This is a genomic window from [Clostridium] symbiosum (assembly GCA_036419695.1).
GTDB classification, from domain to species: Bacteria; Bacillota; Clostridia; order Lachnospirales; family Lachnospiraceae; genus Otoolea; species Otoolea symbiosa_A.
The window spans coordinates 1,175,279-1,232,949 of the sequence record CP143946.1 but is presented as its reverse complement, the minus strand read 5'-3'; the positions used below and the strand labels follow the sequence as shown (position 1 = coordinate 1,232,949).

Annotated in this window: 55 protein-coding genes and 1 riboswitch (1 of these 56 cut by a window edge); of the genes, 14 read left to right on the top strand and 41 right to left on the bottom strand. The window is 48.6% G+C overall.

The window, feature by feature from the left end; translation table 11 throughout:
* Positions 1–27: 27 nt before the first annotated feature.
* The 4 genes from V3C10_05725 to V3C10_05710 all read right to left on the bottom strand — a co-directional run bounded on the left by V3C10_05725 (position 28) and on the right by V3C10_05710 (position 3,382).
* Complete coding sequence (locus V3C10_05725; protein WVP63320.1) at positions 28–783, bottom strand: N-acetyltransferase; 756 nt, start codon at positions 781–783, stop codon at positions 28–30.
* 66 nt (positions 784–849) lie between these two features.
* A complete protein-coding gene (locus V3C10_05720) occupies positions 850–1,845 on the bottom strand; it encodes a GyrI-like domain-containing protein (protein WVP63319.1) in 996 nt (331 codons plus the stop codon).
* Between the two features lie 99 nt (positions 1,846–1,944).
* Entirely contained in the window at positions 1,945–2,403 is a 459-nt protein-coding gene (locus V3C10_05715) for a GyrI-like domain-containing protein (GenBank protein ID WVP63318.1), read from the bottom strand.
* Between the two features lie 70 nt (positions 2,404–2,473).
* Entirely contained in the window at positions 2,474–3,382 is a 909-nt protein-coding gene (locus V3C10_05710; protein ID WVP63317.1) for a YafY family protein, read from the bottom strand.
* A gap of 664 nt (positions 3,383–4,046) precedes the next feature.
* Positions 4,047–4,228: riboswitch (cobalamin riboswitch) on the top strand.
* 125 nt (positions 4,229–4,353) lie between these two features.
* On the opposite strand from V3C10_05710, the gene V3C10_05705 reads away from it, so the two are divergent.
* The 3 genes from V3C10_05705 to V3C10_05695 all read left to right on the top strand — a co-directional run bounded on the left by V3C10_05705 (position 4,354) and on the right by V3C10_05695 (position 7,448).
* Positions 4,354–5,496 (top strand): ABC transporter substrate-binding protein, encoded by a 1,143-nt coding sequence (locus tag V3C10_05705; protein ID WVP63316.1) that lies wholly within the window; start codon positions 4,354–4,356, stop codon positions 5,494–5,496.
* Positions 5,497–5,616: 120 nt separating this feature from the next.
* Positions 5,617–6,681, top strand: a complete 1,065-nt coding sequence (locus V3C10_05700) for an iron ABC transporter permease (protein WVP63315.1) — start codon at positions 5,617–5,619, stop codon at positions 6,679–6,681.
* Positions 6,678–7,448: an ABC transporter ATP-binding protein gene (locus tag V3C10_05695; protein WVP63314.1), complete on the top strand. Its 771-nt coding sequence runs from the start codon at positions 6,678–6,680 to the stop codon at positions 7,446–7,448. Before V3C10_05700 ends, V3C10_05695 begins: the two co-directional genes overlap by 4 nt.
* A 119-nt stretch (positions 7,449–7,567) precedes the next feature.
* Here V3C10_05695 and V3C10_05690 read toward each other — a convergent pair whose 3' ends face one another.
* From V3C10_05690 to V3C10_05625, 14 genes are all read right to left on the bottom strand, one after another.
* Positions 7,568–7,750, bottom strand: a complete 183-nt coding sequence (locus V3C10_05690; protein WVP63313.1) for a glycerate kinase — start codon at positions 7,748–7,750, stop codon at positions 7,568–7,570.
* Positions 7,751–7,800: 50 nt separating this feature from the next.
* Positions 7,801–8,757 (bottom strand): D-2-hydroxyacid dehydrogenase, encoded by a 957-nt coding sequence (locus tag V3C10_05685; protein ID WVP63312.1) that lies wholly within the window; start codon positions 8,755–8,757, stop codon positions 7,801–7,803.
* A gap of 131 nt (positions 8,758–8,888) precedes the next feature.
* Entirely contained in the window at positions 8,889–9,776 is an 888-nt protein-coding gene (locus V3C10_05680) for an isocitrate lyase/PEP mutase family protein (protein WVP63311.1), read from the bottom strand.
* A 2-nt stretch (positions 9,777–9,778) separates the two neighbouring features.
* Entirely contained in the window at positions 9,779–10,333 is a 555-nt protein-coding gene (gene leuD, locus V3C10_05675) for a 3-isopropylmalate dehydratase small subunit (protein ID WVP63310.1), read from the bottom strand.
* Between the two features lie 14 nt (positions 10,334–10,347).
* Complete coding sequence (leuC, locus tag V3C10_05670; GenBank protein WVP64575.1) at positions 10,348–11,622, bottom strand: 3-isopropylmalate dehydratase large subunit; 1,275 nt, start codon at positions 11,620–11,622, stop codon at positions 10,348–10,350.
* 33 nt (positions 11,623–11,655) lie between these two features.
* Positions 11,656–12,921 (bottom strand): TRAP transporter large permease, encoded by a 1,266-nt coding sequence (locus V3C10_05665; GenBank protein WVP63309.1) that lies wholly within the window; start codon positions 12,919–12,921, stop codon positions 11,656–11,658.
* A gap of 1 nt (position 12,922) precedes the next feature.
* Positions 12,923–13,414: a TRAP transporter small permease subunit gene (locus tag V3C10_05660; GenBank protein ID WVP63308.1), complete on the bottom strand. Its 492-nt coding sequence runs from the start codon at positions 13,412–13,414 to the stop codon at positions 12,923–12,925.
* A gap of 32 nt (positions 13,415–13,446) precedes the next feature.
* Positions 13,447–14,472 (bottom strand): TRAP transporter substrate-binding protein, encoded by a 1,026-nt coding sequence (locus tag V3C10_05655; GenBank protein ID WVP63307.1) that lies wholly within the window; start codon positions 14,470–14,472, stop codon positions 13,447–13,449.
* Positions 14,473–14,516: 44 nt separating this feature from the next.
* A complete protein-coding gene (locus tag V3C10_05650) occupies positions 14,517–15,290 on the bottom strand; it encodes an enoyl-CoA hydratase/isomerase family protein (GenBank protein WVP63306.1) in 774 nt (257 codons plus the stop codon).
* 412 nt (positions 15,291–15,702) lie between these two features.
* Complete coding sequence (locus V3C10_05645) at positions 15,703–17,610, bottom strand: sigma 54-interacting transcriptional regulator (GenBank protein WVP63305.1); 1,908 nt, start codon at positions 17,608–17,610, stop codon at positions 15,703–15,705.
* Positions 17,611–18,324: 714 nt separating this feature from the next.
* Complete coding sequence (locus V3C10_05640) at positions 18,325–19,608, bottom strand: TRAP transporter large permease (GenBank protein WVP63304.1); 1,284 nt, start codon at positions 19,606–19,608, stop codon at positions 18,325–18,327.
* Complete coding sequence (locus V3C10_05635; GenBank protein WVP63303.1) at positions 19,605–20,114, bottom strand: TRAP transporter small permease; 510 nt, start codon at positions 20,112–20,114, stop codon at positions 19,605–19,607. The genes V3C10_05640 and V3C10_05635 overlap by 4 nt, the downstream gene beginning before the upstream one ends.
* Before the next feature lie 28 nt (positions 20,115–20,142).
* Entirely contained in the window at positions 20,143–21,204 is a 1,062-nt protein-coding gene (locus tag V3C10_05630; protein ID WVP63302.1) for a TRAP transporter substrate-binding protein, read from the bottom strand.
* 69 nt (positions 21,205–21,273) lie between these two features.
* The gene (locus V3C10_05625) at positions 21,274–22,050 is read right to left on the bottom strand and encodes a GntR family transcriptional regulator (GenBank protein WVP63301.1); all 777 of its coding nucleotides are present in this window, start codon (positions 22,048–22,050) and stop codon (positions 21,274–21,276) included.
* A gap of 236 nt (positions 22,051–22,286) precedes the next feature.
* Here V3C10_05625 and V3C10_05620 point away from each other — a divergent pair, with 236 nt between their 5' ends.
* Entirely contained in the window at positions 22,287–22,937 is a 651-nt protein-coding gene (locus tag V3C10_05620; GenBank protein ID WVP63300.1) for a class II aldolase/adducin family protein, read from the top strand.
* Entirely contained in the window at positions 22,934–24,442 is a 1,509-nt protein-coding gene (locus V3C10_05615; GenBank protein WVP63299.1) for an FGGY family carbohydrate kinase, read from the top strand. The genes V3C10_05620 and V3C10_05615 overlap by 4 nt, the downstream gene beginning before the upstream one ends.
* Positions 24,443–24,621: 179 nt before the next feature.
* On the opposite strand, the gene prfH is transcribed toward V3C10_05615, so the two are convergent.
* The 3 genes from prfH to V3C10_05600 all read right to left on the bottom strand — a co-directional run bounded on the left by prfH (position 24,622) and on the right by V3C10_05600 (position 28,118).
* A complete protein-coding gene (gene prfH / locus V3C10_05610; GenBank protein ID WVP63298.1) occupies positions 24,622–25,242 on the bottom strand; it encodes a peptide chain release factor H in 621 nt (206 codons plus the stop codon).
* 9 nt (positions 25,243–25,251) lie between these two features.
* A complete protein-coding gene (locus V3C10_05605; protein WVP63297.1) occupies positions 25,252–26,325 on the bottom strand; it encodes an RNA ligase RtcB family protein in 1,074 nt (357 codons plus the stop codon).
* A 626-nt stretch (positions 26,326–26,951) separates the two neighbouring features.
* The gene (locus V3C10_05600) at positions 26,952–28,118 is read right to left on the bottom strand and encodes a zinc ribbon domain-containing protein (protein WVP63296.1); all 1,167 of its coding nucleotides are present in this window, start codon (positions 28,116–28,118) and stop codon (positions 26,952–26,954) included.
* Positions 28,119–28,369: 251 nt separating this feature from the next.
* On the opposite strand from V3C10_05600, the gene V3C10_05595 reads away from it, so the two are divergent.
* From V3C10_05595 to V3C10_05580, 4 genes are all read left to right on the top strand, one after another.
* Positions 28,370–28,906, top strand: a complete 537-nt coding sequence (locus tag V3C10_05595; GenBank protein ID WVP63295.1) for a DUF4489 domain-containing protein — start codon at positions 28,370–28,372, stop codon at positions 28,904–28,906.
* Between the two features lie 32 nt (positions 28,907–28,938).
* Positions 28,939–29,520 (top strand): DUF4489 domain-containing protein, encoded by a 582-nt coding sequence (locus V3C10_05590; protein WVP63294.1) that lies wholly within the window; start codon positions 28,939–28,941, stop codon positions 29,518–29,520.
* 24 nt (positions 29,521–29,544) lie between these two features.
* Positions 29,545–30,297, top strand: a complete 753-nt coding sequence (locus V3C10_05585) for a DUF6232 family protein (GenBank protein WVP63293.1) — start codon at positions 29,545–29,547, stop codon at positions 30,295–30,297.
* A 299-nt stretch (positions 30,298–30,596) separates the two neighbouring features.
* A complete protein-coding gene (locus V3C10_05580) occupies positions 30,597–31,199 on the top strand; it encodes a DNA-3-methyladenine glycosylase I (GenBank protein ID WVP63292.1) in 603 nt (200 codons plus the stop codon).
* 115 nt (positions 31,200–31,314) lie between these two features.
* Here the strand turns inward: V3C10_05580 and V3C10_05575 are convergent, their stop codons facing one another.
* Positions 31,315–32,133: a MerR family transcriptional regulator gene (locus V3C10_05575; GenBank protein WVP63291.1), complete on the bottom strand. Its 819-nt coding sequence runs from the start codon at positions 32,131–32,133 to the stop codon at positions 31,315–31,317.
* 155 nt (positions 32,134–32,288) lie between these two features.
* Between V3C10_05575 and V3C10_05570 the strand changes: the two genes are divergently transcribed.
* From V3C10_05570 to V3C10_05560, 3 genes are all read left to right on the top strand, one after another.
* The gene (locus tag V3C10_05570; protein ID WVP63290.1) at positions 32,289–33,635 is read left to right on the top strand and encodes an MATE family efflux transporter; all 1,347 of its coding nucleotides are present in this window, start codon (positions 32,289–32,291) and stop codon (positions 33,633–33,635) included.
* Between the two features lie 156 nt (positions 33,636–33,791).
* Positions 33,792–34,697: a PhzF family isomerase gene (locus V3C10_05565; protein WVP63289.1), complete on the top strand. Its 906-nt coding sequence runs from the start codon at positions 33,792–33,794 to the stop codon at positions 34,695–34,697.
* 103 nt (positions 34,698–34,800) lie between these two features.
* The gene (locus tag V3C10_05560; protein ID WVP63288.1) at positions 34,801–35,013 is read left to right on the top strand and encodes a hypothetical protein; all 213 of its coding nucleotides are present in this window, start codon (positions 34,801–34,803) and stop codon (positions 35,011–35,013) included.
* 68 nt (positions 35,014–35,081) lie between these two features.
* Here V3C10_05560 and guaA read toward each other — a convergent pair whose 3' ends face one another.
* From guaA to V3C10_05545, 3 genes are all read right to left on the bottom strand, one after another.
* Entirely contained in the window at positions 35,082–36,374 is a 1,293-nt protein-coding gene (gene guaA / locus V3C10_05555) for a glutamine-hydrolyzing GMP synthase (GenBank protein WVP63287.1), read from the bottom strand.
* Between the two features lie 122 nt (positions 36,375–36,496).
* Entirely contained in the window at positions 36,497–36,949 is a 453-nt protein-coding gene (def, locus tag V3C10_05550; GenBank protein WVP63286.1) for a peptide deformylase, read from the bottom strand.
* On the bottom strand, positions 36,921–37,184 hold the full coding sequence (locus tag V3C10_05545; protein WVP63285.1) for a helix-turn-helix transcriptional regulator: 264 nt from the start codon (positions 37,182–37,184) through the stop codon (positions 36,921–36,923). The genes def and V3C10_05545 overlap by 29 nt, the downstream gene beginning before the upstream one ends.
* Before the next feature lie 419 nt (positions 37,185–37,603).
* Between V3C10_05545 and V3C10_05540 the strand changes: the two genes are divergently transcribed.
* Positions 37,604–38,560 (top strand): DUF1848 domain-containing protein, encoded by a 957-nt coding sequence (locus V3C10_05540; GenBank protein WVP63284.1) that lies wholly within the window; start codon positions 37,604–37,606, stop codon positions 38,558–38,560.
* 86 nt (positions 38,561–38,646) lie between these two features.
* Here the strand turns inward: V3C10_05540 and V3C10_05535 are convergent, their stop codons facing one another.
* Positions 38,647–39,384, bottom strand: a complete 738-nt coding sequence (locus V3C10_05535; GenBank protein WVP63283.1) for a metallophosphoesterase family protein — start codon at positions 39,382–39,384, stop codon at positions 38,647–38,649.
* Positions 39,385–39,882: 498 nt separating this feature from the next.
* Here V3C10_05535 and V3C10_05530 point away from each other — a divergent pair, with 498 nt between their 5' ends.
* A complete protein-coding gene (locus V3C10_05530) occupies positions 39,883–40,386 on the top strand; it encodes a YbhB/YbcL family Raf kinase inhibitor-like protein (protein WVP63282.1) in 504 nt (167 codons plus the stop codon).
* A 193-nt stretch (positions 40,387–40,579) separates the two neighbouring features.
* Here V3C10_05530 and V3C10_05525 read toward each other — a convergent pair whose 3' ends face one another.
* The 15 genes from V3C10_05525 to V3C10_05455 form a co-directional block, all read right to left on the bottom strand.
* The gene (locus tag V3C10_05525) at positions 40,580–41,101 is read right to left on the bottom strand and encodes a 3-isopropylmalate dehydratase (protein WVP63281.1); all 522 of its coding nucleotides are present in this window, start codon (positions 41,099–41,101) and stop codon (positions 40,580–40,582) included.
* A gap of 23 nt (positions 41,102–41,124) precedes the next feature.
* On the bottom strand, positions 41,125–42,405 hold the full coding sequence (locus tag V3C10_05520; GenBank protein ID WVP63280.1) for an aconitase/3-isopropylmalate dehydratase large subunit family protein: 1,281 nt from the start codon (positions 42,403–42,405) through the stop codon (positions 41,125–41,127).
* A 23-nt stretch (positions 42,406–42,428) separates the two neighbouring features.
* A complete protein-coding gene (locus V3C10_05515; protein WVP63279.1) occupies positions 42,429–42,989 on the bottom strand; it encodes an HD domain-containing protein in 561 nt (186 codons plus the stop codon).
* Positions 42,990–43,036: 47 nt separating this feature from the next.
* Positions 43,037–44,401: an MmgE/PrpD family protein gene (locus V3C10_05510; GenBank protein ID WVP63278.1), complete on the bottom strand. Its 1,365-nt coding sequence runs from the start codon at positions 44,399–44,401 to the stop codon at positions 43,037–43,039.
* 484 nt (positions 44,402–44,885) lie between these two features.
* Positions 44,886–46,370: an L-fucose/L-arabinose isomerase family protein gene (locus tag V3C10_05505; GenBank protein ID WVP63277.1), complete on the bottom strand. Its 1,485-nt coding sequence runs from the start codon at positions 46,368–46,370 to the stop codon at positions 44,886–44,888.
* A gap of 108 nt (positions 46,371–46,478) precedes the next feature.
* Positions 46,479–48,002 (bottom strand): xylulokinase, encoded by a 1,524-nt coding sequence (xylB, locus tag V3C10_05500; GenBank protein WVP63276.1) that lies wholly within the window; start codon positions 48,000–48,002, stop codon positions 46,479–46,481.
* Positions 48,003–48,104: 102 nt separating this feature from the next.
* Positions 48,105–48,941: an AraC family transcriptional regulator gene (locus V3C10_05495; GenBank protein WVP63275.1), complete on the bottom strand. Its 837-nt coding sequence runs from the start codon at positions 48,939–48,941 to the stop codon at positions 48,105–48,107.
* Positions 48,942–49,250: 309 nt separating this feature from the next.
* On the bottom strand, positions 49,251–50,018 hold the full coding sequence (locus tag V3C10_05490; protein ID WVP63274.1) for an IclR family transcriptional regulator: 768 nt from the start codon (positions 50,016–50,018) through the stop codon (positions 49,251–49,253).
* 214 nt (positions 50,019–50,232) lie between these two features.
* Positions 50,233–50,829 (bottom strand): nitroreductase family protein, encoded by a 597-nt coding sequence (locus V3C10_05485; GenBank protein WVP63273.1) that lies wholly within the window; start codon positions 50,827–50,829, stop codon positions 50,233–50,235.
* Positions 50,830–50,860: 31 nt separating this feature from the next.
* A complete protein-coding gene (locus tag V3C10_05480) occupies positions 50,861–52,036 on the bottom strand; it encodes a PrpF domain-containing protein (protein WVP63272.1) in 1,176 nt (391 codons plus the stop codon).
* Positions 52,037–52,100: 64 nt separating this feature from the next.
* Entirely contained in the window at positions 52,101–53,264 is a 1,164-nt protein-coding gene (locus V3C10_05475) for a beta-propeller fold lactonase family protein (GenBank protein ID WVP63271.1), read from the bottom strand.
* Between the two features lie 174 nt (positions 53,265–53,438).
* Complete coding sequence (locus tag V3C10_05470; protein WVP63270.1) at positions 53,439–54,797, bottom strand: SLC13 family permease; 1,359 nt, start codon at positions 54,795–54,797, stop codon at positions 53,439–53,441.
* Between the two features lie 42 nt (positions 54,798–54,839).
* Positions 54,840–56,078, bottom strand: a complete 1,239-nt coding sequence (locus tag V3C10_05465; protein WVP63269.1) for a MaoC family dehydratase N-terminal domain-containing protein — start codon at positions 56,076–56,078, stop codon at positions 54,840–54,842.
* A gap of 55 nt (positions 56,079–56,133) precedes the next feature.
* Positions 56,134–57,348, bottom strand: coding sequence for a CoA transferase (locus V3C10_05460; protein WVP63268.1), 1,215 nt, complete (start codon positions 57,346–57,348; stop codon positions 56,134–56,136).
* 54 nt (positions 57,349–57,402) lie between these two features.
* Positions 57,403–57,671: the final stretch of a CoA transferase gene (locus V3C10_05455; protein ID WVP63267.1), read on the bottom strand. The gene runs 946 nt beyond the window's last position; 269 of the gene's 1,215 nt are visible here — the last part of the coding sequence; its start codon lies beyond the right edge, outside the window — the gene reads right to left on this strand; its stop codon occupies positions 57,403–57,405.

The window sequence follows — 57,671 nt, the reverse complement described above, 5'->3', positions numbered from 1 at the left end:
TTCATGAATTTCCTCATAATCGGCCTGTCACCCTCTTTTTGTTTCCACCAGCTTCTCAAATTTCGGTACGGAAAGTATTTCGTTTGTCACAAATTCTCCATTATAAAACAGACTGTAGCTCGTAAACGGCGCCGGAGCATTCCGGGCCTGTTCCGTCGTCTCAAAACGGACCGAGCGGAACGGCACTCCTTTTTCTTTGGCCGCAGCCTCGATCAGAGGAACGTATTTGGCCGTATAAGGACACTGGTTCGCATAGTATAGCACAAAGCCCTGCTCTTCGATTCCAGGCTGTTTAACCTGTTCCTTAAAGCGCGGTTTATCGGCGCCGTCTTCGAACGGAAGATAGAGCAGTTCATAAAACGGCTCTGCTGTGTCTGCGGTGAGAAAGCCCTTATAGCGCAGGAACTTCGGTTCTGCCAGAAACGGCATTTTTTTCTTTGAAGAAAGGATCACGAGTCCTTTCTTCCCCTTTTCCCTGCTGTCACGGATGCATTCATCCAGAAGAAGCGCGGCATTCCCCTGTCCCTTATACTGTCCCGCAACCCACATGCAGTCAATATACATGTATCCGTCTGCCTCGACAGGCGCCCATGCATTTTCCGCCGGAATGTATTCAATAAAACATTTTCCGCGCACATCTCCTTTTTTGAAAACAAGGCCGTCATCAAACCGCTCCGCGAGCCAGGCCTTCTTTGACAATACCTGGCAGTCCCTGTTGCTGGAAATGGCGCAGCAGATGTGTTCCTTATCCAGATTTTCCTTCGTAACTGTTATAATCTCCAAAATGGCGCCTCCCTCACAATGTGTGCATAATGCCTCCCGATCCGTTCTCTCTGATGTACCGGCACACTAATCTCTTTTTTTCACGGGATGCCTGATGACCGTCTTCATTTTCTCCGGGGCCGTTTTTCTCGGATCATTCAGATAGATTTCATGGTGCGGCCGTTTGTCGTTTATATCTATCACATAGCCGTTCTCTTCGGTAAAACATTCCATCCGTTCGATCGTCTCCGGTTCACTGTCATATGGCCCGATATGCATCATCTGGGCGCAAAGCCCCTCCGTATATTTTACCAGACGGACCTTTGACAGGTCAATCTCCGGTTTTTTCCTGCTGCAGCTTTCTTTGGCCTGTTCAAATACCTCATCCGTCACAAAGTCGGGCTGCCGGATCATGGAGATCCATTGGAACCAGCTCTTATCCGTGATGCTTGTCCCATCAAATCCCCGGTCATCCACCAGCCACAGTCCCTCTAACGGAGGCACTACATAATCAAAATATCCGGGCGGACATTGGCTGCCCATTTTGCTCATCTTTACCGTATAAGACAGGGCGTACAGAGCTCCCACCGCCTCTTTGTATTCTTCGGAGGTATTGGGATCGCCGGAACCTTTTACGGCAAAAAACGTCATCTCCGGCACATCCACGATGGACGGTTTCTTCCCCGGCTGGTAAAGGTTCTTGTCACGTTTCTTGAAATCCACTTTCTCTTCTGGCGCCGTCTCCTGCTTTACCCGTTTCTCCGTTTTTTTCTTCTTGGGCGCGGGCATGGGAAGTTCCCTGAATGTCTCCACCACCAGTTCGGTCAGTAATTCCCTGTCATCGATGTCCTCCACCAGAAGAAATGGCTTGGAGCCCTCATAGGGCGCCGCCTCCTCAAAATCGGGACAGAGTTTTTTCCCCGCCTCCGTCATTTTGATAAAGAGCTGATTGTCGCAGATCAGGCCGATTATCTTGCCGTCACAGTAGATGCCGTATTCCCCAAACATCTTTTTATAGGTAATCTCCCCGGCGTTTCTCATCTGATCTGCCGCATATTGAACAAATTCCATGCTTGAAGCCATATCCTCATCCCCCTCCATACCTTTTTCCGCACATCTTCCTCTGCACGCGTTACTGTTCGCAGCATACCGTTTACCGGCAGGCTGCAAACAGCTGCTTCTTTACTCCTTTAAACCTACATAGATATGAATTTCGGTTTCATCCATGCCGTCATCCTGATACTCCTCAAAATCGCAGTCAAAGGTCCGGGGCAGATCCATACTCCAGATCTCCTGCCAGCATCTTGCAACCGCCTCATGCAGCTCTCCCTTTGCGATAAATTTTGCATATTTACCGGACGGAATTGTGACAAGAACCGTATCCCCGGGAAGCTCCTCTTTCCCATCTACCTCGCATGCAACGACAATGGTGTAATCCGACGCCGCGTCTCCGTCATACTCCGTATAAATTCCCAGAACTTTCTCATTCGTCTTTCCCGGAATGGATTCATAGATTCCCTCAGAATAAAATCTTCCCCACAATCCTCCGATTACCGCTCCCATATCAGGAGACATATTATTTGTTCTCGCCTTAATTCCCGCTGCTTTTTTCTCTTCTAATCTTACAATCTCATATTCCATTGTTTGTTCTCTCCTGTCTTATTTTCTGATAGACAAAGCATACCATATGAAACATGACATCTGTGCGTCATCATTCACGGTACATTTTTTGAAGCCGCCCCATCATCTCATAAAGCTCTCTGCGAAGTTCCACCGGCTTTGTCAGTTCCACCTTGTCCCCAAAGCTCAGAAGCCATCCGAACAGGTTCTCCTTGTCCGCAAAACCGAAGGAAAATTTAAGCCGTCCGTCTTCCTGTTCCGTGAAGCTCTCCATACCGAATTCCTCCACCAGCCGCCACTTCATATCCGGCTCAAAAACGGCCTCCACATCAATTCCCAGCGGATAAATCCGCTCTGCCGAAAGATCTGGCACCGGAATCTGCCTGGGTTCGTACTGTTCCTCCGTCGCTTTTAACTCCGTCATCCTGTTCAGTTTAAAAAGGCGGTAATCCTGCTTTTCACAGCAGTATCCCCACAAATACCAGGACGACCATTTAAAAATGAGAAGATACGGTTCAATACTCCGGCTGCTCTCCCCGCCCGGCGCATAATAGTTAAACTCCACCTTCCTCCTGTCCTCAACGGCCCCCTGAAGCACACTGATTTTTGGAGCCAGAGAGGATCGGTACCAGGACGCCAGGTCGATCATAATGTGATTATTCGATGCCAGAACGGAGGAGTTCCCCATTGCCAGTTTCTCCATCAACTGCTGATACCGTTTCGATCCCGACACGCTGTCCAGGCTCTTTAGCCCCGCCAGAATAGCCTGCATGTCGGAGGATGTGAGCAGGGTTTTATCCATCCGGTACCCCTCCATAATGGAAATCCCCCCGTTCTGCCCCTGTGACGTGACAATGGGAATCCCCGCTTTACAGATATCCTCAATGTCCCGGTTAATTGTCCTTCGTGAAACTTCAAATTTTTCTGCCAGATATGGCGCCGTCACCTTTTCCTGCTGAAGAAGAATGGAAAGGATACCGATGAGGCGGTCGATTTTCATAAGTCTGCTTCCTCTTTTCCACTAGTACCATAAGCACAAATCCGGCTCCAGCCCCGCCGAAGCCACATATTCCTGACGGGAATATAGTATATTATCTGTGCTTTACAGCTATTTATGATTTAATATTTCCTGTAATCTGCCCATTTCATTATTTCGAATGCAGGATATCCCGCACTTCCTTTTCCCATAAATTAAAGTATATACTATAAACCCGGAATAGCAAACCAAAAACGTATTCACGCTCCCTCAATGAAACGGATCGTACATGCCCGCGACAATACCTCTCCTCCTACTTGACGAAAGGGACAATCGGCCTCTGAAGATGACGGACGGGGCAATCACCTTCGCTGAGTCTTCAGTCCCGTCGACAACCTGCCCGGGGGAAGGAGGAGAAAAACTTTCCGAAGGGTGACCTTGAAGCCCGCCGGTGCTTAGCGAGGTCCCTCACGAGCTTAGCATCCGCTGTGCGCTTCACAAGCGGGAGCGAGTCCCCGTAGGAATTTTTTTCTCCGGATTCCCCCTCACCACAACCACTCATCGGGACTGAAAACTCATATACAACCTCCCCCTCCCCCGTCCGCCATCATACAAAGGCGTCCCGCATCTCAATTCTCCTCCCCCTCTTGCCCGCTCCCCAATTCTATGGTATGCTGAGTACGCTCTAACTGAATTTGCAATGATTGGCAAAGCGGAAGCTTTTTAATAGGGAAGCGGGGTGAGAATCCCCCACAGCTGCCTCTACTGTAATTGATGACGAAGGATCATAAACAGCCACTGTTCGAACGGGAAGGCGATCCGGAGGACGAATCATAAGCCAGGAGACCTGCCAGTCGCATTGCAGAGGGAATTTTCCGGGACAGGGAAAATCACCTTTCAGCCTGATAATCAAATTAGGTTTGTAAGTATGCTCTGTTTTGCAATTCAGGGCGCTACCATATTTTACAGACAGGTTGAAAGGAGATTTACCGAAGATGAGAAAGAACAGAAAACGATTTGCAGGGATTGCCGCCGTATTGATGCTCTCCCTGGCCGGCTGTGCCGCAAAGACAAACGAGGCGAAAACAACAGCGGCCGTGGAAAGCACTTCTGCTGAAACAGGCGCAGAAAGCCGGGAGGCAGATGTCAAAGACGCCGAGGCGGGAACGACCGTCTTTGTGGATGATATCGGCCGTGAGGTGGAGCTGACCCTTCCCATTACAAGGGCCTGCGTTGCAAACCGCTATAACAACGAATTAATCCGTGCCGTAGGAGCCGGGGACAGCGTTGTCGGAGTGGATATCTATACCTCCCAGGACGAGGTCTACTGGCCCCGGTTCGGAGAGAACGAAACCTTTGGCAAAGATGAGTACGACTATGAAAAGATCGTAGCTCTCGATCCTCAGGTGCTCGTCGTTCCCAAAAACGGCGCGGTGGAGGAATCCATTGAGAAGCTGGAACCGTTCGGTATCAAGGTAGTGGTTATCACCGGATGGGACAACTCCGATGTACCGAAGCAGATCAGGCTGTGCGGCCAGTTATTCGGCAAGGAAGAGCAGGCGGAAGAACTGGTTGATTTCTATCAGAAACCGGTTGATTATATGAAAGAACAGTTAAAACAGGTGAAAGAACCTAAGACTGTTTACTGGGAGTACGGCGGTGACTATACCACCTGCATTCCCGGAACCTCCAACGACGGCTGGCATAATATGATTCTCATGGCCGGCGGTAAAAATATTTTCGGCGACGCCTCCCTGGCCGGCAAGGATATCGATCCGGAGCAGGTTCTGATGGCGGATCCCGACCTGATTGTCAAAGTCTATGCAGGGGAAGTAGTCGGAAACAGCGGCGTATTCACCGCGCCTCCGCAGGAAGAATTTGCCGCCAAAGCGGAATCCATGATGGAGCGCGAAGGTTTCCGGGAATTAACGGCTGTTAAAGAGGGCAATTTCTATCTCAACACCGCTTTTATGAGCGGAGGACTGGGAAAAATGATTGGAGCCGCCTACATGTCCAAATGGCTCTATCCCGATTTAATGACGGATCTGGATCCGGACGCCATCTTTGAACAGTGGATGAAATACCAGGGCTTTGAGCCAGATACCCAGCACTACTACCACGTTCCCGCACAAAAATAAATCCGGATAGTATCCGTGCTGTGGCTTTCAAACCAGCCCGCACCCGATACCGTCCGGCAGTCCGCCCGCAGTCCGTTTTTTCCGGCATGCGGGCTGATTTTAAATTAAGGAGATTATTGCATGTCTTTCGATACTCTGACCATTGAATATAAACATCGGATCCGCCGCAAAATCCTGCGGCTCTTTCTGGCTGCCGCCGCTCTCTGCGCGCTGGCCGCCGCTGCCGTCTGCCTCGGTGTGGCGGAACTCACTCCGGCCCGTCTGGCCGTTACCTGGCTGCCGTTTACAGAATGTTTCATGACCGTCCAGCCGCTCAGTGTGAAGGAACAGAACGTCCTTCTCCTGCTGCGTCTGCCACGCGTCGCCGCCGCCGTCACTGCGGGCGCAGGCCTCGGCATAGCCGGAACGGGGATGCAGGCAATCACGGGCAACCAGATGGCCAGCCCATTTACCACCGGACTATCCGGAGCCGCCGCCCTGGGCGCCGCCGCGGTGATAGTCTTTGGCGGATTTCCCGTCCATCTCCAGAAAACTGCCACGGTTTTGGCCGCCTTTTTCATGGCGCTGCTCTGTGCCGCTTTTGTCTATGGACTTTCCAGCCTGAAGGGGCTCGGTTCGGAAACCCTGGTGCTGACGGGCATCGCCCTCAACTATTTTTTCAATGCACTCAACTCGACGATGCAGTTTATTGCCAACGAACAGCAGCTTCCGGCCATTATACAATGGACCTTCGGCAGCCTCACCGCCGTCGGATGGAAGGATATTGCAGTCATGGCGCTCTTTCTGCTGATTACGCTGCCCGTATTCCAAAAACAGGCCTGGGCGTTTAACATGATCGCCGCCGGCTCGGACGAGAGCGCCGCAGCCCTTGGAATCCATGTAAAACGAACCAGAATCCTGACGGGAGGCTGCATCACGCTGCTGACCGCGGCCATCGTCAGCTTCACCGGCATTATCGGATTCGTCGGCCTCGTGGCTCCCCATATGTCCAGGATGATAATCGGCGGCGATCACAGGCTTTTACTTCCTCTCTCCGCCATCACGGGAGCGGCTCTCGTTCTGGCGGCGGATACCATCGGGCGGTGCGCATTTTCCCCTACCATGATCCCGGTGGGAATCGTCGTATCCTACGTAGGAGTCCCGCTGTTCTTATATTTGATTTTCCGGGGGAGGAAGAGGCTGTGAATGATTTGATAAACGGATTGGAAGTCCGGGGACTGAACTTTTCCTACGGACACAGGGAAGTTTTAAAAAATGTATCATTCCGCGTCGAACCGGGAACCTTCTGCGCATTCCTCGGCGGCAACGGCGCAGGAAAGTCAACGCTGCTGCGCTGCATCAACGGTCTTCTTAAGGCAGATCCCGAATGCGTGCTGTGGAATGAAACGAAAACAGGGAAGCTGACCGTCCGGGAGAGGGCCGGTATTTTCGGCTATGTGCCGCAGAATACCCAGACGGGATATGCACTGAATGTAATGGAAATCGTGCTGTCCGGCCGCCTTCCCCACATGGGAATGAAAGCAGGGAAACATGATCTGGACAAAGTGTCGGAGGTAATGGAGGAATTTCATCTGAAGGACTATGCGTTCCGGCCGTTTAACCAGCTCAGCGGCGGAGAACGCCAGCGGGTGCTCATTGCAAGGGCCATCGCCCAGGAACCTCAGGTGCTGCTTTTAGACGAACCCACCAGCAGTCTCGATTTAAAATACCAGTATGAGGTCATGGACCTGCTGCACCGCATCAGCCGGAGCGGCATCACCGTTGCGGCCGTCCTCCACGATCTGAACCTGGCTTTAGACTATGCGGACCGCTCTGTTCTGCTCTCCGGCGGAACAGTCGTTGCCCAGGGAATTCCGGAGGAAGTTCTGACACCGGGTCAGATAAGGAAGGCATATGAAGTTGATACGGAACTCGTGCGGATAGGCAGACGGTCCGTAATTGTGAGAGCATGACTTTATTATTTCACATGACTTTATTATTTCACGATTGCAAAATTATCAGGACACCAGATATCAAAAGTTATCCGGTGTCCTGATTTTTTATTGTTTGTCTTTTTAAGAAGGGCCAACATTCAAAAGGCGGAACATTCTCTTAGCAGCACCGTCTCGATTCCCGGCTTCATTTTCTCATCCAGGAATACGGCCAGGGCCGCGCCGTCTTTTCCGGTCAGAGGATTTTTCACGTCGCACATCACGGTAATCCTTGCCCCGCGGATAAGGGGACAGATATTCTCCGGAGCTAAGAGAAATTTCACTATGGCATTCTCCTTCCCGTTCAGTCATCATATCTCTGAAGTGTTTCTCCTCAGCCATTAACCACATTGACGGGTGTGCCTTCTATAAACTGCTTCAGATTTTCGACTGCAATATCCATCAACCGTTTCCGGCTTTCCTTCGTTCCCCAGCTCATATGCGGCGTAATGAGGCAGTTTCTCGCACCTAGAAGGGGATTGCCCTCTCTGATCGGCTCCGTCGAAACCACATCCAGCCCGGCCGCATATACTTTACCGCTGTTCAGCGCATCGGCCAGATCCTGTTCGGCTATCAGCCCTCCCCTGGAATTGTTGATGATAATCACTCCATCTTTCATTTTTCCGATTGTCTCACGGTTAATCATTTCCTTTGTAGAAGGAAAGAGAGGACAATGGAGGGCGATGACATCCGATTCCGCATACAGCCTGTCTAAATCCACATACTCCGCCAGACGCTTTCCACTTTCATTCGGATACGCATCATAAGCTATTACACGCATATGAAGCGCCGCGGCAATGCGGCCCGTGGCCTGCCCGATACGGCCGAAGCCGACGATTCCAATGGTCTTTCCCGCCAGTTCGATTAACGGATAATCCCAATAACACCAGTCACTGCAGTTCTTCCACCTTCCCTTGTGTACCGATCTGTCATGATAACCGATATGGTGGCAGATTTCCAAAAGCATAGCGATGGCAAACTGCCCTACCGTATCCGTACCATAAGTTGGAATATTCGTGACAATGATTCCTCTTTTCTTCGCAGCTTCCGTATCCACCACGTTGTATCCCGTTGCAAGAACGCCGATGTACCTGATTCCCGGACAGGCATCCATAATTTCTTCCGTAACGGCCGCTTTGTTGGTAAGAATTACATCTGCATCCCCAATCCGCTCTGCCGTCAATTCCGCCGGCGTGCGGTCATATACGGTAAATTCACCGAGCTCTTCAAAACCGGACCAGCTTAAATCTCCGGGATTTTCCGTATATCCGTCCAATACCACTATTTTCATATAAACAGCTCTCTCCTTTCCGTAAGTAATTTGACTCTGGAGTTAACAATCTTTTGTATCCTATATTTATTAGTTTCCTATATTCATCTGTTTCTTATATTCATCTGTCTCCTGTCTTCTTTTATCCCCTGTCATCGGAATTCATATGTTTTAAAATTTGCTTCCCTTTTCTGGAGCTCCGGCAGGCCTACAATACCGGTAAACTCGTTAAATGTTGTCATCTGCTCCACGCAGCCCGCGGATGTTCCTTCCCGTTTGAGCTGCTCCAGCATCCGCTTCATGGCCTTGGCTGCGACAAAAGCCGTTCCGACCGGGAAAATTACAATATTAAATCCCATCTCCTCCAGCTGTTTTGCCGTCCGGGGCGGCGTCTTTCCATTTTCCGTCTGGTTGGTAAATTTATAGACGTTGGGAATTGAACCGACCGCCCTCAGTTCATCATCACTGCGCAGCGCATCGGCGTAGACAATATCAGCTCCTGCATCGCGGTACGCGGTAAGACGGCGGATTGCTTCGTCAATTCCATGGGTCGCCCTGGCATCCGTTCTGGCGATAATCATCATCTCATCTCTCGCCTCCACGGCCGCCCTGATTTTCTCCACATGTTCTTCCATGGAGATGACCGCTTTATTTTCCATGTGGCCGCAGCGCTTCGGGAAGACCTGATCCTCCAGATGGACCGCCGCCATTCCCGCTCTCTCAAACTCCTTCACGGTACGGTAAACATTCAGGGGATTGCCATATCCCGTGTCAATGTCGCCGATTAATGGAATATTCAGGAATGCGTTCATGTTTGCGCATACATTTGCCATCTCATTCATCGTCATAAGGCCGTAGTCCGGCTCTCCCAGTATGGATGCGGCCGCCCCGTATCCCGTCATAAATGCGGCCTCGAACCCGCACTGCTCAATCAGCCTGGCCGAAAGGCAGTCATAAGCCCCCGGGGCAACGATAATTTTCGGATCTTTTAAACGCTCCCTCAAAACGCGGGCTCCGCTGTTTTTACTGTTTGAATACATATTTATTTATCCTCCTGTATTTTAATATTCCCGGCCGTTTTACCATCCTCGGGCATTGTTCTATTCCCGTTTATCTGAAGATTGGTATAGCCTACCAGCCCGCCTGCCATCATAATCTCCCGCATAAATTCCGGAAATGCCTGGCCCTGATAAACCGTCCCCTTTGTCTTATCCGTTATCACTCCGCTGTCAAAGTCCACCGTCACCTCGTCCCCGGCCTCAATCTCTTTTGCCGCCTCCGGGCACTCAATAATCGGCAGACCTATATTAATCGAATTTCGGTAGAAAATACGGGCAAAGGTCTCCGCAATAACACAGCTTACCCCTGCGCATTTGATAGCCAGCGGCGCATGCTCGCGGGAGGAACCGCAGCCAAAATTTTTATTTGCCACGATCAGATCTCCCTCTTTTACCCGGTTCACAAATTCCCTGTCGATATCCTCCATACAGTGCCGGGCCAGTTCCATTCCATCCGTTGCATTTAAATATCTGGCCGGTATAATTACATCCGTGTCCACATTGTCCCCATATTTAAATACGTGTCCATCTACTTTCATCGCATCCTCCCGCATTATAATCCCAGGTCGCCGGGTCCGCTGATTCTGCCGGTAACCGCACTGGCCGCCGCCACGGCCGGGCTTGCCAGATAAATTTCTGAACTTACATGCCCCATACGGCCTACAAAATTCCGGTTTGTGCTCGAAACGCACCGTTCCCCCTCTGCCAGAATTCCCATATAACCGCCGGTACACGGTCCGCAGGTCGGCGTGCTGACAACGGCTCCCGCTTCGATGAAAATCTCCAGAAGACCCTCTTTCATTGCCTGCAGATAGACGGCCTGTGTGGCCGGAATTACGATGCAGCGGACTCCCCTGGCCACTTTCCTGTTCTTAAGCACTTTTGCGGCCGCCCTCATATCTTCCATTCTTCCATTGGTACAGGAGCCAATTACCACCTGATCAATCGGAATATCTCCTGCCTCATCAATCGTCTTTGTATTCTCCGGCAAAAATGGGAAGGCAACCGTAGGTTTCAGCTCCGAAAGGTCAATTGTATAAACCGCCTCATATGCGGCGTCTTCATCCGCCCGGTATTTTTTGAAATCCCCTGCCGAATGCTCTTTCATATATTCCACGGCTGCACTGTCCACCGGAAAAATCCCGTTTTTCGCTCCCGCTTCAATCGCCATATTGCAGATGGTAAAACGGTCGTCCATTGAGAGATATCCGACACCATCCCCCGTGTATTCCATGGACTGGTAAAGGGCCCCGTCCACGCCAAGCATGCCGATCATATGTAAAATTATATCCTTCCCGCTGATCCATTTGGACGGTTTCCCCGTCAGGACAATCTTTATTGCCGAAGGCACCTTAAACCACGCTTTTCCCGTCACCATGCCGACCGCCATATCGGTGCTTCCTACTCCTGTGGAGAATGCCCCCAGCGCTCCGTAGGTGCAGGTGTGGGAGTCGGCTCCTATCACAACATCTCCGGCCTTTACCAGCCCTTTTTCCGGCAGCAGCGCATGCTCGATCCCCATCTCACCCACGTCAAAATAATTTGTTATTTCATTCCTTCCGGCAAATTCGCGGCAGTACTTGCAATTCTGGGCCGACTTGATGTCCTTATTGGGGACAAAATGGTCCATGACCAGCGCGATTTTGTCTTTATGAAATACCGATGGACTGCCTATCTTCTCCATCTCCGCAATTGCAATCGGCGTCGTAACGTCATTGCCAAGCAGTAAATCCAGATTTGCCTCAATCAGCTGGCCTGCCGTCACTTTACTGAGTCCGGCGTGGGCTGCCAGGATTTTCTGGGTCATTGTCATTCCTGTCATTTGCATTTCCTCCTGATTCATTCATAACTCCCCCAATATCTATCCATATATCATCCTGGGCAAAAACAGGGTGAAATCCGGCCAGTATGTAATCAGTATCAGCACAATAATCGAAATAAGAAAGAATGGCATCGCCTCTTTTACCTGTTCGGCAAATGAAGTATCTGCCATCCGCGCAGTCATGAACAGGCTGACAGCCACCGGTGGAGTCAAGCATCCCAGATTCAGGTTAAAAACAACTATTAATCCCATCTGAATCAAATTAATGCCATACGCATTTGACAACGGAATCAACAATGGAGTAACAATCAGAAGCGCCGCTGCCGGAGCCAGAAGCATTCCCATGATTACCAGCAAAACATTAATCATCAGAAGAACTACCACGCGGCTTACTTTCGCCGCAACAATCGCATTGACAATTGTCTGAGGCAGCTGGCCTCTCGTGATAACATAGGCTAAAAAGGTAGATGCACCAATAATAAATGTAATTGCTGCAGTCTCTCTCACCGACTCTCCTACCGTTTTAATGAGCTCCCTGAATGAAAGCCTTTTAACGAACCATACCACCAGCACGTAAACCGTGGTAATACCGGCTGATTCCGTTACTGTAAAAATACCGGCACAGATTCCGACTACAATGATTAAAGGAATTACGAGAGCCGGTATCGCCCTAAGCCCGGAACGTCTTATTTCCTTGAACGAGCACTTTTCATGAACCGGGAAGTTCCTGAGCTTTGCAGTACGAATCGTAATCATGATATATAAAACAGCACTTAAAATTCCCGGTACAATACCTGCCATAAACAGCCAGCCGATCGACTGGTTGGATTGGCACGCATAGATTACAAGCAACAGGCTCGGGGGAATAATCGGTCCGAGTGAACCGGCCGCTGCAATTACCGCTCCGGCAAAACCGCCGCCGTAGCCTTCCTTTTTCAAGGCCGGTATCAAAACGCCGCCCAAAGAGGCGATAGAAGCCGCGGAAGAACCACAGATAGCCGCAAAGAAAGCGCCTGCAGCAATTCCTGCTATTGCCAGTCCTCCTTTAAACCTTCCAAAGATGGCATTACAAAAATCAACCAGAATCTCCGTGAGACCCGTTTTCGACATGAGCGCTCCCATAAATATAAACAGAGGAATTGCAATCATGGAAAAAGAATTCAATCCGGCAAACAGCTGAGACCCCATAATTGATGGGGACAGATGAAGAATCTGAAGGCCGTAAATTCCGGCTGCTCCCATGGCAAGCGCTATCGGTACACCCAGAAGCAGGGTAAGCAAAAAGATAATTAATACAATTCCCATTCTATACCTCCCCCTCCTTCTTATCCGGAATTAACTGTTTAATTAAATCCAGAAGCAGAAATAAAAACAAAAACGCAAAAGATAACGGAACTGCCGCATAGACTACAGGCAGAGGAATTACAATTCCCCAGCTGGTAATTCCCTTTGCATTCATACACTGCAGAATGCCGGAGTAACACCAGAGTGAGGAAACAAGCATACTAATCACATCACAGATAATCTTAATAATCCTCAGCACTCTGCCGGACAGCTTTTCCTGGATTACATCAACATAAAGCAGGCCGCCCTCACTTTGCACCAGTACGGCTCCAAACAAAGTAAGCCATGCATAGCAATATATGGAGAGTGTTTCTGTCCATGGTGTTGATGTGTTAATGACAAACCTTGAAAACACCTGGACAGCAACACAGATTATTAATGTGATCATGAATATATTGCAGAAGACGGATACCGCTTTGTCAAAAGCAGCCGTAATTTTATCTACATACTTCATTCTCAATCATTCTCCTTTATATCATCTCATTATCAGTTTCCTTTCCCTGCTGCTTTCAGAGCCACCATATATTCAGCCAGTTCAGGATATTTTTCAGCATACGTCGTCTCGCTCAGTTCTATCCAGGGGGTCATATCAAATTCAACAATCTTACAGCCGGCATCCTTGAAGTCCTGAATCGCCTTCGGCTCTTCCTTCACCAGTTCCTCGGTTACATAGGCGGAACACTCTGCCGCTGTCTCGCGGTATATTTTCTGGAAATCTTCCGGCATGCTGTTCAGCCAGGCAGAACTTGTAGGCCAGCAGTAATTGGCCTCCGTATGTTTTGTAAGAACAACCGTCTTCGTTACTTCAGGAATCGACTCGTCCCTGGCAACCGGAATCTCCTGCTCATATGCATCTACAACTCCCTGCTGCATAGCGGAAAAAACTTCTGTAGAACTCATAGACACCGGTGTCATGCCCCAGGTACTATACTTATCCATCTCCATCTGGCTGCCGGAACAGCGGACTTTAATGCCTTTTAAATCATCGAGTGAATTGACTTCTTTATTCACAAAGAAATAACGCTGACCTTTCCACGTAGGAGCCAACAGATAGAAACCTGATTCCTGTTCACATTTTTCCAGCCATTTTGCCCCGGCTTCACTTGCATAGGCGCGCTCAAATTCTTCCTGGGTTTCAAATAAAAACGGCCAGCTGTCGAAACAATAGGGTGAAATACCAGCTAATGCGATAGAAGAAATAATAGTAAGCTGAATATCACCACTCTTCTGCTGCTCCAGAATATCATTCATATTGCCAAGCTGGGCCGCCGGATAAATCGTCATTTTATACGCTCCGCCTGTTCTCTCTTCCAGTTTTCGGGCAAACATCTGGCACGCCTTATTCTGTATCGTGTCTGCGCCGAAAATATGGGAACACACAAGTTCAACCGGCTCCTTTACGGCAGCCGCCGGAGTCTCACCTGCTGGAGTTTCCGTTTTGCTGCCGCACCCTGTCAAAAGTCCTGCCACCATAACTCCCGCTAAAAACAAAGACAACATTTTTTTCATCATGTTCATTTCCTCCTTCTTTTCATCTGATTCAGTAAGTTTTTGAATTAATAACCTTTTAGAACAGGCTCCCTGTTTTCTTTTATTGCATAATCAACTTCCTGGGCATCATGAGTGGCCAGCATACAACACAAAACATTTTTCGCATACTCCAGGCTTTCTATCTGGCTCATCCCCTGCATCTTGTGATAGGCCTCGCGTCCCATTCCTGCCGTCAGGAGACTTCGTCCGGATATCAGTCTTGCCCATTCCAAAGCCGTATCCAAAACACTCTCGGCCGGAACTGCTCTGTTAATCAGATTCCACTGCTGCGCCGTGTCAGCATCAATTAATTTGCTGAGATAAGACAGCTCAAAAACCCGCTTTTTAGGAATCGACCTCTGGGCAACCGCCAATGCCAGTACCGGGAAATTCCCCCGTTCAAGCTCAGGAAAACCAAACTTACTTGATTCCGCCGCCACCGCCAAATCACATGCATCCAGAATCATCATTCCCCCCGCAACGCAAAGCCCATTTACGGCGGCAATCAATGGTTTCCTCATATTGTACATTTGAAACATTAATCCCGAGCAGGCATCTGCAAACCCCCGCATTTCCATCATTTTTCCTCCGGGGTAGCCGTCCATACGCCCACCTGTCACAAAATATTCTCCTTTACCAGTCAGGATAACTGCTGTCACTTCAGGATCTTCCTGAGCACAGCGGAGCGCTTCCGTTACCTCTAAATAGGTATTTCGATCCATTCGATTCTGATCCTGTAACTGATCGATCGAGATAACTGCAATTGATTCCCTGAGTTCATACTGAATAGATTTAAACATTCCCCCTGTACCTCCTCCACTATACTTTTTATTAGACAGAATTCCGACGGGCCGGCTCCGAATCATACTCGCCTTTCTAAAACATATATTTTGATGACTATATAAAGTAGCAAACTCCGTGCCAGTTTTCATCTTTTCCTTTTAAAATTTTTCTTCTGTTTCCCCTTGTAAAATCAGGCTTTTTCCGGCATCATTTCTAACTCCTATAACGAATATTTCACACATTGTTCGTTATAATGTTTCATTCCGCCATTTTCTCTCTTTTTTGAAACATTTTCCACCCCCACATTTCAACCAATCTATTTTCCGCTGCTTTACAAATGATATACCGCTTTTAATCATGAACAGGCCAGACATGGCGGCAGGTATTATGTATCCTGCTGCCACGTCCGGCCTGCTGTCTTCCTGCTTATTAAAGCTTCTTTTTCTCTTCCCCCTTCGTCAATCTCCAGACCGTGGTCCGGCTTATCCCCAACACCTTCGCAATCTGTTCCCGATTATAAGAAAAAATCCTCTGCAGTTCTTCCACCAGTTCTACACTCCCTCCCTTATCCCTGAACTCAAACGATTCCAGAATATTTTTCTGTAGCCGTTCCTCTCCTACTGCACGGATCATACATTTTTTCATGAGTAAATCACTATGTCTGGCCAATTGTTTCATATAGAGACAAAACCGTTCACAGACATTCTGCAACTCCCTGATATTTCCCGGCCAGTGATACAGCATAAGAATTTCTTTTGCCCCATCCGTCAGCTCCGTCTGGTGGAGGCTTACATCCCTTTTCTTCTTGTAGTAAAAATCAAACAGTTCCACAACATCCTTCTCCCGTTCCCGCAGCGGTGGTATCATCAATTCCAGGACATTGAGGCGGTACAGCAGATCCCGTCGGAAAGCCGCCGGATCCATCTCCTCCAAATGTTTGTTGGTAGCAGCTATAATACGCACATCCACCGGAATAATACGCTCACCGCCTACGTGCATAATCTCCTTTTCCTGTAATACCCGCAAAAGCCGTGACTGCAACGCAGGGGACAGTTCACCAACCTCATCCAGAAAAAGGGTTCCATGATTTGCCAGTTCAAACAAACCTCTCTTACCACCTTTTCTGCCCCCTGTAAATGCACCTTCGTCATATCCGAACAGTTCTGTCTCCAGGAGGTTTTCCGGCAAAGCTGCGCAGTTCACGGCAATAAACGCCTCATTCTTCCTTCTGCTCTGGTTATGGACGCTTTGTGCAAATATCTCTTTGCCAGTCCCGGTTTCTCCATAAACCATCAGATTTGATTCACTTTCTGCATAAAATCTGGCATCCTCAATGCACATTCTTATCGCAGAAGATGAACCAATGATATCGGAAAAACTCCGTTTTGCACGGAACCCCTTTTCCCTTCTCTGTTTTTCCTCCTTTTCCCGCTGCCCAATCTGGCTTTTTAACTCTTCCAGGTAGTACATCATGATTACTGCGCCATCAAACTGGGAATGACGGTTCTCCAGGCGTACGATATTACAGACAATCTCTTTATTCTCAAGCTTTACAATTTTTAAGGACTCCTGCTGGCTGCCCCAGACAAATTCATTCATTTTTAATTTCGGAAAAATCTGATCCAGATAAGAATACTTTAATTTCTCCCTTTCCACTCCGGCCAAATCGGCCGCCTTCTGGTTAAAATCAATCACTCTGCACAGGCTGTCCACCAAAAAAATACCATTAACGCTGCACTGTAAAAGCGCATTGATATACTGGTTCTTTTTTCTCTCCTTTTCCAGTTCTCTCGCCAGATTTTTCGCCTCGGCAAATGTATCCAGAATACAGCTGAAACTTGGGTATATCAGCACGGTCCGGATCCCCAGCTGTTTTCCCACTTCCGTGGCATGAGTGGCTCCAATAATAACATCCGCCCCACTACCGGATAAAGCATCCCTAAGTTCCTCAGTGTCCTCATAAACGACATAATTTACATGCCTCCCGGCCATTTCCAGATAGTCCCTCATATTTTTAGACAATGGCTGTTTGTAGGTCACAACAGCCGGATTCTTCCCAATTTCCAGTCCCTTTTCTACTGCCATCAGATAGTCAAATTCAGTAATATGGAACTGTATAACCGGTACCTGAAAAGCCGCAGCCGCAATCTGGGCATTGGCCCCTGTGGCAATTGCAACGTCTGCACTCTCAATAATTTTTCTCTTTTCCTCCTCCAGGATTTCCGTTCTCAGTCCCTCCACAATGCTGAACTCTACCTCATCATCCTGATAGGTATCCAGTACCTCCCTCACCAACCGGTCTACATCTTTATATGTAATACAACATATTCGAATCATTTATTTCCACCACCTTCTCCACCGACGGTACTCGGTACAATAAATTTCCTTCTATTCACTTACAAAGCCCGTTGGCAAACTTTTGCAATTCAAAGTCTGACTTATCTATACTTTACATTTTGTTTTCGTATATATTATACACTATTTTCTTTAAAAATCTAAATATTTTATAAATATTGCAAGAAATCATTCATCATATAATATATCATCTTATTTCATTGAATTCCCTGATATTTAAAGAAAAATCAGCATCTTAGAAATATTCCTAAACTTATACTCATAGGAATTGCCATAAATTGCCATATATTTGCTCATCATTTTCTACTAATAAATTATCGTCATTTTACTTTATCCAAGAATGCCACACAGATGTTTCATTACCAGCCAATAACATTGCATATACTGTTTTTTGATTTATAGGACGTAATTTCCTATGAACAACGAAAAGCACGCTTCGCGAACTTTTCATTGCCACCCAATTAAAAAAAGTCCGGCCTGCCAGCCGGAACTTTTTTCTGATATTATATATTTTATTTCTTTCTCTCTATTCTCCAGGCTGCGATACAGCCTTTCTCCCGCCCTTCTTCCTCCTCCCAAACTTCATCCCATCATACGTCCTGACGGATTTCCATGTTTCAGCCGGTTATGTTCCACCCCGGCCAGATTCTTTTTCGTCCTTTCGCATTCCAGGGGCTGAAAGTTTATAGCAAAAGTTTAATCTTTCATCAATGCTGGCAGCCATTCCGTCAGAGGCGCCGCGTATGTAGTCAGCAGGAGGACGGCTAATCCAATCGCAATAAAAGGCAGCGATTCCCTAATCGTATTCTCCAGCTTTGTCTCGGCTATTCCATTTCCCAACATGGCGCAGAGTCCCACCGGTGGCGTGAGAAGCCCAATGCAGAGATTGATTGTCATCATAACGCCAAACTGCAATACAGACATGCCACATGCCTGTCCGATGGGGAGAAGGATCGGGGTAAAGATAACGACCGCGACGTTTGCCTCCATGAACATCCCCACAAGAATCAGGAACAGGTTAATAATCAGGAGAAGCAAAATCCGGTTGTCTGTGAGCGACAATAATCCTCCCGAAATTGCCTCCGGAACCTTGGCTACTGCCAAAGCCCAGCTTGAAATCTTAGAGCAACCCACGAGAAACAGCATAATTGCAGCCGTGATCCCACTGTCCACCAGCATTGAATAAAGATTTGAAAATTTAAGGTTTTTGTATACAAAAAAGCCAATCAGCAGGGCATAGACCACGGCTACCGCCGCGGCCTCCGTCGGTGTGAACACTCCACCAAAGATCCCTCCCAAAATAATGATCGGCATCAGCAATGCCCATATGCTCTCCCTGGTTACCGAAAGCAATTCTCCAGCAGACACCTTTTCCCCGATTGGAAGTCCCAGACGGCACGCCTTTATGTAGGTATAAATGCAAAACCCGACCACCATAAGAAATCCCGGGAGCACTGCCCCCATAAACAGATCTTTCACTGAAAACTGAACCGCATTGCCGTAAACAATCAGCACAATGCTTGGCGGAATAATCGGGCCCAGAATCGAGGCAGAGGAGGCAATCGCAGCCGCAAATCCCGGTTTATAGCCATTCTTTTTCATGGCTGGGATCATCATACCTCCGATTGCTACGACTGTAGCCGTCCCGGAACCGGAAATCGCCGCGAAAATAGCGGAGCTTAAAACCGTGATAATCCCCAGACTCCCTCTCACTCTTCCGGCTATTGCAGACGCAAACCGCATAATTTTATCATTAATCCCTCCCGCCGTCATCAGGTTCCCGGCCAGGACAAAAAACGGAATCGCCAGCATGGGAAAAGAGTCTAAACCCGCAAAAATCTTCTGAGGAAGAATAATCAGCTCAAAATCCCCCATAATAATTGCGCAGATGGATGCCACGCCGATGGAAAACGCGACGGGAACTCCGAGTAAAACAAGAACAATCATAATAACTAAAAGTGCCATTCCAACCGTAATCATATTTTTTCCTCCTGCGCTTTACCGGAGCTCTGCTCTTCTTTTCTCCCGGCAGCGCACCGATCCATTAATATTTCTATGGCAAAAAGGATCATTAAAACGGCTCCAACCGGAATGCTGTAATACATAAATCCCCTGGAAATGTGAAGTCCCGGCGACAGCTGCCCCATTGTCTGCCCTGCTATACTGACGCCGTAAACAGCGAGAAGGCCTAACATGCCGATCATCACAATATACGTCAAAAATTCTACCTTCGCCCTGAGCCGTCCGCTCATCCGGTCAATCATAAATTCGACCCGGATATGCTTAGAACTTCTCACCGCACAGGCCGACCCAAGCATTACCACCCAGATAAACGCATATCTTGCAAACTCCTCCGCCCATATAGTAGACGCATGGAAACAATATCTCATCACGACCTGATAGAATATCACGCCTGTCATAGCTATAAGAAGTATGGAAATCACAATCTTAAGCACCGTATCCACGGTATTAAAAAAAACTTTCATTTACGTTCCTCTCGTCTCCCCCGTCCTTTTAACGGACAGCCTGGATTTTCTCCACCCAGTCCGTCAGTTCCGGAAAACTGTTTTTTACCACATTTTGTGTCGCATTGCTAAATTCCTCTATATCATCCGGAACAATAATCTCCGTTCCCGCCTCTTCCCATTTTTTAAAGGACTCATTCTCCTGCTCCGTATTGATTTTGCTCACATAATCGGCCGCCTCCTTCCCGGCCTCCAAAACAGCAGTCTGAATTTCCTCCGGCAGATTATTAAAATAATCCTGATCCATCATAAAGACGTCGGCGCTCCATCTGTGATTTGTCTTGATCAGGTATTTGCATGCATCGGCAAGACCGAAATTATACGATAATACCGCCGGATTCTCCTGAGCCTCGATTGTCCCCTGCTGGATCCCCGTCAAAACCTCATTCATGGCCATCGGTGTTGGGGCGGCTCCCAGGGCCTCCCAGGTTTTTACAGACATATCGTCACTCGGAACCCGGATTTTAAGTCCCTTCAGTTCTGCCAGATTGTGGAACGGTTTCTTAGACGTCGTAACGCGGATTCCCCTGTAAGAGGGTCCGAACAGAGTAATGCCGGACTCAACCGATGCCTCTTTTAAAAGCTCCTGCCCCAGCTCCCCGTTCCATACCTTATCAAAGTGATCCCTGTCTCTCCACATAAAGGGAACCAAATCCAGTAGAGACAGTTGTGTGTAGGACGGAATCGTACCGAATCCCTCAATGACAATCTCATTGGTTCCCAGCTTCAGTCCCTCAATGATCTCATTGACATCGCCCAATTGTCCTGCTCCGTAGATGTCAATCTGAACCTTTCCGCCCGTTTTCTCCTCCACCAGCTCTTTAAATTTCTCTGCCTCCATTTGCTTTGGATCCGTGTTTGAATTAATATGGGCCAATCGCATTACGATTTTCTCCTCCCCGCTCTCACCGGAGTTCTTTGAGGAATCTTTCTCCGCAATTTGTCCGCCATCTGCCTTCACGTCTCCCTGCCCGGCAGAGCCGCATCCTGCCATCATACTAACACCCAACACAGCCGCTAAACATGCTGTCATAAATTTGTTTTTCTTCATTTTTTCTCCTCTCTCAAATATTTTTAGGTAAATTTTGGAAATAAAAACCTATTTTTCATTCTTTCCAAATTATTCTCCTAAAAATTTTCCCGTTGTTTCTTTTAACTGACTGATTCTTGCCACTAATTCTCCACTATCAGCGTAATCTTCACACGCCCGGTATAAATGACGGGATACCGCGCTCTTAAAAGCCCCGACATCCCCGTCCAGCAATGCTTTTAAGATTAGCTCATGCTCCTCGATATTTTTTTCCAGCGAGCTGAGCTTTAAAGGTGAGTGGCATTGATTCAAATAAGTCATATAGGTAGCCTTATTCGTGTCTAATCCGTTGTAAATCGAAAAGATTTCCTTATTTCCGCAGTGGTTCATATAAGCCATATGAAAGCGCGTCTCAAATCTTACCCAGGATTCATACTGGGAATTGTTTAAAATAGACTGTCTCATATCGGTGATACACTCCCGCATCATATCCGTCACTTCCGGATGTTTTCCCACCTCTGACACAATACTTCCCGCACAAAACAGTTCACACATCAGCCTTGCCTCGAGGCTCTCAATCAAATCAGCATTGGAAAAGACCCGAACCAACATGCTTTTTCTGGGGGACGCTTCCACATATCCTTCAGACAGCAGCCTGTTTAACGCATCCTTAATCGGCGTATGGCTGACATTATATCGCTCCGACAATTCGCGGACTACAAGCTTCTGGCCTGGCTCAAGCCGTCCCAGAAGAATGTCATCTCTAATCTTATCCGTTACCACATCCACTAAAGATGTACTGACAAATTTCGACAAATCGTTGGTACCTGCAATTGAATCATTTGCTATCACTTTATCTTTATTCATCTTATCAACTCCAAATTTACCTAAAAATTTTCTTCTCCGTAATCATATCATTCCCCTCTTCAATTTACAAGATACTTTTCGTATTTTTCCGTCTTTCGTCAATTATCCACAAAAATTTTATGCCGTTTTGTAAATATTGCCACTTGTTTCTGAAAATTAAAATCACTATAATAAAAGAAATTTACCTAAAAATTTTTACTCAAATATTCCGTAAGGAGGTACTAATTAAATAATCAATGTCAACCTCAACTTTAATAGACGAATTTTTAGAACTATGCCACTCTTTTCACCGCCGCGGCTTTGTCAGCGGAACGGGAGGCAATGTGAGCGTGCGTTGCGGGGAGCAATTTCTTATCACCCCTTCCGGTGTCAGCCTGCGCTCCCTCCGGAAGGATGATCTTGTCTTACTATCACAGGATGGGACTTTTTTCTGCAAACAGGCGCATCTGCCTTCCAAAGAGTGGAGAATGCATCTTGAATGTTATCAGCGCTCCGATGTCAACGCCGTAGTCCATGTCCACAGCACCTATGCCACCGCGGTTTCCTGTCTGAAGGAACTGGATCCCGGCTGCGCCATGCCCGTCTACACACCGGGATATGGATTGAGAGTAGGGGCTTTAAAGGCTGTCGCATATGAACGCCCGGGCTCCGAAGAACTGGCGCGCCTGGCTGGACAGGTGATTCGGACAAGTAATTCCGTTATAATGGAGAATCATGGCATTCTGGCCGTTGGCGCCTCTCTCACCCAGGCCGCTGACCTGATCGAAGAGATCGAAGAAAATGCCCACCTTATGCTTCTCCTGGGACAGGCGGGAAATGCATTAACGGAGGAAAATCAGGCGGATCTCTCCGGCCAAATACAGGCGGATGGGGGCGGGGCGCAATGAAACAGCACAAAGGACTTCTGCTGGGAATCGATATCGGAACTACAGGAACCAAATGTACTTTTTATTATACCGACGGAACCGTCGCCGCACACGCATATCAGGAATACCCGATGATTTGTCCTGAACCCGGCTGGGCGGAGCAAAACCCCGAGGTCTGGTGGCAGGCCGTGTGCAGCAGCCTGAAAACGTGTTTTGCCAAGCAGCATGTCGAAGCCGGGCAAGTTCTATCGATTGGCCTCAGTTGTACGAATGCAGTCGTGCTTGTGGATTTAAACGGGAAACCGGTCTATAACGCTATTGGACTGCGCGACAACCGGGCGGGTGAACAGGTGGAGTGGCTGAAAGAACAGGTTGGAGATTCTTATGTCCGGGAAATCACCGCCAACCACATTGCCGGAGGAAGCTTTACCCTCCCCACGCTTCGCTGGATGATTGACCACAGGCCCCATCTGGTTGAGCGGGCCTATAAATTTCTGATGCCAGATGGGTATATTATCCAGCGGCTGACCGGACAATTTACCATCAACCGGCCACGGATGAGCTTTACCCTTTTATCCGATATTAAAACGGGTGAGTGGTCCGACAAATTAATCGAGCGTTCACAATTCCCGCGCCGCCTCCTGCCCGAGCCATTTAACCCAGCCGACATTGTCGGCACAGTTACAAAAGAAGCGGCGGCAGCTACCGGACTGGCGGCCGGAACTAAGGTGACCGCCGGCTGTCTCGATACCGCAGCGGCCAGTTGCGGGAGCGGTGCGGTAAGTCCCGGCGATTTTGCAATCACTATGGGAAGCAGCGGAAGAATCTGCTACATCAGTGAGCAGCCAATTTACGACAGCCGTTTTTTGAACTGTCCTACCGCTCTCGGCGGACTGTATGCCGTAATCCAGTCCACCGATAACTGCGGGGTCTCCCTTCGTTGGTTCCGTGATCTGTTCGGGAAAGCGGTGCAGGACGAGGCCCATGAGGCGGGACTATCTGTTTACGACTATTTTAACCGGCTGGCGGAGCAGTCAAAAGCCGGGGCAGGCGGCCTCCTCTACCTCCCCTACCTCTCCGGCGAAAAGTCACCCATCTGGAATCCAGATGCAAAAGGAGTGTTCTTTGGCCTGAGCATCAAATCTTCCTATGGAGATTGTGTGAGAGCCATCATGGAGGGCGTTGCCTATTCGATCCGGGATTGTATGAATACCGTAATACACAATTCGCCTCCTCCCGAACTTATTCCCCTCGGCGGAGGCATCGGCAAGAGTACCATCTGGTGCCAGATTATGGCGGATGTTTTAGGCTGCAAGATTTTAAAGCTGGAAAACAGTGAGACGGAAACCCTGGGCGATATGATTGTAGCTGCCCAAAGTATTAATCTGCAGGAAATCCCTTGCGATTTCGGCAAAAAACATGCATCGGGCACCATCTTGATTCCAGATGGAAGCTGCAGGCAAATTTATGAAGAGGGATTTCGCAAATACAAATCCCTGTACGAAAGTTTAAAACCGCTTTTCTGAAAAATTCGGGGATGTCCTCCCAGTTCTGAGAGCGGCAAGCGCTGACGAACAAAAAGGCAAAGCTGCTCCCTGGCTTTGCCTTTTCGATTATTCATGGTAACTTCTCTTCATCCGTTCCCCGCGCCCTGCTCCAGGATACAGTCTCTTTCATCGGTTTAATAAAAAAATCACCTCATACATTATTTTTCTCTCTTATTCTCTGCCCGTTGCTTTTTCCTCCTCCGAAACTCCATCCCCTCATACGTCCTGACCGGATTCCCCCGTTCCAGCCGGTTATGCTCCATCCAGGCCAGGTTCTTTTCCTTCCTGTCGCAGTCCAGGTTCCGTTCGGCCAGGATCTCGCACAGCCTGTTCATAGCAAGCTGTTTATTCATATGCTGGCTTCTGGCCTGGGTGGATACCACGGCGGTTCCGGTAGGGATATGGATCACCCTGACCCCCGTCTCTACCTTATTTACGTGCTGTCCTCCCTTTCCGCCGCTGCGGAATGTCTCGTAACGCACCAGTTTTTCCTCTGTAATTCTTTTTTCTTCCTCTATGACACTGATATCCACATACCAGTTCTTTCTCTTATGCTCCGGCCGGTACGGACTTTTACAAATCCACAGTACACTGCCCTCCAACCCGCGCAGCTCCCGGCTGGTGTCAAAACGGATGGATGTAAATCCTCCCTTTCTCTTTCCCTGCACAAAGTCAATCAGCTTTATGTCGGGATATTCCCGTTTCAGCGCTTCATAGAGAAGTCCGACCGCCAGTTCACATTCTGCCGGGCCCTGCCCGGAACTTAACTGAATTCTCATATCCGCCACCTACCCTTTATACGTAATCAGGGGACGGAAAGCGGCCGCCACCTCGATGAGTTCCCAGTCCTTCAGGGACTGAATCACCTGTTCCACATTCTTGTACGCCTCCGGAGCTTCCTGAAACAGCAGGTTTGTATCGTGGCATACCACGCGGCTTTTCCACTCCGTCGTACGGATGGAGTCCCTGTCGTATTTTTTATCGATCCTGCTTTTGCAGATGCTTCTGGCCCATTTGCGCCCGGCCCCGTGAGACAGGGAACCAAGGGCAATTTCCGTATTCTCCGACGGCAGGCAGAGATAAGTTCTGCTTCCCCTTGACCCCGGTATCACAACGGCCCCCTGTTTTGCTGAAACACTTCCCTTCCGGTGGAGCCAGCCCTCCTCCGTCCGTTCCAAATAGTTATGGCTGCACTCCAGAAGTTTTGTGGGCTGGGCATTCACTCCCACGCAGTCCAGAAGTTTTGACGCCGTAACCTCTCTGTTTCTGGCCGCCCACAGAAGAGCCCGGTTATGTTCCGCCAGATAATCATGAGCCTCCGCACTTCCCTCCTCCAGGCCCTCCGGCCGGAAATACCGCTTTAAAATCTCCTGCCCGTAGCCTCTGGAGCCACTGTGAATTAAAAGAAGTACCCGGTCCTTCGGTAACCCCAGCCGATCCGCCAGTTCATTATCAAACACCTCATCCACACACTGGAATTCGGCAAAATGGTTTCCAGATCCGATCGTTCCCAAATCCAGGATTGGGCACTCCTCCTCATATGGGTTTTCAGCGGGTATATCCCTCAGTTCCCTGATGTAACTGAGCCTGGATCCCCATTTATCCTGACGGAATTTCTTTAGCTTTACGCCGGTGTCAAAAAGACTCATCCCACAGCCGATATCGTTTCCAATCAGGTGAGGGTAAAACCGGCCGCGGCTTAGAACTGCGATTCCCACCGGTGATTTTCCCGGATGCAGATCCGGCAGCCCCACAGTCCTCACCACGCCCGGAAGACGCGATACTCCCTCCAGCTGGTCTTTTGCCGCCTGTTCAACCCAATTGTTGCCACTGCTGATTAATATGCAATTTTCACTTTTCAAATTTAAATTCTCCTTCATAAGCAGGCAGGCTTTCCGGCGTCTTCAAGACATTTTCGTATTATTTTCCGTAATCACTCCGAAAAAAGGCAAAAAAAAACACGACAACAAGCCGTGCGTCAAAAAACACTCTGTACGCCAGTCCCTGCCATTAAAAAATTATTATCTTGTCTTCACCTCGAAACTAAAATTTGCCAACATAACAACCACTCCTTTACTTATGAAGGACGTTCCGTCCCCTTATTGATAACAATGAACGGTCCACAAACCGAGCTTTCATCGTATTCTGTAAATCACTATAACTCAGACACAGGGGATGCGTCAAGTATATTTTTTCCTTGGACGGCATTTGAGGATGACTTTTTATAGCAGATCGGCAGTGTCACGGTTCGTGTTCACGTGCCGTATTCTGCTATGACTGTCTACGGCTGCCCTCTATCGGGATTTTCTCACTTTCACATGAAAATCCTGAGGGATATGGCACGAAACGGTATCTTCTCCCAAAAAGTCCGGGGCGCCCCGCCTGCTATATGGCGCTGCACTCCGGACCTGGCCTTCATTATCCATTATCATCCGTTTCGGCTTTCATCCATCTTTTTAAACTCATCCACGGCTTTTCATTCTCATCATTAAACCAGAAGAATTCTCCGTATGAGCGACATCACGGCTCCCGCTCCGCTGCAGAACAGGAGAGTGCCGCGGTGCACGTTGACTGCCGTCAGGACGGCTTTCGCACCCGTGACAATTCCCTGCCATTGCCCCACAACGCCTTCCACAGGAGGAAGAAGAGTCAGCGCCGGTCCCGCCGCAAATACGGCGGCGCCGCAGATTATAAAAGGAATCAGTCCTCTTCCGGTATCGTATTTCTTCAGCCTGAAACCTCCGCCTGCACCTTTTCTGGACAGAATCCACAGGCACCAGATAACGCCCATAAACAGGGAAACGCCTGCAATCCCCACATAAAGCGCCAGCCCATAATTACGCTCGGCTGCTATTACGCTGATATCTCCAAGTCCCTCACTGTATTTGAGAAAAGAGCGCGCCATAATAAGTACCATGGTTCCCATCATAAAGAATGATGCCAGCTGCATCACACGGGCGGCAATGACCACAACGCCCGCCGCTCCTTTGGCTGCCATCTCACCCAGATCCGGACCGGAATCACCGTCTCTTTCCTCATCCTGGTCCCATCTGCGCCTGTCCCTGAGCCGTTCCTGTACCGTAAGACGTTCCACTTCGCTCTCCAGGCTGCTGATTCTGTTTTCCCTGAGCTTTTTCTCCTTTTGTTCAAGGCGCACCTCTTTTTTACTCGGACCACTTTTTCCAGAATCCTTTGAGGAGGATGCTTTCTTAGGCTTGTCCTTCTTTCTGGAATTTGCCCGCCTCTCTGCACGGCTCTCCGTATTATCGCGTTCCTGACGTTCCGCGTTTCGCCTGGCCGCCGGTTCCCCGGACTGTCTGGAGGACGGATCTTGAAAACGGCTCCTGTATCCGCTGTTTTCAGAACTGTCGTACAGAGCAGACCTGTCATTCACACCAGCCCCGTCATTCGCACCAGTCCTGGCATTCGAACCTGCCCCGTCATCCGAATACCTGCCATACACCGTGCTTCGGTCTGCTGCTGCCGCGGTTTCATCTCTGACGGCCGCAGTTTTGGACGTTTCAAAGTTTTGTGCCCTGGATCTTCGTCTATATGTAATTTCATGAGTGTCCGGAGACTTTCCTGTTTTCAGCAGGGCGCCGCAGTTACTGCAAAAATTCCCTGATGTTTCGTGTCCGCATTCTGGACAAATCATCTTATCATCCCTTTCGTATCCTGTGTCTTCATTTCCGGCTAATCATAACACATCGCCGGAGAAAATAACAGCGTCATTTTCTTCCTTAAAAAATATGTAAGATTCCCTCTTCCCCCTGTTTTCAACCTTACGGATTTCCAAAAAGAGTCTTTCTTAATGCATGACCCAAAAATGTAACATCCTTAGGGTTTGGCAATATACTATATTATACCAGAGAGGTAAAAAATAGAGATTTATATGGAGGTTCCATTATGAGCGATACAAACTGCAATAATTGCGAGTATGATAATAGAGAGTGTTGTGATTGTGACTGCAAATGCTACTGTGAGTGTGAAAAGACAAGACCGCTTGCCCCGAACAGAACAACTTTAAAATGCGGCTGCCCAGGCGCTGTTACGCTGCCTTTAGCTACGATTGCAGGAACAAATTTTACCGTTTCTACCGTAACCGTAGATACCAAAGGATTCCGCAAACCATGTATCAAGTTTGAATTTGCCAGCAACATCGTTACAACAGCTGCCGTTTTAACCCTTAATCTGCAGATATTCAAACAGTGCAAAAACCAGCTGGTTCCTATTCCAGTAGGTCCCGTTTGGACATTCTCCAGGCTTGTTGCCATCACATCCAGCGATGCTTTCTCATTCTTTGTATGTGACTGTGATATCTGTGACCAGGAATGCTGCACTTACAGTGTGGTTGCTACGGTTGCCGGTGTTGCTACAGTCGGCGTTACTTCTATTAATAATGCAACACTGTCTGCAATCGTTGTCGACAACGGCTGCAACTAATAAAAGGATTTAAATGGCAGGAAGGAGAAGCTATGTATTACGGTTTATTCGGACGCGGCTGTTATCCGCGTTCAAAAGCATGTAACTGTTCTCCCCGGCCATCCGGCCAACAGGAGGCAATGATTCGGCCACCCGCTTTACCTGATACAAATCGTTGCCTCAATTCCGGCAAGAAGCTACAGGGTGGAAACAATATAAAGATTAAAAGCGCTGTTTTCGGAGGGCTTATTATACCGGAAGGCACAGAAAAGAGAGCCACATTTCATGTGGCTTCTCTTACTCTGAATGCTTGCTGCTATAAAGAACTTCTGGTGCAGCTCAGCTTTTCCTGCAATATTATTGCCAGCAAATCGAAGCTCTGCCTTCGATTCCAGATAGTGAAGCAGGAAAAATGCCAGCCTTTTTCCATACCGCTCAGCACCGGAGTATTATACTGCCGTGATAAAACGGAAATGGAGGCAAATACATTTACACTGTCGGTCTGCGATTGTGATTTAATGGCCGGCAAAGGCTGTACGTACAGCGTTTACGTCGAAAACGAGGGCGCTGAAACGGTGGGAACAGGCATCATTGCAAGCCCTGTTTTAATTGCAACCATAATAGACAAAAATTAATGCCGAATATGGAGGTTTTACCCTATGGCAGTTCAAAATAAATTTTACAAATATAAAGTTACCGAAATCGGTATTAAAAACGACCTGATAACCTGGGAAAACAATGCTCTTCCTCTGTCCGGTATTTCCCGGATATGGACCGGCGGCCTTCCCCAAATGCCGTATCCGTCCGGCGTGGCCCTGATTCTGCTTTTTATCGCCTTATCAGGCCCCAGGATAATAAACATGCTGGTTATGCTTTCAATTCTGGCTGTTGGAGCAGCGGCCTGGCTTCTTCACTACAGATCCGGCAATACGGAAAGATGGATGAACCTGGAACTATACTCCGGGGAAATTTATTCCCTGTCTACCGGCAGTGATAATTTTGTAGACCAGTTTTATGATGCTTTAAAAGACAGTTTTGGGGGAATCACTCCTCCCGGCCGTGAAATAAATTTTAATACGGACGGCAAAATAGTAAGTATTGCGAAAGAAGAACCTGTAAAAGAGGAACCGTTGAAAGAAACACCCGGCATCATGGGAATCAGCAGCCAGGGTACAAAAAACAGCCAGTTAGTTTCCGAACTCCAGAAACTGTATCAGAGTTATATTAAAAAAGCGGATACAAACAGTGAGATTTTAAACCTCATTAACGATGCGGCCCGGCTGATTGAAGCAAACGACCAGGATGGACTTAAGGCATCCTTTAAAAAATTTGTCCTGGCAGGCTTAATTAATGACTGCAACGCTTTAGGCCTCGATTCACTTATAACAGAAATCAGGAGTTCTGTTTATTGAGTTAGCTTTTATATCAATTAAGACTTTCCCTCAGTGTCCCAAATATACACAAATGCATACGAAAAAGCAGCTGTTTTCTACTAAAAGCTGCTTTTTGCAGGTGAATGCGCCGTTGGAAGAACAGGAAGCTTTTAATTCTGCCGTTCACTTTCCTCTGCAAATTGCAATATACGTCCGTCCGATTCTGTGATAAGATGTCACTATACAGAAAGCGCCTCAGGAAAAGGCGCTGATAAAATAAATGGAAATACGGACGATAAATCAGCCAAATTGCTTTATGGTATGAAAGGAGACACTTTATGTGTGAAAAAATAAGATGTTCTTGGGCAGGCAGCACTCCTATCTATATGGACTATCACGACAATGAATGGGGGCGTCCTGAACATGACGACAGGAAGCTGTTTGAAATGCTGATCCTGGAATCCATGCAGGCGGGTCTGTCATGGATTACGGTTTTGAATAAAAGAGAGGCATTCCGGGCGGCTTTTGACGGATTTGACCCTGAAAAAATCGTCCGTTACGGCGAAGATAAAATCCAGGAGCTGATGGAAAACAAGGGAATCATCAGAAACCGCCTGAAAATCAATGCCGCCGTAAACAACGCCGGGGCCTTTTTGGAAACCGTCCAGAAATACGGAAGTTTTGATCAGTTTATCTGGGCCTATGTGGATCACAAGCCCATTACCAATCACTGGAAAACCATGGAGGAAATGCCTGCCAACACTCCGCTCTCGGATAAAATCAGCAAGGACTTGAAAAAGATGGGATTTAAGTTCGTAGGTTCCACCATAATTTATTCATTCATGCAGGCCATTGGGATGGTCAATGACCATATAACGGATTGTTTCGTTTATGAAGAGCTTTTTAAAACGCAGCCCTGTAACAGCAGCACGAAAATATGATAAATCCCTTCTCCGGAAGAGGAACTGCATCAGGCACAGGAAGGAGTCCGGCAAGGCGGGCTCCTTTTAAAGTATTGGCAAAGACTGCATTCTGTAAATTAAAAATTATTTCAAATTAATTGTCCGTCAAAATTTCAATCTGTGTCACATATTCATCGATCGAATTAATCACAAGCTCATTAATCCCCGTCTCATAGGCATAGCCGCATAATTTGAGTCCCTTTTCCTCCGCATATGCCAGCAGCTCTTTATATTTCCCGGCCAGCCCGTCCCAGTTTCCCCTGTAGTATGCCGTCAAATACCGGCCCGCCGGCTGTATCCGGAGTCCTTTCCGTTCCAGCGGGCTGGGTATCCTCATAAACATCCCGGAATACTCGTCCATCTTACCGCCGTACAGATTTTCCACGGAAATCATGGAGCCGTATTCCGCGTCATGCAGCCTCGACAACTGATATTTTCCCGCCTCCTCGATGACCATCTCAATTTCTGTATCAAAAGACATTCCCTGAGGGATATCCACAACCGCTATATAACGCTTTTCTTTTTCCACAACGGTGATATCCGAAAGATCCAGGGACAGCAGAAAGGACATCTCCTCTTTTCGGGCCGTCAACGTCTTTCGAAGCTGTTTTAAATGATTGACCGTTTTGTCCACCTCTTTAATCTTTTCTTCCAGAAGCTCTTTCAGCCGGGATGGCGAACGCAGTTCCATGAATTCGCGTATCTCCCCGATGGAAACGTTCAGTTCCCTCAGCATCAGGATTGTCTCCAGCACGGAACTCTGGTAATACGTATAGTACCGGTATCCGTTTTTCTTAATTGCGGCAGGCTTAAACAGTCCAATTTCATCGTACCACATGAGTGTCTTCTTATTGATTCCGTGGAGGGCTGCAAACTGGCCGATTGTGAACTGCGTATTATGATTTTTAGACATTTTACCTCTCCTTTTATCCCTGGCTATGACATCAAATGTCGGCCCGTTCCATCATTTTTCCGAAAATTCATTTTTTCACTTGACCGTACAGTAACTGTACGGTCTATTATACTATATGTGCCAACCGGCAACAATCAAATACGGAGGAAATAATCGTGAATAACAAGAACTTACCCGCTGAGAATGTCTACCAGAAACCTGTGACGCTTAAAAATATTATAAAATTCTCCGTGCCGACCATTGTCATGACGGTATTTATGTCATTTTACACCATGGTGGACGGACTGTTCGTCTCGAATCTCATCGGGACGGGAGCCCTGTCCGCCATCAACCTGACAGCGCCCGCCATCACTCTGGTGACTGCCGTGTCCACGATGCTGGCAACCGGCGGGAGCGCCGTTATAATGAAAAAAATGGGAGCCGGGCTGCAGGAAGAATCCAGGCAGGATTTTACATTTTTAATCCTGGTCAATGTGGCGGTCGGCCTGATCATGTACCTCGCAGGCCGCGTTGTGATGCAGCCCATCTTCAGCAGTATGGCGCTGTCGCCGGTGGTTTCCGGTTACTGCTCCGAATACCTGGGGCAATATCTTTTGTTTACGGTGCCGATTCTTCTGATGAATAACTTTACGATTTACATGATCGCAAGCGGGAAATCCCGGGTTCCCCTGGTGTGTACCGCGGCGGGCGGTATCCTGAATATTGTGTTGGATTATGTGTTTATCGCTATCCTGGATATGGGAATCGGAGGCGCGGCAATCGCAACCGGCCTGGGCTATTCGGTGACAGCCGTTGCCGGACTGTTTCTCTTTTCGGATAAAAAGAATATGCTGTACTTTAAAAAACCGGTTATCCGGCCCGAAGTTCTCTTACATGCGGCGTCCAACGGTTCCTCCGAAATGGCTACCTCCCTTGTCACGGGAATCGTAACCCTGATGTTTAACTGGATCATGTTGAAATATGCCGGTGAGGACGGTGTTGCCGCGATTACGATTATCATGTACGTGCTGATGTTCGCCGGCTCCATTTATACGGGCTACGCCTATGGGGTTGCCCCGATGATCAGCTTTTATTACGGTGAAAAAAACAGTCTGAAACTCAAGTCCCTGATCACGACGAGTTTAAAAATCATCGGCGCTGTCTCGGTCTTAGCCATGGCGCTGTCCATCGCGGCCACAAGACCCCTTGTATCTGTATTCGTCCGGCCGGATAATCCCGTCTTCGGACTCGCCGTCACCGGCAACCGGATCTGTTCCCTGGCGCTGCTGTTCATCGGCTTCAATATCTTTACCAGCAGCATGTTTACCGCGCTGTCGAACGGTTTTATCTCCGCCCTCCTGGCGTTCACCCGCTCCTTTGTCTTTATGGTGGCCGCCATGCTCATCTTACCGGCCGTACTGGGAATCAACGGCGCCTGGCTGGCAAACCCGGCCGCGGAACTCATGGCGCTGTTCCTGTCCGCATTTATGTATTTCCGGTACAAAAAACGGTACCGGTACTGAGCTTCTGCTGCCGCGGGGGAACCGGAGCGGCTGCATTATCTCCGGGAATACGGCAAAGAACGTTCTTGCAGTGCCTCCTTTCCGGCTTTATAATAGAGTAATGAATAATCACAACCTCACTGCCGAAACCGCAGACCATATCAGGAGGAGGCCTACATGGGAAAAATCTACCGTTTATATCAAATTGATTCTTTTACAACAAAACGATTCACCGGAAATCCAGCGGGAGTCATCACAAATGCCGACGGTCTGACCCCTTCGGAAATGCAGCAGATCGCCCGGGAACTGAACAACTCGGAGACCGCATTCATTTTCACGGAAAACTGTGAAGACTGTGACATGCATGTCCGCTTTTTCACACCGACAACCGAAGTGCCAATCTGCGGCCACGCTACCATTGCAGCACATTATGCCAATGCACTGGAAAAGAACATGCAGGGCCATAACCGGGTATTCCAGAAAACGGGAGCCGGAACTCTTCCCGTCGATATTTACCGTGAGAACGACGATTACCGGATTGCCATGACCCAGGGAGAAATTAAGATAGAAGAACCGCTGTCCGTCGAATATCAGGAACAGGTTATGGCGGCGCTGGGGCTTACTATGGACCAGCTTACCGAGGAAGTCCCCATGGCAGTGGCTTCAACCGGACATTCGAAACTGATGATACGGATCCGTGATCTGGAACGTCTCCACGGTTTGCAGCCCGATTTACCCGCACTGGCACGTTTAAGCAAGGCAACAGGATGTAATGGGTATTACGTTTTTACGCTCAACCCCAATGAAAACCCGATGGTGCATGGCCGAATGTTCTCCCCGGCAGGCGGCATCCCGGAAGATCCGGTAACCGGCAATGCCAACGGACCGCTCGGGGCCTATCTGGTGCATCTCGGATTTGCCGATACGGAAAAAGATGAGTTTTCCTTTCACATTGTGCAGGGTGAGGCAATCGGAAGAACCGGAGGCATGGAAGTCAAGGTTTCCATCTCGGATGGAAAGCCGGTTCAGGTTCAGATCTTTGGACGTGCGGTTGTGGCGTTTTCAACGGAAGTGGAGATTTAATGACAGACTATACGATACGCAGGATGGAAGAAAATGATGAAGAGTACATTATGGCACATAATTTATCCGGCCTTTTATAAGTGCAGGAGCGAAAGGAGGGTATATGAGTAAATACAATTCTTTATGGGAATATGTGAAACAGACGGGGAACCAATCATTTAAGTTAACCTTTGATGAGATTGAAAAGATTGCAGGCTTGCCGATAGACCATTCTTTTTTGAATTCTAAAAAGGAGTTAACCGGATACGGGTATGAAGTCGGCAAGATATCGATGACGGAGCGGACGGTTGTTTTTAACAAATTGCTAAAAGAATAACAGTTGCCATTAAATCAATTTGGAGCCGTGAATGCCGCCGAACGGGCGGCTTCACGGCTCTCTGTATCTTATTCGAATTCGATCGTTGCCGGCGGCTTCGGGGACATGTCGTAACATACCCGGTTCACATGCTCCACCTCGGCCAGGATCCTCGCCGTAATCGTCTGGAGCACATCCCAGTCCACGCGTTCGATCGTTGCGCTCATGGCGTCAATCGTGTTGATGGCGCGGATAATAACCATATATTCAAAGCTTCTGGCATTGTGTTTTACGCCGACGGATTTGAAATCAGGAACTACGGTAAAATACTGCCATACCTTTTTATCCAGTCCCGCCTTTTCAAATTCTTCCCTTAAGATGGCATCCGACTCTCTCACCGCCTCCAGACGGTCGCGCGTGATGGCTCCCAGACAGCGGACTCCGAGTCCCGGTCCCGGGAACGGCTGGCGGTAAACCATACCGGCAGGAAGTCCCAGTTCCACGCCGCAGGCGCGCACTTCGTCTTTAAATAACTGTTTTAACGGTTCCACCAGTTCAAATTTCAAATCTTCCGGAAGGCCGCCCACGTTGTGATGGGATTTTACCATCTTGGCCGTCTTTGTTCCGCTCTCGATGATATCGGGATAAATTGTCCCCTGGCCCAGGAAATCAATTCCCTCAAGTTTTCTTGCCTCTTCCTCAAATACACGGATAAATTCTCCGCCGATAATCTTTCTCTTCTGCTCCGGATCCGAAACATTCTCTAATTTACCTAAGAAACGCTCCGTCGCATCGACGTAGATCAGGTTTGCATGAAGCTGATCCCTGAAAATTTCAATAACGCTCTCGGACTCATTTTTACGCATCAGCCCGTGGTTGACATGGACACATACAAGCTGCTGTCCGATTGCCTTGATCAGCAGGGCGGCTACAACGGAAGAATCCACTCCGCCTGAAAGAGCGAGAAGGACCTTTCTGTCACCAACCTGTTTTCTGATCAATTCCACCTGATCTTCGATGAAATTTTTCATATTCCAGTTCGGCTCTGCCTTGCATGCTTCAAACACAAATGTTCTCAGCACTTCTTCCGACGGGAGTTCTGAAAGCTGCTGTCCACATTTCGCGGTCGGATGATTGATTGACATTACGGGGTAGCCACAGTTATAAATCTCCGGGCTGACGTCTACGGCCGCACCGTCCACAATGCGGTTTTCTCCGCCGTTTAAAATAATTCCCTTTACATTCTGCAGCGCCTTTAATTCGGCCACGGTGATATCGTGGGGATGAATCTCACTGTAAACTCCCATGTCGCGGATCTGACGGGCAATTACCGTGTTCTCCGTGCTGCCCAAATCCAGAATAACAATCATGTCCTGTTTCATGATTTCGTCTCCTTTGTATGCTTAATATTTTATTTCACAAATTTCCTGTTTTTTCATTATAACTGATAATAGCTGAATAGGGAACTTTTTTTCTTCATTTTCTTAAGTTACCGCTCACATTCTCAGTGTAATTCTTCAATTGCCTTATCTAAAAAGATCTCCCCGTCCAGATGTTCCAGCTCATGGCAGTAGCATTTTGCCATCTCCCCTTCTCCGGTCACGATGATCTCCATGCCGTTTTCGTCCAGGGCCTGGACCGTTACTTTCTGCGGGCGGATCGTCTTTGCAAAACGGCCGGGGAAGCTCAGGCAGCCCTCCATGCACTCCTGCACTCCGCTTCTGCCGATTATCTTCGGGTTGACCAGCTTCAGGCATACATCACAGTAATCAATGACTACCAGACGTTTCAAGATCCCCACCTGGTTGGCCGCCATGGCTGCCGCATTTTCCGTATGATGCAGCGTATTCATCATATCATCCAGCAGCTCCCTGATTTTATCATCCACTTCCTTGACTTCTTTGCATCTTTTCCTCAATATTTCATCATCATTCTTCCGAATCTGTCTGATCGCCATGGTTCTCCCTTCTGCTGCAGCCGGCTCTCGATTTTTTCCGGCTTTCCGCAAATAAAAACACCTCTTCAATGGAACAGCCGAATACCTGCGATATGCCATAGGCAAGCCAAATCGACGGTTCGAATTTTTCTGTCTCTATTGCATTGATTGCCTGTCTTGAGGTTCCGGCCATCTCCCCCAGCTGCTCCTGTGTTATGCCTTTTTTCTCCCTCAATTCCCTGATTCTGTTTTTCACTGCTGTCCTCCTATGTAATGTTTACCTTACATATGCTGTTTACAGTATAAAATCTGTTTAATGTAATGTCAACCTTACTTTTAATTTAAAATCTTTTATTGTTTTTACCGTTTCTGTACATCGCAGAGCGCGTTATTGCCGGCAGCGTATCCGATTTCCGGTTGAAATGTAAGCCATAACTTTTTTGATCACGTTCATTTCGCGCCGTAACCCTCGGGTTTGACCCAAGGGGGCCCGCTGTCTGTGACTTTCGCTTTGCTCCACTCACAAAAAACGCCTCGCAGAATACTGCCTGTGAACAGTAACCTGCCATATCCACTTAGTAATATTTTTCTCACTTTTCTCTTGCAATCTTCAGTGACATGGGCTATAATTTAATCAGAACATTTGTTCGATATTTTTATTGAAGGAGGGATGCCATGATAATCAGCGTCAGCAGAAGAACCGATATTCCTGCCTTTTTTTCCGGCTGGTTTATGAATCGAATCAGTGAACAATATGCCCTTGTCCAGAATCCATTTAATCCTCACCAGATAAGCAAAGTCAGCTTAAGTCCCGACGTTGTCGACTGCATTGTGTTCTGGAGCAAGAATCCGGAACCGATGATTCACAGATTGCAGGAACTAAAGGACTACATGTACTATTTCCAATATACTCTGAATGCGTACGGAGAGGATCTTGAAAAGAATCTTCCTCCCGTTTCCGAACGCATTTCTACCTTCCATACTCTCTCCCGGCTTACTGGAAAGCGGCGGGTAATCTGGCGCTATGATCCCATTATTCTCAATGAAACGTATACGTTCTCATGGCATCTGGACCGTTTTGCCTCCATTGCCGATGCGCTTCAGGGCTGTACGGAAAGGTGCGTCATCAGCTTTATAGACCTCTACGCCTCCATTGCCGGTCCGGCGAAGAAGTACGGCATCCGGGAACTTTCCGACAGCACAGTTTTAGAACTTGTAAAGAAGTTATCCTCCATTGCCCGCTCCTTTGGCATGATGATGGAAACATGTTCGGAAGAGATCGATTTGTCTTCCTGCAGCATCGCCCATGGCTGCTGTATCGACGGCCGTTTGATATCAAACCTTCTGGGCTGTTCCCTCAACACAGAGAAGGACAAGAACCAGCGTCCCGAATGCGGCTGTGCCGCGAGTATTGACCTGGGTCTCTACAATACATGCAGAAACGGCTGTGTTTACTGCTATGCCAACCACAGCAGCCAAATCCTGGAAAAGCGCGGCCGGATGTACGACGAACATTCCCCTCTGCTCTGCGGGCGCCTCACGGAACTTGATAAGGTGACGGAACGGAAGGTAAAGAGCCTGCAAGACAGACAGCTTGATCTGTTTTCCAGACTCCCTCCCGATGAAAGATAAACTGATTGAAAAGATGATAAATACGGGCTGGCAAAGCGTACCGGAGTAACCTTACCAACGCCTCTACGCGATAACAATCGATGGTTTTATACCATTCTTACTATCTGCTCATATAAGCAGCTGCTATGTTCCCTTGGGAACGTTTGGTTTACATGCATATGCCCAAAAAACCAATGTTTATAACTAACAATCTCTTTAATCCCCTGTAGATAATCGGTTAATTTATCCGCATGATACAAACCGATGCCTTCATCCAGTTGTTTAAGGAGAGAGGTATATGGGCTATGGGTAATAATATAATCAACCTCATTCGCAGCTATCTTCAAGTTCTCTATGCCTTCTTCCATCTCCGTTTCTGACGGTAACTCACGTTCCCACCATGAAACATGATTGATACGAAACATTTTTGAATCATCTCTCCTCCATATTTTGATTTTCGGGTCTCCCCTATCCAAGATGCCATCCATTATATCATGGCTGCTAGCTCCGCCGAATGTGAAGAATCTGTTTCCATCTATATTGTAAACCTGGCCGCGCATCAGATGAATGACGGTCGGACGAATAAAATTAACCTTACCGCCGCACCACTCCGTTATTGGCAGAGCATCCAGTATATCATAGTTGTCGTGATTACCTGAAACAAATAATGTTGTAAACGGTTTTCCTTCGAGCCAATCAAGATTATGTTTTTCTGAATTTGAACCATCCCACATGCCAAAATCTCCGCAAACTATGACATAATCCCTCTTTGTCATTTCTTTTTGCTCTGGGAAACCCTCCGTTCTAAGCCTGCTCATCCAGTTGCCGTGTGTATCTCCTGTCACATAAATAATTCAAACCGCCTCCCTGTATTTGGTTATTTTATTCAACCCATAAACTTAACTATTGCTTTACATGCCCAGTCCATATTATCCGGAAATAATCTTACTTGCGAATCCAAAATAATTTTTCATTACTTTAACCTCGAAAATAAAGTCCGGGGCGGCATATAGGCTCATTGACATCAATCTACAGAATTTCTTCCATTATTTTATCACAGTAACAGTTCACCGTCCATTCATCCCTGATGTCCGCTCATATAATATACCTGTAATCATTCTTTTCACATTAGAATATAAATTGCAGATTTTCTCAGTTTAAACGCGCCCTTTTCTTTAAGTTTCCATTGCTGGCAAATACCTGGCTCAGATTTTTAAATCACTCTTTAAAATGCCTACTCTATAATGCAAATACGGATACTATCAACAATAAAATAAATAATTTACATTTTTTTCATTATTTTGTATACTTAATACATCAAATCATAAAAGAGGAGGAACAATATGAAAGTCATCAGTCACGGCATTGTTAACGGCATTATTGAGGATAAGTATGGTAAACGTGGTTCCCATTTCAACGAATTCGGGATGTCAACCTATTCGCTTCCTTTCGAAGTTCTGGATGCCCCGGAAGGAACAAAAAGTTTTGCACTTCTCCTGGAAGATAAAGATGCATTTCAAGTCAATGGCGGTTTTTCCTGGATTCACTGGGTTGCCGCCAACATAACAAGAACTAAGATTGAAGAGAACGAGAGCCAGACTGCAACTGATTTTGTCCAGGGCGTCAATACCTGGAACTTCAAGCAGAGCAGTCCAGAGAATAAAAAACTTACCGCTTTTTACGGTGGCATGGCTCCGCCGGATGCACCGCATATCTATGAGCTTCATGTGTATGCCCTGGACTGTCTCCTTGATCTGGAAAATGGATTCCTGATGAACCATATGTACCGCCAGATGGACGGACACATTCTGGAGCAATATACGCTGAAGGGCGAATACAGTAATTAGTGAAAGAACGGTGTAAGATAACCTTTACGATCTAACAACGAAAAGCACGCTTCACGAACTTTTCATTGCCACTCAATAAAAAGATGACGGCCAGAAAATATCCCTGTCCGCCATTCTTTTATTGGCTGGTTATCGGAGTTTCCCGCCTATTTTTTAATAGTTCGTTATCCGGTAATCCATCCTGTTTTATATTTCATTTCTGGTTTGCCTGCTGCTTCAGATACGGGAATAATCCGCCCGCCTTCATAATATCATTCTCCAGATTACTGACGGCATCACCGTGAAATTCTTTCCGGTTCGTCAAGTCCCGGATCGTCCCCGTTGCAGTGTCGATCTCTAATTCATCTTTATCTGATATCTCACCATTTTTAATCGCTGCCCCAAGACCTTTGACAAAGAGAACCAGATATCCGTTATTGACCGCATTCCGGTAATAAATTCTGGAAAACGTCTCCGCCAGGACACAGGGAACACCTCCGTACTGGAGACAGTACACGGCATGTTCCCGGCTGGAACCGCAGCCGAAATTTTTTCCGGCCACAACTATGTCACCCGGCTTTACTTCTTTGGCAAAGTTCTCCTTGCCGGGATAATACTCAAATGCATACTGGGGCATATTTTCCGGATCCGTCTCCGCCAGATATTTATTGTGGTATATCAAATCGGTATCGACATCATCGCCGAATACCCAGGCTCTCCCTTTAAGAATGCTCATATTCATTTCCTCCATTTTCCCAATTATCCGAGAATCTCCCTCGGGTCGGTGATACAGCCTCTGACCGCCGTCGCCATGGCCGACATCGGGCTCATCAGATAGGTATGGCTTCCCTTCCCCACTTTGCCGATAAAGTTCCTGTTGGTTGTGGAACAGCCGACGTCACCGGACGGCAGGGCTCCGTAGTGCTCCGCGGTGCACAGGGAACAGGTAGGATTTGTAAATACAATGCCTGCTTCCAGAAATTTTTCAATCATTCCCTCTTTTGCGCACCGTATCTGAACTTCCGTAGTGCTCGGGGTAATAATCGCACGGATACCGGGACTGATTTTCCCTCCCCCGGCCATCAGCACGTCATAGGCTGCCTTCAAATCTTCAAAGCGGCCGTTGGAACAGGAACCGATATGAATCTGGTCAACCGCGGTGCCTGCAACTTCGCGCACGGGACGGACATTATCCGGGGCGTCCGGACAGGATGCCAGCGGTTCCAGATCCGTCACATCATAGTGCAATACCCTGCAGTACTCCGCATCGGAATCGGCTGAGAGCAGCTTCGCACGCTCTCTTACCTCCTCCCCTGCCCTCTCTGCCAGCCATTCAAGGACTTCTCCGTTCGGCATAATTAACGGGACTTTTCCGCTCATTTCCGTGACCATGGAACAGAGTGTCAGCCGTTCTGCCAGTGTAGCGCGTTCGATTGTCTCACCGGTAAATTCAACTGCGAGGAAATCCATACCGCTGGCTCCCAAATCACCGACAATGTGGGTCAGCAGATCCCGCATGCACACTCCTCTTTGAAAGGAGCCGGTAACTTCTATTTTCATCGTCTCCGGCACGCGGAACCAGTTTGTCCCATTGATATAAGACGCCGCAATATCGGAATTGCCCACACCGGTTGCAAATGCGCCGACCGCTCCCAGAAGGTTCATATGGCTGTCCGTTCCCAGGACCACATCTCCCGGTTTTATCAGGCCGTGCTCCAGCATAACATGCTGGCCGATGCCGTGGTTGATATCAAATACATGCCTGATTCCCTGGCGTCTGGCAAACTCACGGATGATTTTCTGGTTGTTGGAAACCTTCTCCGAATGGGAGGGCGCCTGAAGATCAAAGGTATATGCAATCTTATCGGGATCCCATACTTTTGCGTCCTTCCCCATCTCCTTTTCAAACTGCAGTACGCAGTTGGCCCCTCCAAAATCACGGGCGGAGGCCAAATCAATCCTGCACCATATGCGGTCACCGACCTCAACCGGATGGCCGGATGCCCGCTCCATTATCTTTACAATTGCTGTCTTTCCCATTTTTTCCCCTTTCACCGCTGCGGCTATTTCATGCCGAGAAATGATTTTACCGCTTCAAAATTGATAAAATCCGCCTTGTTAATCACAACCCCCTCCGGACTGCGGAGAGTCCCATCCCCCTCGTGGGCATGGTTTGCTATGATATGGCCGATTCTGCTGGAGCAGCCGTTACGCAGTGCCAGCACCGTGCCCGAAAATGGATGGCGCAGGTTCTTGCCGAGTTCTGATTTTACCGTAACTCCATCCTCATTTTTTTCATACTCAATCAGCTTTCCCACATCATGGAGCAGAGCCCCAGCAATCAACTCGTCGTGATCCAGGGTGAAAGCGGCGTCTTTCTTCGAATAGATATCATTAAATTCGTCCATGGCGGCTCTGGAAATCCGGGTAACGCCGCGCACGTGATCCAGATAACTGAACGGACAGTCCGGTATCAGCAGGGTAAACGGGATGTTATCCATATCATCCGGTTCCCAGCCTCCGGTTTTCAGTGCATCTATGTAGGTTGCGACCACCTTGTCCTGAAGTTCCCCGTCGTGAATCCAGCCGATTTCAGGGAACAGTTCTCTGATTCTTTCTTCCATTTTTATCACCTTTCCTCTGTCAGTTCCTGTCCTTATCTGTTCATACTTTACCAGTTCAGCAGGGACAGGAAATCACCCGGGTTTGTCTCCTGTTCAAACCGTGTACAGCGGTCAATGACCTCTTTTATTGTCTCTTCCTTCAAAAGTCCCGTAGCCGCTGTGACAAACTTTTTAACCAGTTCATCAAATCCGACCGGGTTCTGCGGGGAACCTTTCAGGTCATAGCACCCTTCCCCGTATTCGGTCCCGTCCTTCATGATGATTTTTACCTGTGCTCCCCGTTTTTTGGGGTACAGGGCATTGACCTCATCATCAATACGGACTGTCACCAGCTTTGCCAGTTTCAGATACTCCTGGTTTGTATAAGCTTCTTCCTTCAGATGGCGGACGGCAACGCCATGCTCCTTAAGCGCCAGGGCAACACCGTAAGGAATGCTGAACTTTGCCTCGCCCGGATTCTTTGGTTCATAAATAATTCCGGTCAGCTCATATGCCACCCTGTGGGTTCCTACCTCCACGGCAGCCACATCTTCCGGAACAATATGATTCTTTACCGCCAGATTCAATACGGCCTCAATGGCCGGCTGGGAATGACGGCAGGTCGGATAAAATTTATTATAGGTCTCCGATATCTGATAATCCTTCCCAAGCCCTTCCGTTACCGTCTCCGGGCTGATGGTTTTGCTCATCGCCTGGAACAGTCCCGTCCTGCCCTCGAAAACGGTTGTAGTTCCCGGCAGCCCCTGTTCCGCCACATAGGCACAGCAGATACCGTTGTAGGCGGCATTGCCCACCATCACACATTTGGACTGCTGCCCCGAGACGGTGGCCTCCATTAAGCCGGAAGCCTGAAGACCCGCCATGCCAAGGCCGTTGGCCATCCTCCCTTCGTCCAGTTTCATCAGTTTGCCGGTGACTGCCATCGCGCCTACCGTATCACAGGTTGCCGTCGGATGAAATCCCCGGTCAATGAGCTGGGGGCTCTGTGCAACCGCAAGCCGATATACAATCTCATATCCCAGCACAATTGCGGTCAGTATTTCTTTTCCCGTGGCATTCAGCTTTGCCCCCATGACCAAAGCCGTCGGAACAACCACTGCACCCGCATGGACGCCGGCAAATTTATGTCCGTCATCCAGCTCTATTGAATGGGCGAATGTAGCGTTCAGCATCGCCGCTCGTGGGGCAGGAAAACGTAGACAGGGATTTTCTCCGATAATTCCGCATTCTCCTTTTCCAATCTTTTCCATCGCTGCAATCAGCGCATCCGCATAATTCCATCCTGCGCGGCCCGCCAGCATGGCGCCGATTGTGTCCAGCAGACGCTCCCTGGCTAGATCTGCCACACCGGACGGAAGATCTTCGTAATTTGTCTTTACAAGAAAATCCGCAAACTGATGTGTTAATTCCATCTTATAACCCCTCCTTTATCAAAGTCTCTTACTGTCGGTCTCCAGGTTATTGGAAATCGAGGACTCCATTGTAGTTTTCATCACAGGTTTCAATACTGTTTTAATTGCAGCGCCCAGCATATTTTCTATTGTACAGAATTCATTTCTTTTATATAGAAATTGTATCATGAAAACAGGTAAAATACAATATCCATCATCAAAAAATAGGAAGAATTTTCTCCTGTAAGTAAACCATATCAATTTTCTAAGAATATTATATAATTTTTGAGGGAAAAGAATGAGAAAGCATATACAACGGGGAAAGCATACCAGAGATACCGGATAGCCATAGAATGAATGTAGAAAACGCTGCCCCCCAAATAAATACTATATCAGGAGTGCAGCGTCTCTTCAGTTTAATTTTTTCAGAATAAACGGGGCTGTTGATTTAACCTGCTCTTTCAGTCTCACTTAAAACAAGGCAGTTTCAACTACAACGTGCCGCTTATGCAAATGGGTTCTCGGTCTTATACAGCATATTCTTCGGCTGATTGAATCCAATCTCTTCCGCATCTACCCCGATATACTTGAACACCTCGTAAATTGCCTTCCCGTAATGGCCGAAGGCTACCGCTCCGTGATGCGGGAAGTTCTTTTCAATCAGCACATGGCGGTAGAAACGGTTCATCTCCGGAATTGCGAAAATCCCAATGGCTCCAAAGGAGCGGGTGGCTACCGGAAGGACCTCTCCCTGGGCGATGTAGGCCCGGAGTTTGCAGTCTGCCGTACTCTGCAGACGGAAAAATGTAATATCGCCCGGCACAATATCACCTTCCAGCGTGCCCTGCGTCACTTCCTCGGGAAGCGCTCTGGCCATGATGAGCTGGTATTTCATCTCACAGAACGAAAGCTTCTTTGAACTGGTATTTCCGCAGTGAAATCCCATAAATGTTTCCCTCTGGCCGTAATTGTGAACTCCTTTAATATCCTCCTGATAGAGGTCAGCCGGTACAGAATTGTTGATATCCAGGAGAGTTACCGCATCCTCACTTACACAGGTCCCTATAAATTCACTCAGCGCACCATAGATATCCACCTCACAGGATACCGGAATTCCCCGGTCCGTCAGACGGCTGTTCACATAACACGGCACAAATCCGAACTGGGTCTGGAATGCCGGCCAGCATTTGCCCGCAATCGCCACATACTTTCGGTATCCCTTATGTTCCTTCACCCAGTCAAGCAGCGTCAGCTCATACTGTGCCAGTTTTTCCAGTATTTCCGGTTTCCGGTTTCCCACGCCAAGTTCCGCCTCCATATCCTTTACTACTCCGGGTATACGATCATCACCCGCATGTTTATTAAACGCCTCATATAAATCCAGTTCGGAATTCTCCTCAATCTCCACTCCCAGATTGTAAAGCTGTTTAATCGGAGCATTGCAGGCAAGAAAATTAAGCGGTCTCGGACCAAAGCTTATGATCTTCAAACCGGACAGTCCCACAATAGCCCGGGCAATCGGTACAAACTCATGAATCATATCGGCGCACTCCTCGGCCGTGCCGACCGGATACTCCGGAATATAGGCCCTGATGCCGCGCAGCTTCAGATTATAGCTTGCATTTAACATGCCGCAGTATGCGTCGCCGCGCCCCTGGATCAGATTGTTTCCGCTCTCCTCGGCCGCCGCGATAAACATGGACGGACCGTCAAAATGCTTCGCCAGCAGGGTCTCCGATATCTCCGGGCCAAAGTTTCCAAGATAAACTACAAGCGCGTTGCAGCCGGCCTCTTTCACGTCCTCCAGCGCCTGTACCATGTGGATCTCACTCTCCACGATGCAGACAGGACATTCATAAATATTCTGTTCGTCATACTTTGCCCTATAGGCCTCCACCAGCGCTTTTCTCCTGTTTACGGAAAGGCTCTCCGGAAAACAGTCCCGGCTAACGGCCACAATTCCTATTTTTACTTCCGGTATGTTGTTCATATCATTATCCTCCATCTTTTTTATTGCTTCGGACGTTATCACTGCGGGCGCTGGCATTGCGAATGCGGCGGCATTATCGCTGTGGATGCAGCGGACGCATGCCCTGCCCTACAGCTTCGCCAATTCTTTAAAATCCGTCTTCAGGCTTCGGTACAGGCTCCGGTAGAGTTTATGGTACTCTGCATAAATTTCCGTATTATCTTTATCCGGTTCATTGCTGCTTTCCACTCCGATGAGCGCATCGCAGGCCTCCTCCACGCCCGGATAAATGCCGCAGCCCACGCCGGCCAGAATAGCGGCTCCCAGAGCAGGGCCCTCCTCCTGCTTCACGGTCATTACACTGCAGCCATAGAGATCGGAGAGCATCTGACGCCAGACCGCGCTTCGCCCCCCGCCTCCGCAGGCCATCATCCGGGTGACCTCCACTCCCATTTCCCTGAGAATATCATTACAGTCACAAAGGGAGTATGCAACCCCCTCCATCACTGCACGGAGCAGATGCTTTTTCGTGTGGATGGCGGACAGGCCGAAAAACACTCCCCTGCAGTCCGGATCCAGATGCGGCGTGCGTTCTCCCATCAGATAGGGAAGATAAAGCAGTTTATCACTTCCGGCCGCCACCGTCTCCACATCCCTATTGATAAGGTCATATACGTCTTTCCCCTGTGCATTGGCCTCCGCCACATAATCCTGGCAGAACTGATCCTTAAACCATTTCAGGGAAAGACCTGCGCTCTGAGTCACACCCATGATATGCCACGCACCCGGAACAGCGCAGCAGCATGTATGTACCCTGCCCTTTGGATCGATGGAAAGCTTACTGCTGTGGGCAAATACCACGCCGGAAGTTCCAATCGTGGTAAATGCGGTACCATCCCGCACAATTCCCGTTCCCACAGCAGCCGCTGCGTTGTCACCCGCACCACCCACTACCCTGACTCCGGTATCCAGACCGGTCTGCGCCGCAATTTCCGGAAGCAGGGTGCCGGTTATCTCACAGGATTCATAGACCCTGCCCAGCATGGATGGATCAATTGAGAGAGCATTCAGCACCTCATCCGACCAGCGCCGACCCGGCACATCGAGAAGCTGCATGCCGCTGGCGTCTGATACCTCGGTGGCAAATACCCCTGTCAGCACATAGCGGATATAATCTTTCGGAAGCAGAATATGACGGCACCTTTTATAGTTATCCGGTTCATGATTTCTCACCCACAGGATTTTGGCAGCCGTCCAGCCGGTCAACGGAGGGTTCGCCGTGATTTGAGTCCAACGCTCTCTCGGCATGATAGCGAGCATTTCTTCCGTCTCTTTTCCCGTTCTCTGATCACACCAGATAATGGACGGACGTATCACCTCCCCCGCCTCGTCCAGCATAACCAGTCCGTGCATCTGTCCCGACAGGCCGATACCCGCGATATCTGCGGCAGGCACTCCCGACTTTTCCACAACGCTCCTCAGCGTCTCCAAAACCGCGTCCCGCCAGTCCTCCGGCCTCTGCTCAGCCCAGCCGTTCTCCGGCTGATACAGCGGATATTCCCTGGAAGAGGAACAGACGGCATTTCCTGTTTCATCAAACAGCACCGTCTTCGTCGCGGACGTACCCACGTCAATCCCAATCAGATAGTTCATGTGATACCCCTTTCTCTGTATTTTTCTATCTATGATTATATCTTGCCGCAATTCCTCTTTCCAGACTAAAACTTGGCCTTATAATAGCACTTTCTTGCTTTTTTATCCCCTTTTTCTCATCCGTTCCCTGTATATGCTCGGCAGGCAGCCATAGCGCTTTGAAAATGCTTTGGCAAAGGCACGGCTGTTAGGAAATCCGTTATTAAGTGCCACGTCGTTCAGACTGTGAGTTGTGCCCATCATCTCCCGCAGCGCATACTCGGTCCTCAGGTTCAGAAGATATGTCTTGTAGCTGACATTGGCATATTTTTTAAACATCCGTGAGAGATAGGTGGGTGAAAAACCAAATTCTTCTGCCACACTCTTCAGCGTAATAGTATGGCTGTAATTTTTCTTCATATAGGAGGTGATACCGGACAGTTTTTCCAGATGGCGTTTCTGACGGATTGTATCCTGATTTTCTTCGGTCTGCATGAACTCCGTAACCATCAGATACAACAGTTCCAAAAACAGGCTCCGAACCTTCAGTTCGAATGCAAACTGCTTCTGCTGGTATATGTGAAACATTTCTCCGATCAGCCGGGCCAGAATCCCGTCAAACTCCTCTCCCCGCTTTAGAAATACCGTGCGCCCGTCATCCTCCAGATAACCGGAAAAACAGCTCAGCGGAATCTGGACCACAACGGTTTTATTCGGCTCCAGCGCTTCAATGGAATGAATCTCATTGGAATTTACAATCACAAAATCTCCTGCCTTAAGAGGCCGGCCGTTTTCCCCAAAGAAGAATTCAAGCCGGCCTTCCATAACCAGGAATATTTCTATCGAGCGGTGCCAATGGCCGGCCCGCCGGTAACTGCCGTCCTTGCCTTCGAACTGAAACATTTTAAACGGCAGATCCTCATTGGGCAGCACAAGTTCATGGTTAAAATCTCCGTTCATAATATTCCCCCCCTTATGAGCTCATTTTACCGCAAACGGCAGATCCGTGCAACAGGAAGGCCCCCCTTCAGGGAGGCTGTTCCCACCCGGAGGGCGAGCCTGACCGGAGCGCAAACCTGGCCGAGGTACTCTCCTCTCCAAAGGTTTTCTATACTGTGAGAGAATACGTAGAACTTTCCCACAGCAAAAAAGACCTGCCACACTCCGTGACAGATCTTTATATCCGCTCTCTAAACACATACTTTACTCAGCCCATTCTATTCGCGCTTCTGCTTCACCGGCCCTGTCCTCACGATGCCTTGACCGTACTTAAATCACGCATCCCATTTCCCGTGAAATCTGAATCGCCGTCTCACGGATTCTCGGAGTTACCGCCTCCTCTACCTCTTTTGTAAATCTTGGTGTCGGACAGCTTAGGAATATGGCTGCCACCACTTCCTTTTTCGCATTGAAGATTGGCGCCGCAATAGAGCAAAGGCCCACTTCCCTCTCTTCGCGGCTCACGGCCACGCCGTCGGCCCTTACCTTTTCAAGCTGGGACCTCGTGTAGGAGCTGGAACCGTCCTTTAACAGGCGGTCTATCGTCTCCGGTGTCTGATACGCCAAAAGGACCTTGCCGGAAGCTCCCTTTGTCAGGGAATGGCGTTCTCCCAGACTGAAGTCGCGTCGCAGCAGACGAGTGCTGTTCAAACGCATCACACAGACACGTGAATCGCCCTGCAGGGAATATACGCCGACTCCCTCGTTAAACTCATCCCTCAGTGCCTCCAGATACGGCTGCGCAATCTGGCAGTAATCCAGATTGGAGAAACTCACCTGGCTTAACTGTGCCAGACGGAATCCCAGATAATATCTGTGGTTATTGGGATGCCTGTATACATAATTCTGATTTTCCAAAGTACCTAAAAGGCGCAGCGTCGTACTCGGGTATAAACCGATTTCACGCGATATTTCAACCAGGGAAAAGCTGACCCGTTCCGGCGAAAAACAATTCAATATCTGCAATGCACGCTCAACCGCACGTACATTATTATCTACTTTCTTTTCACCTGTTTCTGTCTTTTTTGTGCCTGCCAACTGATTTTCCTCCCGACTTAGTTTCTAAAAATAGTACAGTGAAAAGCGTTTTACGGACTTTCCATCGTCGCTCATTCAGTTAATTATACCATTTCCGCAAGATCCTGGCAAACACTTATTCCCTTTTGTCCTCCACAGTCCAGACCGTATATTTGCTGTTCACAGCCTGCCAAAAAGCGGCATGCAGGAACAGTCACACTTCCTGTCTTGTCCCTTATTCAGAAAGACTGCGGGGCATATCGAGCACAATCCGGCCTTCTTTTCTGACCGCAGCTTTTTTCGCAATATAGCCGGGATATCCGACGGCAATGCTACCGAAAATGTCTTCTTCCTCACGAAGCCCCAGCCTCTCAAAGATTGACCGCACCTCCGGTACGCCGGTCAGCCAGTGAGGCTGATTGCTCCAGCATGCCCCAAGTCCCAGGGCAGTCGCGGCAAGCTGCATATTTTCCAGAGCATTGGCACAATCCGCCATGCTGTTTCCGTGGCTGCGCAGGGAGACTGCACTTATGAGGGTCGGTGCATGATAAATAAAATGATATCCCTCTTTCCTCGCCCTGATAATCCCCTTATTGATATACGCTCCCTCGACAATCTCCCTGGAGGCCAGCTCTTTGCGGATAACTTGATTCAATTCTTCCATAAGAAGCGGATTCTGTATCACCAGAAAACGGCTGTACTGAAGATTGCCGCCCGTCGGGGCATATAAGCCGCACTCGAGTACCGTCTTTAAATCCGCATCCTTAATCTGTTCCTCCTTATACACCCGGACACTCCGGCGTTCCAACATATTGGCAATTACAGGATTCATAATATTCCTCCCATTTATCATATTAATAGTCTCAGTCTCGTACGTAAACATATCCTTCCATAATACGTCTGGCCGTACGGTCCAGATTGCCGCTCAGCACCGTATGAGTGCCGTCCTCCTCCACTTGCAGATCGGCATATGCATCCATAATTCCCCACGGGTGCCCGATGCGAAGATGCGTGATACAGTCGGTTCCCAAAGACTGCTTTACAATCTCGTTAACGATAGTTCCCGGTGTATTGGCCGCGGTTACGGTACAGATCGCCCCGGTCCCCATATAGGCGTCAATCATCTTCATCCCAACGGAAAACAAGCGTCCCACAATATCAACATCCCCGGCCGCAATCGCTTTTCCACTTCCTGCCGTGTAATCCACTGGCTTTGTAGCAAAAGCGATCTTTGGAAGTGTCTGGCTGTTAATTCTGGCATCCTCTAAATCCTTTGCAAATCCCAGAGTGACTGCCCCTGTTCCACGGATGATTTCCAGGATACGGCAGATTTCTTTGCAGTCCGCAAGGGCATTGAACTGGGAAGGGATCTCGGTGCCTGTCACGCCGAAATCCTCAGGATGCACGAAAATAACAGGATTGGCCGCATCCACAAAGGAATATTCATAAACCTTTCCCTCAATTTCAATACTATCCTTCACATTTCCCGTTGGCAGAAGTTTGCCGGACGCCGCTCCCTGAGGCGCAACGAATTTGAGCGTCACTTTCGCCGCCGTTCCCGGAACTCCGTCGATGGCAAAGTCTCCCTCCGTCACCGCCCTGCCGTCCTTTACCGGAACCTGGGCAATAATTTCTTTCTGTGTATTGGTATTAAAAATATGTACCTCCGTAACTGGCTCCACTGCCTTCACCAGGCCCTCGTCGATGGCAAAAGGGCCCACCGCGGAGGAGATATTGCCACAGTTCATCGTCTTCCCAACAATAGGCTGATTGACGTCTACCTGCCCGAACTCATAATCCACATCAATGCCCGGGCGCTTACTTTTCTTAATCACAGCCACCTTGCTGGTCGATGTGTTGGCTCCTCCCATTCCGTCAATCTGCCTGCGGTCGGGGCTGCCGAAAGCGCTTAAAATCACCCGATCCCTCTCCTGCATATCGGCGGGCAAATCCCCGTCGTGGAAAAACACGGCCTTACTGGTTCCCCCCCTCATATAAACACAGGGAATCCGCCGGTTTGGTTTATATACTTTATCCATGATTAAAAACCTCCTGAAAATCTGATTTTTGATAAATTTTTATCTAATACTTTTATGTGGTAAATTATGATGTGCTGAAAAAACTCACGGTTGACGGAGAAGAAGAGGCAGCCGAAGAAACCACGCCCTGCAGCTTCCCATCCGCGCCGACCGCATAAATATCGGTCCTGTGGCTGTCGTGAAATGCCACTGCCATAAAGTGCCCATCCGGTGAAAGGCCGAACGCCCGGCCGCCGTCCGGCGTGTTAAGTGTCTGAATCAGCGTCAGTTTTCCGCTTGTTTCATCAATTTCATACACATTGATTACATTCACGATCCGCAGCATATCATAGAGAAATTTTCCGTTTCCGCTGATACAGATATCGGACTGGGAGAGGGCATCACGGGGCGGAGCATCATATCCTTCCGGCAGCGTGGAAATTGTTTCAATTTGCTCCAGTTTTCCCTGGTCACTGTACCGGAATGACGACAGAATTGTCTCCGACTCTTTATTGACATACAGATAAGGGCGTGATGGATGAAATACGGCGTAGCGGGGCGCGGATCCGGCCGACCTGAGATATGGCGTCCCCTCGCAGGGAACCACTTTCTTATTCTCATAATCAATCCGGAAGATGTAGATCTGATCTCCGCCCTTATCACAGACCGCATACAAATTTTTTCCCGGCGCTTTCACGATGGAATGGGCGTGGGCGCTGTGCTGAAAGAACTTCGGTCCCGAACCTTCCAGGCGGAAAATGTGGACCGGTTCTCCGATACTCCCATCCCCGTTCAGAGGAAAGAGCGCCACGGAGGACTCGTCGTGTGATACCTTCAGATGATACCGCCCAAAGGCATCCTTCTCCGTGGAAGTGGCAGTTGTCCTGCCCCCGTGATTCGTCACAAGCAGATATTTTGAATCTTCATCCGTTGTCAGATACGACGGTTTTGCACCGTAGGACGGTCTGCTGCCAATGAGCTTTAAACCGCCGTTACCGGGACTGATTTCAAAAGCAAACAGTCTGCCGCCGCCTCCTCCCGGCAGTCCCGGATAGTCCTGTACCTCATCTGTACAGTAAAGAATCTTCCGTTTTCCGTCTATGTGAGTGCAGCCGATGCAGAGCTTCATCGTCTCCAGTTCGTTTCCCAGATTCCTAAGGGCGCCCGTTTCCGCATCAAAACAGAAGACGGCCATACCGCTTCCCTCCCCCGGTTTCCGGTTGCCGATATAAAAAAATGTTTTATCCATATTCCTCCTTTTCCGACAGATCGATATAGCGGCAGAATCCGGGCGCAGCCGCTTAGCGTCATATTCCACCATAAGCCATCGGGTCCGGAGTCCGCTTTGCAAACCCCGAACCCGATATAAAAGTTCTCTGTCCTATATGAATCTGTGTCTGAAGCTTTATCCTGCGGCTCTCTTTCAGCTCGCCATAAAGTTGAAAATATCGTACATGCCGAACAGGCCGAGCACCATTGTGAGAACCAGCATGGCAACTGCCAGGACGATCATCCTCGGAATCATTGCCTCTCTCAGTTCATCCGGCGCCAGGCCGACCAGCATAGAACCGGCCGTCGAGAACGGTGAGAAACCTGTGGCGTTGGAACCGAACAGAATTGCGGAATAAAGTCCCACCGGATTCAGTCCGGTTGCCGCGGCCAGAGGCGGCACAAGGGGGTACATTAACGGCAGAACTACGCTCCACGTACTTGAGAAAATACTCAGGATGCCCGCAATCAGGCAGAGGAACGGACCGACCAGGAACTTCGGAACGCTGCTGCCGAAGAGTCCTTCAATCACTTCCACCATACCCGCCGATTTGGCAATCTCCATCAGGAAGCAGACACCTGCCACCAACAGGATTGTATTCATCGGCAGCCTCTTGATAACCTCTTTTGTGTCCGCCAGTTTCATTACACTGGCAATCATGGCAAAGATTAAGAAGATTGAATGAGGCTGGCATACGAGAATCAGATTTTGTATCATCGGGCTCTCAAATTTAAACCATGTGTTGAGCATGTTCGGTATTACAAGGATCAGGAAAGACAGAATGATAAGGACAAATGTCTTCTTCTGAATCGGGTTGAAATCTTCGGGTTTTTCGATTTCAATATTTTTTGCACTGAACGACTGAACTTCTCCTGCTGCCTTCTTCTTCCTTGCCGCAAGCCAGTTAAAGAAGAAGTAGCAGACGGCCATGGTCACGCACTGTTTTACCAGTGTTGTACAGTAGTTTGCCGTTGCGGTCCTGACCGCGATCTCAGTTGCCACTCCGTTGTTCTCAACAAAACCTATCATCTGTACGCCCATTCCGGTCCAGGGATTGTAAGTTCCGACCGTATAGCCGAGGCTGACGGCGCAGACCGTCATCAAAGGATCCATTCCAATCTGAAGGCCGATTGCATAGCTGATCGGGGCAATCAGGACCTGAGACGCTGTACCGGCTCCCAGGAATGCCAGAATCGCGGTGATAATAAACATAACCCACGGAATCAGTTTCAGGTTATTCCTGAAACGGTACAAAAGCTTTTTGCCAAATACGAGCAGCGCGCCGTTTTCCGAGGCAAATTCGAAGAAAAGGCTGCAGGCCAGCAGGAAGAACACCAGATTATCCGGCCAGTATTTGTAAATTGTCGCTGCCTTCTCCCCCTGGAGCACACAGCCGATGATGAATGCAAACGCCATTGCTGCGATACCCATGTTGACCCTCCACATGTTGTAGGCAACGATGACTAAAATAATTGCGATTAAACACGCCCATAATACTATCGTATTGCTCATTTGTAACCTCCCCCTGTTCTTTCAGGTTAAATGAATGCGAAATTAAAGAGCTCTGTCATATTCCGTTCTGGAAACAAGTTTTACAATGAAATCGGATTTAGTATGTACAACTCCGTCCTGATTTTCTCCCCAAACCTTAACTTCCACAAGATGTTCCCCGTTTTCAATGAATTTTCTTGCAACTTTCCCCTTAACGTATGTCATGTCCCCAAAGAATACCATACGTCTGTCCTGGGAATCCATGGATTTAACAAAAGCGTCGTCTCCCATCCAGTCCGTAATTCCGTGAACCAGCATCATCTCATTCTGGGCGCCTGCCGAGTTTGCATACGGATAACCGAAAATGTGAGCCGCATGATCCGTATAGTGCCAGTCACGGCGGAGAATATGCTCATTTGTCTCAGGATCCTTCGGGTGATGCTGAAGGTGTTCCCTCATCACAGCCCATTTGATGGCGTATGCATATGGATAGCAGCTTACCATGGTGCGGGCGCAGGCATCGGCCACATCCATCGGCCCTTTGATAACGGTTGGGATTTCTTCCCCTTCCACCACGTCCTCCCAGTAGCGGATGTTGGCGCCGCGTCGGTTCTTGCCTGCGAGCTGGTCGTCATATGCCTGATGGATCATCTCCAGCTCCTCGTCACTGTAAAAATGTCTCTGTTTATCCTGGTACATCTTCGCTTCTTTTACCTTTTTACCGCGTTTTCCCGGAGGCGTAGCCATGTAGATGTTGCGGTGCGTTTCGATCGCTACCACCTCATCCCTCTGATTGATATAATAACGCGGAACACTCTCAATGAACATACGGTACGGTTTATCTGTCACCTGTTTTTCTACAAATCCTGCATACTTGTCGTAGATCGAAAAGCTGTCTCCCGGACGGATTGGCTTAAAGTATTCATGCTTGCTGCCTCCGGCCAGACGTGAAATCCCGGGCACCCTCAGACGGCCGCCAAAAGAGGATCCGAATGCGATGCATGTTTCAAATGTCGGAGGGGCGATAAAACCTCCCCATCGCGTGCTTGCAATATAGGACGGATCGCGCCAGAACGGGTTCGGATCGCCAATAGCGTCCGCGTAGTGGCGGATTAAATCTTCGGTAATTATCTTATAATTAATTCCTCTTACATACTCATCGTCCATGATGGCGTGGGACGGAGGCGGAAGCATAACCTCTCCCCTTCCTTCGTTGAACTTTGCAATGTGTTCGTCCAGCGTCTTGTTCCACTCTTCATCACTCAGATGATCCCAATCATACGCAGCATCAAATTTTGCCATTTTCTTCTCCTTTCAGAAATACCTCCGCATTTTGCGGTATCAGTTTTTATCGCTTTTACCAGATGATTTTTTCCTCTTCCAACCTCTGTCTCTCCTCCTTAGGAATCCCCAGAAGGCCGCCGAAAATTTCATCGTTGCTCTCTCCCATTGACGGGCCTGCTTTATAAATCCTCGCCGGTGTCTCGGAAAATTTCCACACCGCATTCATGACCACCTGTCTGCCGAGTGTGGGATGTTCCACCTCAGTAAACATATTTCTGGCTTTTGTATGAGGATCCGTGAGGATTTCCTCTGCATTAAAGGACGGCATCGCCGCCACCCCGGCCGCCTGAAGCAGTTCCATCAGTTCATAATGCGTATAGGCTGCGGTCCATTCCTCCATATGACGGTCCAGCTCCCGCCGGTGCTCATACCGGCCGTACATGCCGTCATAATCACGGTTCTTTGCCCACTCCGGATCTCCCATCGCGCTCCGAAGGGACTGCCACTCTTCATCGGAGGCCACCGCGATGCTGATCCATTTGTCCTCGCCCTTACAGCGGTAGCAGTTGTGGGGAGCCATAATATCGTCCCGGTTACCCCGGCGGTACGGTGAGCGGCCGTTCATCGTGTAATCCATCAGCTCCGGACCGATGAGGGAACTCATACACTCGGACGAGGACAAGTCAATGTACTGGCCTTTTCCCGTATTCTGCCTGTGAATCAGGGCCGTGATTAAGATAAAGGCAGCCATGGTCCCGACTCTCATATCCTGGACTCCGCTCATGACGTTCGGCGCACCGTCCTCATATCCGGTCAGGTAGGCAAGTCCCCCGAAGGATGCGAAAATCGGTGCAAATCCGGCATAACTGCGGTATGGCCCGGTAGAGCCAAAGCCGGAGGATTCTATCATGATGATATCCGGTTTGACCGCCACCAGGTCCCGGTAGCCAAGCCCAAGCTTCTCCATCTTGCCGGGGCGCATATTGGCAATAACAATATCGCAATGCTCCACGATTTTCTTAGCAAGCTCTGCACCCTCCGGTTGAGTCAGATCCAGGGAAACTCCCTTCTTATTCAGGTTGGCATTGTTAAAGGTGGGAGAATTGTCAAGACCGTTAAAATTATCGGCGTCCATGACCGTACCTTTGCGTGTCTGGTCGATGCGTCCGCGGCTCTCTATCTTGATTACCTCTGCCCCCAGGTAGGAGAGAAGGGACGCTGCATAGGGTCCCGCCCAAACCCAGCTGAAATCAGCGACTCTTATTCCTTTTAAAGCATCTTTAAACATCTTGTATCTCCCCATCTCCGTTTTCCATTATTGGTGTTTCGTTTTATCCGGGTCTTACCAGATAATCTGCGCTTCTTCCAGCTTCTTTATCTCTTCTTCCTGCATTCCCAGCAGATTTTCAAACACATCGTAATTATCTTCGCCTAGGAGAGGCCCCGGCTTACGGATTCTGGCAGGCGTTTCCGAAAGCTTCCATGCGGGATTCATGACCACCTGTTTTCCAAGAGCGGGATGATCCACCTCTGTGAACAGTTCCCTTTCCTTCGTATGGGGATCCTTCAGGATCTCTTCCGCATCAAAGGACGGCATTGCCGCAACTCCCA

Excerpts from the sequence above, each read along its gene's own strand:
- prfH (WVP63298.1), bottom strand. The coding sequence starts at position 25,242 with ATGAGAATTCAGTTAAGTTCCGGGCAGGGCCCGGCAGAATGTGAACTG.
- V3C10_05590 (WVP63294.1), top strand. The coding sequence starts at position 28,939 with ATGTATTACGGTTTATTCGGACGCGGCTGTTATCCGCGTTCAAAAGCA.
- V3C10_05685 (WVP63312.1), bottom strand. The coding sequence starts at position 8,757 with ATGAAAATAGTGGTATTGGACGGATATACGGAAAATCCCGGAGATTTA.
- V3C10_05665 (WVP63309.1), bottom strand. The coding sequence starts at position 12,921 with ATGGGAATTGTATTAATTATCTTTTTGCTTACCCTGCTTCTGGGTGTA.
- V3C10_05575 (WVP63291.1), bottom strand. The coding sequence starts at position 32,133 with ATGTCTAAAAATCATAATACGCAGTTCACAATCGGCCAGTTTGCAGCC.
- V3C10_05720 (WVP63319.1), bottom strand. The coding sequence starts at position 1,845 with ATGGCTTCAAGCATGGAATTTGTTCAATATGCGGCAGATCAGATGAGA.
- V3C10_05650 (WVP63306.1), bottom strand. The coding sequence starts at position 15,290 with ATGTTTAAATCTATTCAGTATGAACTCAGGGAATCAATTGCAGTTATC.
- V3C10_05485 (WVP63273.1), bottom strand. The coding sequence starts at position 50,829 with ATGAATCCTGTAATTGCCAATATGTTGGAACGCCGGAGTGTCCGGGTG.
- V3C10_05615 (WVP63299.1), top strand. The coding sequence starts at position 22,934 with ATGAAACAGCACAAAGGACTTCTGCTGGGAATCGATATCGGAACTACA.
- V3C10_05710 (WVP63317.1), bottom strand. The coding sequence starts at position 3,382 with ATGAAAATCGACCGCCTCATCGGTATCCTTTCCATTCTTCTTCAGCAG.
- V3C10_05565 (WVP63289.1), top strand. The coding sequence starts at position 33,792 with ATGGGAAAAATCTACCGTTTATATCAAATTGATTCTTTTACAACAAAA.
- leuD (WVP63310.1), bottom strand. The coding sequence starts at position 10,333 with ATGAAAGTAGATGGACACGTATTTAAATATGGGGACAATGTGGACACG.
- V3C10_05560 (WVP63288.1), top strand. The coding sequence starts at position 34,801 with ATGAGTAAATACAATTCTTTATGGGAATATGTGAAACAGACGGGGAAC.
- V3C10_05595 (WVP63295.1), top strand. The coding sequence starts at position 28,370 with ATGAGCGATACAAACTGCAATAATTGCGAGTATGATAATAGAGAGTGT.
- V3C10_05655 (WVP63307.1), bottom strand. The coding sequence starts at position 14,472 with ATGATGAAAAAAATGTTGTCTTTGTTTTTAGCGGGAGTTATGGTGGCA.
- V3C10_05645 (WVP63305.1), bottom strand. The coding sequence starts at position 17,610 with ATGATTCGAATATGTTGTATTACATATAAAGATGTAGACCGGTTGGTG.
- V3C10_05635 (WVP63303.1), bottom strand. The coding sequence starts at position 20,114 with ATGAAAGTTTTTTTTAATACCGTGGATACGGTGCTTAAGATTGTGATT.
- V3C10_05620 (WVP63300.1), top strand. The coding sequence starts at position 22,287 with ATGTCAACCTCAACTTTAATAGACGAATTTTTAGAACTATGCCACTCT.
- V3C10_05475 (WVP63271.1), bottom strand. The coding sequence starts at position 53,264 with ATGGATAAAACATTTTTTTATATCGGCAACCGGAAACCGGGGGAGGGA.
- V3C10_05600 (WVP63296.1), bottom strand. The coding sequence starts at position 28,118 with ATGATTTGTCCAGAATGCGGACACGAAACATCAGGGAATTTTTGCAGT.
- V3C10_05530 (WVP63282.1), top strand. The coding sequence starts at position 39,883 with ATGAAAGTCATCAGTCACGGCATTGTTAACGGCATTATTGAGGATAAG.
- V3C10_05680 (WVP63311.1), bottom strand. The coding sequence starts at position 9,776 with ATGTATTCAAACAGTAAAAACAGCGGAGCCCGCGTTTTGAGGGAGCGT.
- V3C10_05700 (WVP63315.1), top strand. The coding sequence starts at position 5,617 with ATGTCTTTCGATACTCTGACCATTGAATATAAACATCGGATCCGCCGC.
- V3C10_05525 (WVP63281.1), bottom strand. The coding sequence starts at position 41,101 with ATGAGCATTCTTAAAGGGAGAGCCTGGGTATTCGGCGATGATGTCGAT.
- xylB (WVP63276.1), bottom strand. The coding sequence starts at position 48,002 with ATGAACTATCTGATTGGGATTGACGTGGGTACGTCCGCGACGAAGACG.
- V3C10_05630 (WVP63302.1), bottom strand. The coding sequence starts at position 21,204 with ATGAAGAAAAACAAATTTATGACAGCATGTTTAGCGGCTGTGTTGGGT.
- V3C10_05505 (WVP63277.1), bottom strand. The coding sequence starts at position 46,370 with ATGAACAACATACCGGAAGTAAAAATAGGAATTGTGGCCGTTAGCCGG.
- V3C10_05660 (WVP63308.1), bottom strand. The coding sequence starts at position 13,414 with ATGAAGTATGTAGATAAAATTACGGCTGCTTTTGACAAAGCGGTATCC.
- leuC (WVP64575.1), bottom strand. The coding sequence starts at position 11,622 with ATGCAAATGACAGGAATGACAATGACCCAGAAAATCCTGGCAGCCCAC.
- V3C10_05715 (WVP63318.1), bottom strand. The coding sequence starts at position 2,403 with ATGGAATATGAGATTGTAAGATTAGAAGAGAAAAAAGCAGCGGGAATT.
- V3C10_05625 (WVP63301.1), bottom strand. The coding sequence starts at position 22,050 with ATGAATAAAGATAAAGTGATAGCAAATGATTCAATTGCAGGTACCAAC.
- V3C10_05540 (WVP63284.1), top strand. The coding sequence starts at position 37,604 with ATGATAATCAGCGTCAGCAGAAGAACCGATATTCCTGCCTTTTTTTCC.
- V3C10_05510 (WVP63278.1), bottom strand. The coding sequence starts at position 44,401 with ATGGAATTAACACATCAGTTTGCGGATTTTCTTGTAAAGACAAATTAC.
- V3C10_05640 (WVP63304.1), bottom strand. The coding sequence starts at position 19,608 with ATGATTACGGTTGGAATGGCACTTTTAGTTATTATGATTGTTCTTGTT.
- V3C10_05515 (WVP63279.1), bottom strand. The coding sequence starts at position 42,989 with ATGGAAGAAAGAATCAGAGAACTGTTCCCTGAAATCGGCTGGATTCAC.
- V3C10_05705 (WVP63316.1), top strand. The coding sequence starts at position 4,354 with ATGAGAAAGAACAGAAAACGATTTGCAGGGATTGCCGCCGTATTGATG.
- V3C10_05495 (WVP63275.1), bottom strand. The coding sequence starts at position 48,941 with ATGAACGGAGATTTTAACCATGAACTTGTGCTGCCCAATGAGGATCTG.
- V3C10_05470 (WVP63270.1), bottom strand. The coding sequence starts at position 54,797 with ATGAGCAATACGATAGTATTATGGGCGTGTTTAATCGCAATTATTTTA.
- V3C10_05520 (WVP63280.1), bottom strand. The coding sequence starts at position 42,405 with ATGGGAAAGACAGCAATTGTAAAGATAATGGAGCGGGCATCCGGCCAT.
- V3C10_05580 (WVP63292.1), top strand. The coding sequence starts at position 30,597 with ATGTGTGAAAAAATAAGATGTTCTTGGGCAGGCAGCACTCCTATCTAT.
- V3C10_05585 (WVP63293.1), top strand. The coding sequence starts at position 29,545 with ATGGCAGTTCAAAATAAATTTTACAAATATAAAGTTACCGAAATCGGT.
- def (WVP63286.1), bottom strand. The coding sequence starts at position 36,949 with ATGGCGATCAGACAGATTCGGAAGAATGATGATGAAATATTGAGGAAA.
- V3C10_05460 (WVP63268.1), bottom strand. The coding sequence starts at position 57,348 with ATGTTTAAAGATGCTTTAAAAGGAATAAGAGTCGCTGATTTCAGCTGG.
- V3C10_05480 (WVP63272.1), bottom strand. The coding sequence starts at position 52,036 with ATGGATAAAGTATATAAACCAAACCGGCGGATTCCCTGTGTTTATATG.
- V3C10_05465 (WVP63269.1), bottom strand. The coding sequence starts at position 56,078 with ATGGCAAAATTTGATGCTGCGTATGATTGGGATCATCTGAGTGATGAA.
- guaA (WVP63287.1), bottom strand. The coding sequence starts at position 36,374 with ATGAAACAGGACATGATTGTTATTCTGGATTTGGGCAGCACGGAGAAC.